This is a genomic window from Neorhodopirellula pilleata (assembly GCF_007859915.1).
Lineage (GTDB): Bacteria > Planctomycetota > Planctomycetia > Pirellulales > Pirellulaceae > Rhodopirellula > Rhodopirellula pilleata.
Window position 1 is genome coordinate 1 of sequence record NZ_SJPM01000023.1, and the last position, 56258, is coordinate 56258.

The following is a 56258-nucleotide window of genomic DNA, read 5'->3' on the forward strand; positions in this document are numbered from 1 at the left end:
AAACAATCGCCAGCATCTCGATCAGGTCTTGACCTTCCGTAGTGCGGGCGAGGTCACAACCGTAGATCAATAGATTAGCTTGGGCGTCCAAGGCGTGTCCCCATGCGGCGATGTCGCCGGCATACGACGGCGCCGAATCCACGGTCAGCTTCGTGTTGCCTAGGACGACGCCCGCGCCGTCGCCGTGAGAGAGTAAGTGAATCGCGTCGACGCCCGACATCGATGCCAGCGTTTGAGTGATCTGATCGATGCCGTTTTGCTCGGCTTCCAACTTCACGATCAGCCATTGAGTGTCGGCGTTGCTGTCGCGAACGTTGGCGATCAATGTGTCGGCACCTTCAACGCCGGCGTCGACGAAGATGATTTCGATCGGCTTGGTGGCGTCGAGCTGTGAAACATCCGGTAGATCGGACTGCTCCGTTGGTTCCGAAGATTCCGAGGCTTCGTCCTGAGGGGGCGTTGCTTCTCCAGCAATGGAGCCGACCGTGGCGGCTGCGGCCTCCATCGCATCGATTTCGGCTTGCAGCATTTCCATCACGCCGGGATCGGGCACGATCGCCTCCATCGCTTCGTTGCCCTCGCCGGACAGAAGAATGCGATCCTCGAGTCGAAAAAAATGAAAGCTGCGTTTTGCCACCTAGATTACCTCATCCCTTTAAACGACCGAGTCGGGTGACAACTTGAGAGTCCAGCGAAACAGCGGGGATTGGGTCGAGAATGACGGTCGCGTGTCGGGTAACGAATGTTCTACTAGTGACGCGCAAGAGTTGGACTTATAGGTGGATTCGGTATTGTCGTTGCGATCCTCACCCCGCCGATGACGAAAAAGGAGCGGTGCGATCTTTTTGATCGTTGTGGTCCATTGAAAATCTGTCGATGAAGCAGGTGTTCATTGGAATAGTTTTGGTCCAAACAGCAACGGGAAGGGATGCTACGCCCCAAGCTCTCTCGCCGATTTAACTTCTCGACACTCGCCCTTCGGCGTGTGCTGGATCGCGTCGTGTCGGGTTATCTGAACCGTTTTGTCTCGAAGACGACGTTTCTTAGGGGTGTGATTGTCATGAGTGCGTTGGTCGGAAGATGGGGCTGGGACGGGAATGCGGCCGAACCGCCTTGGCCTTCGGCCGACTTAGCAATATTTTTGAACTCTCAAATCGATCCGGAAGATTCACTTTCGCTCCCAGAGGAGTCGATCGCTACGATTGAGCCGACTAGACCTGGGACGACGCCCGAACGGATGGTCGAGCCCTCGACGGGGCATTCAGCCGTATCGACGGTTGACGCATCGACTCAGTGGTGGTGGCAGTCGCATGTGCATGATTATTTGCTCGATACGCCTGACATGATTCAAGTCGACATCCCGACCTTGTTGACTAATACATTGCAGTCGAGCCCGCGGATATCGGCGATCAGTCGCCGCACGTCGATCGCCTATGAACAAATCATCCAACAGCAAGCCGTTTTTGATCCGGCGATGTTGTTGGACACCGGATACGGACGTGTTAACGATCCGGTCGGAAGTACGTTAACGACGGGTGGTCCACCACGTTTGATTCAAGACTCCTTCTCGGCAACCGCCGGCATCCAAAAGCTCACTCAATTGGGTACCCAAATCGATTTGAGTCAAGAAATTGGTACCCTGCAGAGCAACAGTGTCTTCTTTGATCCGGCTCATCAAGGCAATTCCCGCTTAAGTTTGTCGATCACTCAACCACTGATGGCGACGAGCGGTCGCGTTTACAATTTGCGTTTGGTCACTCAGGCGTCGATCGATAGTCGCATCGCGTGGCAACAGTTGCGTGTTGATTTGGAGAATCATCTGATCGAAACGTTGAGTGCGTTCTGGCGTCTCTATGAACGTCGGGCGCAATTAGTCCAACAGCGCGCATTAATCCAACGTGGCAAATTGCTGGCGCAGATGGTCACCGCTCGGGCGGATTTTGATTCGGGGCCGCTCCAGCAAGTTAAGATTACGCGACGATTGGCGAGCGATCGTGACCGATTGTTGGAACTCGAAGCCGAAGTGAATCGACTGCAAGTTCGTTTGAAAACATTGGTGGGAGATCCCGCCCTGACGGTTACCAATGACGCCTTGGAATTAATTCCTCTGGCTGATCCGAGTCTACCCTCTGAATCGTTCCATGTTCGCGATTGTGTGGTCCGAGGGCTCGAACATCGAGCCGATATCCTGGCCGCGACGCAGCAACTCTCCGCCGCTGGCTTGGAAGTCAGTATCACAAGTAACGAACTCATGCCACGGCTCAACGCGGTGATCGACGCTTATCTGGCCGGACTCAATGGCAGTAACAACATTGGTCAATCGTTGGTAGATCAGTATTCCGAAGGAGGGCCAGGGATTACTGCGGCGCTCACTTACAACTTGCCATGGGGTCGGCGTGCGGCGAAGAGTCGGCACCGCGAAGCTTGCTATCGATATCAACAACGCAGCGAGGAGCTGCGTGAAACGCTTTTGGTTGCCCGGCGTGAAATCGAATCGGCATTGATTAAGTTGAAAGCGAGCGAAGCGTTACGAGAAAGTCGAGCGGCAACCTTGTCCGCGTCGGCCCGCGAAGAAGCCATCGCGACACGCCGGTGGGAAACCTTGGCCGGAGATGGCGGTCCGATGGCTTTGGTTCTTGAAGATCTGCTCGAAACGCAAAAGCGTCGCACCGATGCCGAGCAAAGCTACGTGTCGGCCCAAATCAACTACGTCTTGGATTTAGTCGCATTGCAACAAGCGATGGGGACGTTCCTGATTCGTGAGGGGATTGAACCAGTTCGCGGATCAAGCACGTCGATGGTCGAGGTGATTCAAACCGCGCCCATTCGCGAAGACAATTATCCAATGGAAGTATGGGTGAACGAACGCTCGGAAAGGATGCCTATTTCCTCACCTGCGCCCTTTAACCCCGCTTCCGATCAATCCCCGCTGGGAATCCGACCTTCGCTGGGAATCGCCTCCGAATCGGGGCTCCTTGAATTCGAGCCCGCCGCCGACCTTAACGAGGGAGAATGATTGATGAGTCGCCTAATACGCTCGAATCCGATTCAACGAAACCGATCACGAGATTTTCGTGTGATTGTCTTGCTATTTTTTGTGACACTGGGCGGATCGATTCCGGCCCGGTCTTCGATGGCACAAACATCAACGTCCCAATCTTCGAGCGTTGTGCTATCCAATGTGGCGCAAGGCAACGTTCCGCCGGTCGACACCAACGTGAGCTACGAGGGATTCTCCGAAGCGATCCAGGACGTGAACCTGAGCACGGAAGAGGTCGGTCAATTGGTCGATGTTCCGGTCACTTTGGGCCAACTTGTTCGCAAGGGAGACGTCATCGCTCAGCTCGATGATCGGCTGGACCGGGCATCGGTGGAGGTATCGCGGATGCAGGCCAGCATGGAAGGCGAAATCCGGGCAGCCCTTGCGACTCGTCAAATGCAGCAGTTTCGTGTCGAGCAACTCAGTCAACTGCGAGACGACCAGATGGCGGGCGTAGACGAATTACGACGTGCCCAAACAGAGCTCGCGATCAGCGAAGCAAGACTCTTGGTCGCCCAGGAACAGCAGCGATTACGCCAGGTCGAACTCGAACGACTCGAGCTACAAATTGAACGCCGAAAATTGCGGGCGCCTTTCGATGGTCTGGTCGCGGAAAAAAGTTTGGATGCTGGCGAGGCCGTGACGCCGACGAACCTAGTCGTCATTCGATTGGTGCGAGTGGACAAGTTAATCGGGGTATTCAACGTTCCCGCCGAGCGATCCTTTGCCATGAAGCCCGGACTAGCTACTCAAGTCTACTTTCGTGCGGCGCGTGAAACCGTCGATGGTGTGATTGATTCAATTTCGCCGGTGATCAACGGAGAGAGTGGAACCGTTCAGGTTCGCGTTCGAATCGATAATCAAGATGGGAAACTGCGTCCGGGGGATCGATGCTCGATGCGAGTTTCTCCGGTGCAGCAGATAACCCAACGGGAGAAACGATTGCAACGTTGATGGGTGTTTTGCGAAGGTAACAAAATGGCTGCCTAGTGGCATCGGCTTGGAGACTATTATTACCCCACATCGTTTTTGACCCCCACGAGCTCGTCTCGTGGGTGAATAAGGTTCGCAAGCTAGACAACGACGCCCTCCCAACCTTCCGATTTTCACTTGTGCTCGCCGCTTGAAGCGGCGAGCACAAGTGAAAATCGGAAGGTTGGGGGAATTGCGGCTCGTGTCTAGCTTGCCAACCTCGGCTTCCTGCCAGACGAGCTGGCAGGGGAGCAATACATGAGGACTTGTGGGGTATAAAAAGGCTGAAAGCCTATGCCACATGTTGTTCACGCGAAGGTAATGAGATGAATCACGAAGATGGAATGTCCCGACGGAAGTCGTAATGAATTTGACCGAAATCACAACAACGAATGATCAAGCGAGTGGATCGGCTTTTCCCGATACACCCGCGGCAAACCGCGTATCCGCTGCGGTCGCTGCATCGCCATGGACATCGGACAGCAAGCGAGTGAAGGAGATTCAATCCGTTCATCGCACATGGCAGTCGCTGTTGACGGTGATCGCAAAGGCACCAGATCGAGCAGTGGCAGCCGAATCGTTCGTCAAGCAATTATCTCTCGAATTACCCGATCACACGATTCGGTTGGGCTGGGCGATCGAGCGGCTCGGATCCACACCGACGACGGGTTGGAAATTGGATCGCCTGTTCGATTCCCGTTTAGGTTGGCTCGGTAAAGACAACTCGGTGTATCAATCCCTAGCGGTGGGATTTGCCAAGGTACACGAAGAGGCATCGCCAGAGGGAATGACGGACCGTGGCTTGGCGAGTGTCCGCCGGGAGTCCGCCAATTGGTTGTTTGAACTGCGAGAGAATGCGCAGGCGAGTAACCGAGCGCTGGTTTGGATTCGACCGCCCCAGTCGGACGAAGAGACCTTGTCGAGTTTTGAGAAAAACCTCCCCGAGGACGTTCTCCAGACCACCGCAGCGGTTTTTTTCAGTCGACCGGTCAGCGGACGATGGGAGCAATTTTCCAGGCGTGTTCGGCGTTGGTGGTCGCGACGGGCGAGCATCGGAATCGGGACGCTGTTGTTGCTGGCGATCTCCTGCATTCCCACGGCGTATTCGATCGATGCCAGGGCCACCGTCACGGCGATGAATTCCCGCCGTGTGGCCGCGCCAATCGATGCCACCTTGTTGACCGTTCACAAGCGACCCGGTGACCTGGTTGTTATCGGTGAACCATTATTTGAACTCGACGGACGACCATTGCGGATTGAACTGGAGGCATTGACTGCAGAAATCGAGGAAGCGAGCAAAGACGAAGACATCTCGCTCGCCAACGGGGAGATTGCTAAGGCCCAACTGGCCGGATTACGTCGACAATCATTGTCGCGTCGTCGTGACTTGATTGTCGATCGAATGGACAAGTTGATCGTAACAAGTCCGATCGATGGGATCGTCATCCAAGGTGACTGGCAACATTCGCTCGGCACACCGATGGAGATCGGACAGACTTTGTTGGAGATCGCACCAAGCGATAGCGTTGAAGTCGAATTGGAAATCCCCGAAGTGGAAATCGGCTATGTCGACGCCGATGCGGACGTGAAGCTATGGTTCCCGGCCGTCGGGGATTTGGATTTCCGCACCAACGTTCAGACCGTCTATCCCTCGGCTACGATTCGTAATGATGAAAACGTCTTCATCGCCAAGACGCCCATGCCTAGCGGGGAAGCGACACGCGGCGGAAATGCGAGTGGCGAGTCGGTGACACCTTTGCGGGTCGGAATGCAAGGGGAAGCGACCGTGGTCGGACCAATGCGGCCTTGGATTTGGAAATGGGTGCGACTGCCGATCCGACGATTGGGTTGGGTGATCGGATGGTAGAGAAACAGGTGCAAGGGCCACAGGATCAAGGGTCACAGGATGACAGGAAGACAGGTGAAGACAAGGGAACGGGTGATGGAGTGGCGGATCGCTTGACTTGGTCCGTTTTGAATTTGCCTGCCGAGGTTCCCGTTGCTGCGGTATCCGTTGCCAAGGATCCAGTTGTCGAAGATATCTTTGCCGAGGATCTTGTTGCCGAGGGCGAGAGCGACTTGGCGAAGGAAGCCGTAGAGCCGCATGAGATGACTGTTGTTCCTGAATCGGTATCGTTTGCCGATGCTGCGGACGGCGCTAAAGCTCCTGTCGTGCGGATTGACGAGGATGTCGAGTTCACGCCGGTGCAGGTAGCCGGCGTTTCCTTGGTACGTTGCGTTCACCGAGGGACCGGCCAGCACTATCAGTTCGGCGCTGCGGAATACCATGTCGCCATGATGCTCGACGGCACCCGCAACGTTTCGCAGATCGTCGCCGAGGCGCACGATTCCGGCTTGGATTGGACTTCGCAAGACGTCGCCGAGTTCATCGGCGTCTTGATCTCGCAAAAGATCGCCACCACATCCACACCCGCAACGCCCCCCCCCGCCGAAAAGGTGTTGGACCCCTTTTTTTCGTCCGCCATGGCGTTCATCGGGAAAACGTGCAGTTTTGCGATCAGTTTGCGGTTCCCGTTGGCACACGCCGACCCGATCGCTCGCCGCGTCACGCCTTGGTTGCGGCCGATGTTGTCACGGCGGGGTAGTTTGATCGTCAGCGTGATGATCGCGATAACGCTCTTTTTTGCATGGGTTCAGCGCGATCGGTTGGCTGCCGAGTTGATGCGTATCTTTGATTCGAAGCAGTGGTGGGTGGCACTGGTCGGTTGGGCGGTTTTGAAGTTTATCCATGAAACCGGACACGCTTGTGTAGCCCGGCATTTAGGAGTTCGGTGTGGTCGCGCCGGCGTGATGTTTTTCATGTTCGCGCCGATGGCTTACGTGGACGTGACGGAAGCGTGGAAACTACCTCGTCGCACCGCACGGATGGCGATCGCGATGGGCGGCGTGTATTTCGAGCTGATCTGTGCGTCGCTTGCATTATGGGTTTGGTGGTGGTGCGAAGGCAGCCAGGTCGGCCACGTGGCAGCTCAGATATTTTTCCTTGCCGGACCGGCGACCCTGTTGGTGAATGCCAACCCGCTGTTGCGTTTGGACGGATACTATGTCCTTTCGGACCTCGTCGACGTGCCGAATCTGCGTGAGCAGGGCCGGCGATTGTTTGGCGGCGCGGTTGAACGTCGTTTGTTCGGGATGATCGCACCGAAGACTCACTTGAACGGATGGCGTCGCTCGTTTGCGGCTTACCACGCGGCGGCCTCGGTTGTTTTCCAATTCGTATGGATGGGCGGGTTGGTCATCGTCGTTTCGATGTGGGCCGGGCCGTTGGGGTTGTTGATCGCAGGTAGTGCGGTGTTTTTGTGGACGGTCATCCCGACGACCCGTTGGTTCATCAAGGTTTGGAACTATACGGAATTGAGCGAAGAGTTTTCCATCGGATCGCACCGGCGGCGGTTCCTTTGGGTGACGCTGACCGTGTTGGCCGTGTTGCAGTTTTTAATCACGTTGCCGTCACCGTTGATCGTGAGTGTCCCCGTCGTGGTCCGCTTTGCCAACGACCAGATTCTACGGGCACCGGCGAGCGGATTCGTTCAACAGGTCTACTTCCAATCCGGCGACCAAGTGCGTCAAGGTGAAGTGATCGTGCAGCTCCGAGATGATGAATTGGCGGTCCGGCGTGATGAGATTCGCTTGGAGCTCGAAAGCGAAGCGATTCAGTGGCAACTCAACGAACGACAAGACGCACTCGGATTAGCCGAGGCGTCACAACGGCGTAGCGAAAGCCTGCGACGTAAGCTGTCCGAAATCGAAGAGCAGATCGAAGCGATGCGAATCAAAGCCATCGAAGATGGCGAGATCTTAACGCCGATGCTTGAAAAACTTCATGAAGCCTTCGTCGTTCATGGGCAGGAACTCGTGCAAACGGGAAACCGTAATCGCAAAGAACTGTTGATTTCGATCGGCGAAGACCAGATGGACACATACAACGTCGCGGTCCAACAGGGGCATCGACTGCGTGTTTGTTTCCGTGGCGGGCAATGGCTCGATGTGGTTCCCTCGGAGATGCTGCCGCGGGCTTCTCGTGAAGTTCCGCATCCGGCGATGTCGGCGACGGCGGGCGGACCGTTGGCGGTGTCGCCGACGCATTCCGACTCGGTCCAAGGCCGTGAACAACCAGGAATCGAGCTGATCGCACCGAGATTCGAAGCCGTTGTCCCGCTGTCCCCCGGCCTGTCCGACTCGGTCCGGTGCGGTGAACTCGGCGAGATGGCATTGCAAGACAAACGAAGTCTCGCTCATCGCTTCTGGATCTGGCTGGGCGGGTAGCGGGAGACACGAGAACGGAAAACCCATGGGTGACGCCTTTCGCCGAGCCACTTGATTGCGCAAAATGTCGGCTCCGATTTCGTTTGCGACGTGATCCATTTCCCCACTGAAGGAGTTGTCCATGCCTCGTCCCGTTACGTTGTTTACCGGCCAATGGGCTGATTTGCCGATCGAAGAGATGGCGTCGATGACCGCTGAGTTTGGTTATGACGGGATCGAATTGGCGTGCTGGGGTGATCATTTCGAAGTCGACCGCGCGTTGGCCGAGGATGACTACTGCGAGAACAAACAGGCTTTGCTCGCCAAACACAATTTATCGGCCCACGCGATCAGTGCGCACTTGGCCGGACAAGCGGTGCTCGACATCATCGACGAGCGTCACAAATCGATTTTGCCCGATTATGTATGGGGCGATGGGAATCCAGCGGGAGTGAATGAGCGGGCCGCTGAAGAATTGATGAACACCGCTAGGGCGGCCCAGAAGTTCGGCGTCGATACCGTCAATGGATTTACCGGAAGTAGTATTTGGCACCTACTTTACTCGTTCCCTCCCGTACCGCCGAAGATGATTGACGCCGGTTTTGATCTGCTTGCCGAACGATTCAATCCGATCTTGGATGTGTTCGGTCAATGCGGTGTCCGCTTCGCATTGGAAGTTCATCCGACTGAAATCGCGTTCGATATCTATACCGCCCAGCGAGCTCTAGAAGCTCTCGATCATCGGCCCGAGTTCGGTTTCAACTTTGACCCCAGTCACCTGATTTGGCAGGGCATCGACCCGGTCGAATTCATCCGAGCGTTTCCTGATCGGATCTATCATGCCCATATCAAAGATGCCATCGTGACCCTTAATGGACGTTCGGGAATCAATTGCAGTCACCTGAACTTCGGTGACTCGCGGCGCGGTTGGGATTTCCGCAGCCCGGGACGCGGTGGTGTGAATTTCGAAGAAATTATTCGCGCCCTCAACGAGATCAACTACCAAGGGCCATTGTCGATCGAATGGGAAGATAGCGGCATGGAACGAACCTTTGGTGCTCGCGAAGCGTGCGAATTTACCAAGAAGCTGGACTTTTCACCTAGCAATGTCGCATTCGACGGAGCGTTCGATAAGGAAGCTCAGTGATTAGAAGCGAGTGATGAGTGATGAGTGATGAGTGATGAGTGATGAGTGATGAGTGATGAGTGATGAGTGATGAGTGATGAGTGATGAGTGATGAGTGATGAGTGATGAGTGATGAGTGATGAGTGATGAGTTTGGATTCTGCGGTATAAACCCAAACCCAAACCCAAACCCAAACCCAAACCCAAACTTAAACCCAAACTTAAACTTAAACTTAAACTTAAACCTAAACTTAGACTCGAGTCCAACTTTATTCCTCTTTGTGAGGCCGATTGATCTCTATGTTGCAAATCACCGTTAACGGCTCCCCCGCTGAGATACCTCATGCAATGTCTGTTGCGGAATTGCTTCAAACGGTTGAGGTTCCGAAGAACTACTTGGCCGTTGAGGTCAACGAGGAAGTGGTCGCCAAAGAGGATCACGGCAACGTAACCGTTGGCGAGGGGGACCGAGTGGAAGTGGTGACCTTGGTCGGTGGTGGGTAAAAAAAGACGTCATTTGAAAATTCGATGCGGATTGGTTCTAAGCAAGGCTCGGCCTTTCAACTCGGCGACTTGCGTTCGATATATTGGTGGCTTGAGGCACGATACAAACCTCGTTGTCCCAACAGACCGCTGACTTGATCGCTCAGTCGGTCGACTTTCGTTTCGCTCGCCTCGCCGCTTTCTTCCGCGAACAGTGACATCTGCTGCGGCGCGTCGATCTGGCTGAGGCCTCCCAACGAGACGCCGATCAATCGAACGCCTCGCGGCTGTCGTTCTCGCATTTCCGTTAACAACTCACATGCGACCTTATAGACTTCGCTTGTGGAGTCGGTCGGTCGCGGGAGCTTTCTCGCTCGCGTGAACGTGCGGAAATCGTCGCGGCGGTATTTTAAAGTAACCTTGGATGCCGATCGTTTCGCGTGCCGCAGACGCCGAGCGACGGCTTCACTGAGATAGCTGACGACGGAGATCAAGGATTCCCTGTCCGTCAAGTCTTCTTCGAACGTTCGCTCGTGCCCGATGCCTTTGGCAAGGTGATCAACAACGACCTTGCGTTCATCGATCCCGTTGGCCAGTCGCCATAGGTGCTCGCCCCATGAACCGAGTTGATGTCGCATCGTTTCGCAAGATCGTAGTCGGATGTCTTGTACGGCGCGGTAACCCAAACGGCTTAGCTTGGATTGCCCTACTTTGCCGACTCCCCACAGTCGCGAGACGTCGAGCGGGTCCAGGAACGACTGCAGTTCCGATTCACGAACGACGACAAATCCATTGGGTTTATCAAAATCAGAGGCGATCTTGGCAACGAATTTCAGGGGCGCGATGCCGACGCTCGCGGTCAACCCGACTTCGTCATTGATGGCGTTTCTGATCGCCTTTCCGATCGTTTCCGGATCTCCGTGCAAACGCAACACGCCGGATACATCGAGGAAAGCTTCGTCGAGCGATAGCGGTTGAATGACGGGAGTAAAACGCAGAAAGATATCTCGTACTTGACGTCCGATCGTCGCGTAGTGCTCGTGCCTCGAGCGGACAAAGACCGCGTGAGGGCAAAGCTCTTTGGCTCGTCGACCGGGCATGGCGCTGTGGATACCATACGCACGAGCCTCGTAACTGGCCGCCGTCACAACGCCACGGCCTGAGGTGCCGCCAACCACAACCGGCTTACCTCGCAGTTCAGGGAAGTCGCGTTGTTCAACGGAAGCGTAAAACGCATCCATGTCGATGTGTAGGATCACGGTCGTCCACTGCTTTGCTAGTGCTTTGTCCAACTTTAATTTTAGGATTAGCCGTTTTGGCGCTAGCGGCGTGTTGATTTAATCGTAACCCGAAGCGTGAGCGAGGGATTCATCACCATTAAGTCCTTTGTATGTATCTCTCGCTCACGCTTCGGGTTTCGATGAGGACTAAATCAACAGCCCGCTAGCGGCGGTTCCGTCCCAAAAACCGGGGCTAGCGGGCTGTTGATTTAGTGGTATCGCGACCCCTTTTCGTTTAACGGCAAGCCGTAGGCGTCAATTGGGGGCATCGCCGACGCCTTCGGCTTGCCGTTAAACGACTAAATCAACAGACCGCTAGCGCTGGGCTGTTCAAAATTTGGTATTTCGACATTTTCGTTCTCCGCAACTTGCTGTCACCTCTCCCAGCGAAGCTGGGGGAGGTCGGATCGAGCGAAGCAAGATCCGGGAGGGGGCATCCCCAGGGCAAACCAAGCCGATTCAATCAGATAACGCCCGTGCCCCCTCCCTCGCGGACTCCTGAACGTCGTCGCTCGACCTCCCCCAAACTGCGTTCGGGAGAGGTGGCTGGCGGACAAGAAACTGCTGAGAGATAAAGGAAAAACAACGAGTCAACACCGAATTTTGAACAGCCCAGCGCCCAAACGCCTAATGTTGCCAACCCGAAAGTTGAATCTAGACAAAGTACTAGCTTGCTTGGGATGTGAGACGCTCTTTGCCAAGGAGGTAGCGAAGGGCTTCGAACAAAGATGAAAAACGAAACTCATAATCCGACGATAATAGCGAATCAGGAATCACACGTGTGCTGGCCAACAACAAAGCGTCGGCCATTTCCCCCAACGCCAATCGCAACGCGAACGCGGGGGCGGGGAAAATCGCCGGACGCCCTATCACCCGACCGAGTGTTCTCGCGAACTCGCGATTACTTATCGGCGTGGGCGAAACGAAGTTGACCGGACCGACCACTTCTTCGCGCAAAATGCAGTGAACTAGTGCGCCGATCGCGTCGTCCAGTGCGATCCAGCTCCAGTACTGACGGCCATTGCCGAGCGAGCCGCCCATCAACTTGGCCGGGGTAAGCATCTTTGCGAGGGCTCCATCTTGGGGAGATAAAACCAGTCCGAATCGACTGTGGACGACCCGGATGCCTGCTCGCCTTGCCGGATCGCAAGCCGCCTCCCATTCCCGACAGACGCCCGCGAGGAAATCATCGCCGGGTTTCGAGGTTTCGTTTAAAATTTCTTCACCGCGATCGCCATACATTCCCGTCGCCGAAGCACAAATGAGTGTCGACGGCGGATTCGAAAGCTTGGCTAGTCGCTCGCAGAGCGAACGAGTTTTTGTTTCGCGGCTTTCGCGAATCTGTTGCTTGACGGATTCACTCCAGCGACCGTTGGCGATCGGTTTGCCGGCCAAATGCACGACGACATCGACTTCGTTAAACCGCTCGAATTGACCCTCGTCACTCCAACCGGCGATCGAGTCTTGAGTTCCGAGTTCGTCTCTGGTGATGCTCAAAACGCGGTGACCGAGCAGTTGCAATAGATTGGACAGTGACGAACCTACCAAACCGTTCGCGCCCGAGACTGCGATGGTCAACGGTTCACTCGGATACTTAGCCATCAGCGACAAATCGTCGCGCGTCACGCGGTGCCGATAAGCGAACATGGCCTCGACGGTGCGCCTCGCTTTGCCACCGCCTAAGAAATCACCGACTGAACCGGCCGGCAATCGATAGCGAACATCGTCGGTCAACCGAGATTGAGTTGCCGAGATTTCCGAGAACTGATGTCGATGTAACCAAGCCGCAAACGGACCCGAGTCTTGGACGTCCTCAAAAAGACGAGGAGGATCGTATGCGGTATGCCGGGCGTGCCAACGCAGCGGTATGCCGCCCACGTTGGCTTTCAAGACGACACGGCTGCCCACCGAAAGACTATCGTCATTGTGTTCGACTTGGACAGATTCCCAAGGAGGAACCAAACGCTTCAAGCAACCTGGGCGTTCGTGATACGCGAACGCCTGATCGATCGAAACAGGCAACTCAACCCGAGCGAGATATCGATGGGTATTCTCCGGTACATCAGATGGTTCCATCAACCTTCCAATTCAGCTAGATCGACCGTTCCCGCCATCGCACGTAATTTGTCCATCGCCCGACGTTCGAGTTGACGGACTCGCTCTTTAGAAACGCCCAAGCGATCCGCGAGTGCTTGTAAGGTGTGAACCTTGCGATGCGATCCGAGCGAGAAGCGGGCGCGGATGATGAACTTTTCACGACGATCCAAGTCCCCCAACATCACACTGAGACGACTGCGTAGTTCGTGCCAGCGTTTTTCGCTGATCGCTGATCCACGTTCTTCTTCACTGAAATCAATGTCCATGTCCTGAAGGCCTCCGAGAACCTTTTGGCGTTCCTGCTGCTTCGTAACCACGGTTCGATAGGCGTTTCGTCGTACGACCTGAGTTGCGTAGGTGCTAAAGCGGAATCCTCGGTCGAAGTCAAACTTTTCAACCCCGCGCATCAAGGCCACAATCCCGTCGCTGAGCAAATCATCGAAACTATTGTTTGGGTTGACGAACTTCTTCACGATCGAGAACACCAACCTCAAATTCGCTTCGACGATCCGGTCTCGATGCCAATCGGCCAGTGCGACGTAGGTTTCGATCAACTCCAGACGGTGTCTCGAAGGTCGATCCGGGTTCAAGACGCTGCGATGAATCGCCGCTTGTTGCAAGAGGTAGTTCATTCGTTCAAAAAGCATCTTCTCTTGGTCGGGCTTGAGCAAGGGTGCTTCGCACAAACGCCCCAAGTGAATCGGCAGATCCACGCCGCTGCGTCGGATCGCGGCAATTCCCAGCGCCGATTGACGCTCGGCCAATCCGAGTTCGGCAGCGAAGATGGACTTGCCTCGCTTGGAGGACGCGAAGGACTCGTTTCCGATGAAATCGAGCTCTTGGCGAAGCCGTTTTTTGGTCAACAATCGAAGGTCGGCCTGATCGCACCCGGACAGATCAGAAAGTTGGTCGGCGACTTCGGCGAGTGGTTTCCGCAACTCGGCGCAACTCAACCAAGTCGGTCGACGGGCGGAGACCGTGGATGCTGTCGCCCCTTCGAGAATCGGCTCGGGAGCCACGGGGGCGGTTCGCGATCGGGTTTTGGTCGAAGAGCTCATGATTTGGCCGAAGTTACGTGAGTGTCAGGCGGGTAAGAGCACGGGTATCGCTTGAAAGCGAATCTCGGAACTACGAGTAGGAACGTTTTGGGTATTAAAAACGTTCACAACGTTCTAAGGTATATCGGCGTCAAGATTGAAAAGCAAGTTGCACCGAAGCATTTTGGTCATTAATCTCGAAAATGCCCTCGACCGCCGTTTTTCCGCCAAATAACGAGATTTTCTTGATATTTCCATGCGTTTTGGCGACTCGGCTACCGTTTAATCGCAGTTTTAGAAACCTAAGCTAATGAAACGGGGACGCCTGTCGTTTGACTTTCGACTACACTTCAGCGAACTGAACAAACATCCAAAACGTTCATCGGCCTGCCGTCGACCTGCCGTCGACCTGATTGAGTCGTTTCGTCGATAGACGATGGCGGTTCCGACGTGTTCATCTGATCGAACTTTTCCCGTTTTCGCTAACTTTCATTCGGAAACCATTCATTGGCCGCCCGACAACCTCAATTTTCGCCGAAACAAATCGCGGACGCGATGCAGGTCAGCGAATCGTCGGTAAAACGCTGGTGCGATTCCGGTGCCATTCCGATCATCAAAACGCTCGGTGGCCATCGCCGGATCACGCTGGATGCACTTCAGAAGTTTCTTCGAGATCACCAAAGGCCGCTTTTACGCCCTGAGGTCTTGGGGCTGCCCAGTTTGGCGCCCAACCGCTCGATGAAGGTACGTGGTTCGAATCATCCGGTTAGCGAAGCATTTCGTGAAGCATTGGCTCGGGGGGAGGAGTCGATTTGCCGCCAGTTATTGCATCGAGTGATCGATGAGGGAGCAACTCGAAGCGAGGCGGCGGAGCAATTGATTACCGACGCGATGCACGGATTTGGCGACGCGTGGGAGTGTCGCGAATTGGACGTTTATCAGGAACGCCGTGGCTGTGACATTGCGATGCGATTGATTTACGAACTTCGTTCGTCGTTACCCGCCCCGGGATACAGTGCCCCTGTCGCAATCGGCGGGGCTCCGGCAGGAGATCCCTATCAGCTACCGACGGCGTTGGTTGAATTGTCATTAAGGGAAGTCGGCTGGAACGCGACCAATTTGGGTTGTGATCTGCCACTGGACAGCTTTGTGCAGGCGGCGCATGACTACGATCCACAGCTTGTTTGGATGAGTGTTTCGAGCGTCCAGGAGCCGGACATGTTCGTTGCCGCACAAAATCGCCTGGCCGAGTCGCTCGGTGAAGATGTGCCGTTGCTGATCGGCGGGCGAGCCTTGTGCGATCGTCTTCGTCCGCGACTTCGCTACACCGCCCACTGCGATTCACTGAGACACTTGGTGGACCTTGCCGCAATCATGCGTTTGAACCTGGGTCAGCAGCGACCGATCCAAGTGATGCCACCGGCCTGACGCACGATTCAATTTTCTTATAATGGTGCTTCGTCAATAGTTAAAATGGGGTTGGCTTAAAACGTGGCACGGTGGTCCCCACCGTGATTCTCGAAATGTGGCACGGTGGTCCCCACCGTGATTCTCGACGGAGGACCGTCGAGCCACGTTGCTGACACCTTAAAGTCAAATGTGGTTGAAGCAAAAGTTTAATCGCAGAGGTCGCTGAGACGCGGAGGGCCGCAGGGCGAGGTGCGTTTTCATGTGAGGTTCTACGATCCTCATCGCAGCCGCAGCCATGCGTTTATGAGTAACGCCCGTAAAATAGGCGTTTCGATGCGTCGGAATACGTACCGAAGCTTGCACGGAAATTCGACTTTTCGGCGAGGTCCCTCTCGGTGCCACCTCGATCTTGTTAGGCTGGTTCCTTAAAACCGTGGCGACGGGCTGCAGCCATGTCGCTCCGGGAGTTCTTCTGTCCCTTCGTTTCCACTGCCAGGTCGTGTGCCGATGAATGATTCACCCGCTTCCGAACGCCCCCAGGAGACCAGTTCGCCATCCCGATCCGGGGCGGATCACGCAGTCAAAGATTCTCGCGTCCCCCAAGAGCAGTGGGGCAGTCGGATCGGTGTCGTATTGGCGGTCGCTGGGTCCGCCGTCGGACTTGGGAATTTCTTGCGTTTTCCTGGCCAAGCGGCCCAAAACGGTGGCGGCGCTTTTCTCTTGCCCTACTTCATTTCCCTGCTGGTTTTGGGCATTCCGCTGTGTTGGGCCGAATGGACGATGGGGCGTTTTGCGGGGATGCGAGGTTTCCATTCGGCACCGGGCGTCTTTAGCGTGATTTGTCGTTCGCCCAAGGCACGCTATCTCAGCGTTTTTGCGTTGTTGATCCCGTTGGTGATTTACATGTACTACATCGTGATCGAGGCCTGGTGCTTGTGTTATGCCTGGAACTACGCCACCGGGAATCTGATGATGGGTCGCGATGCCGCCGCGTACGAGTCGTTTTTTGATTCGATCGTCGGTGTCAAGCAAGACGGGCACGTGTTCGGTGCGGGTCGTAGTTTGCTGGTATTCATTGGGATCACGTTCGTTGCGAATTTCATCCTGATCTACCGAGGTGTGGCCAACGGCATCGAAACGTTCTGCAAGTTTGCGATCCCGATGATGGTCGTCTGTGCTCTTTGCGTTCTCGTCCGCGTGCTCACGCTCGATCGAGCATCGGTCAACGAAGGGCTCGGCTTCATGTGGAATCCGCAACCAGAGGCGCTGCTTAACCCGAAGACTTGGTTAGCCGCGTCGGGGCAGATCTTTTTCAGCCTCTCGGTCGGTTTTGGAGTGATCATCAATTACAGCAGTTATCTGACCAAGAAAGACGACGTCGTGTTGAGTGGTCTGACGGCGTCGAGCATGAACGAGTTTTTCGAAGTTTGCTTGGGTGGACTGATCACGTTACCGGCCGCTTTCATGTTCCTCGGAGCGGGGGTGGCGTCGTTCGGCACGTTTGCGTTGGGATTCAATGCGTTGCCCAACGTGTTCGCTCAAATGCCCGCCGGGCAACTCTTTGGGTTCTTGTGGTTCTTTATGTTGTTCCTCGCCGCGATCACGAGCAGCCTCTCGATGTTGCAACCGGTCATCGCTTTCTTGGAAGAGGGGTTCAACCTTGAACGTCACGCTTCAACGACATTCTTGGGTATCCTGACTTTGGGCGGCTCGTTTTTTGTCATTTACTTTTCGGCCGGTTTGAAAGCGCTCGATACGCTTGATTTTTGGGTCGGGACGTTGTTGATCTTTGTGCTAGCCATGATTCAGTCGGTCATTTACGGATGGATCTTCGGGATCGATGAAGGCGAGCGGCAAGCTCACATCGGAGCGAACATGCGAATTCCGCGTTTTGTTCAGTACATGCTCAAGTTTGTCGTGCCGATCTATCTCGGCGTGATCTTCATCTTTTTCTGTTATCTCAACGCACCGGGATACTTGGCATCGTTGGCGTCCGATTCGGTCGCCTCGATGTCGGTTTTGTTCATCATCGGCATGACTTGTTTATTGCTCCTGTTGATCCATTTGGCGGGGCAGAATTGGATTCGCGATGGCAAGTTTGACTATCTCGAATCGTCCGATACCGTGTCGTCGAAAAGTTTTGTTGACGCTGAACCCACATCTTCAGGAGAAAACCGATGACCTTTGGTGGAATGGTTGTGATGTGTCTTTCGATCGGCTCGGTGCTGGTGCTGCTTGGTTTTTGTCTTTACAAGACATTTACTCTGCCACCGGTCGACGAAGCGGAAGACAGCTAAGCAACTTAAAACGGCTACGCCGTAAACATACAAGCCCGACGCGCAACGGTCGGTGATTGAATCGTTTAACGGCAAGCCGCAGGCGACCGAGTTTGAAAACGCAGTCGCCTGCGGCTTGCCGTTAAACAAAAACGCCCAAACGTGCACTCAATCAACACGCCGGCAAGCGAGTGGATTCGCTTGTATTGCGAAGTTTGGAGTGGATTCCCTCGCTCGCCGGCATGTTGATTTAATTAGCCGTACCGCGTTAGCGGCGGTTAACGGTACGCCAACCGGGGCTAACGCCCATCGGCTAATTGCATAATTCGGTATCCGAATAAATCAACAGGCAGTCGCGCGTCGGGCTTGTATCAATTGCCTTAAAAAAACACCGAATGCGGTGATAACTGATGTAGAGGACTGCGAAGCTTAGAGTCGATCCATCTGCCGGAGTGGTTTGGCATCAATCATGCACATTCGTCTGATCAACCACGACCGCGATGTTGCGGTTGTGGAATCACCCCACATGAAAGGACGAAACATGAACAAGACAACTTTCCGAACCTTCCGGCGGATTGCCGTCGCCACCGCACTGACGACCGCGATGACTGGTGCCTCCGTGTCGGCCCAAGACTCCGTCCGTGACCGTCTGAGCCCCGGGAATGGAGCTGATTGGGCGGGCGAGATCCACGCCGGTCCGAATGAGTACGATCAATCGGTCGATCGTAACCGCTACGACAACGAGTATTACGGTTACGGTAATAACAGCGGATACCAGCAACGCTCGGCCAGCCCGAGTTATTATCGCGATGGTCGCACGGGGCGTTACTTTTACTTAGATGACAACAACCGCGCGGTCTTCGACCAATCGAACAGCCAAATCACTGGCCGATCGACCATCTCGCCGGGGCGTGTTGAGCCACAACGTGGCCAGTTTCAGTCGAATCAGTTTTCGGGTAACCCGGGGCAATGGCAATCCAGCCAAGGCCAACCCCAGTACAACCAAGGCCAACCTCAGTACAACCAAGGCCAACCCCAGTACAACCAAAGTCAGCCCCAGTACAGCCAAGGTCAGCCTCAGTCATGGAACGAAGGAAATCAAGGCAACCAGGGTCAAAACAATCAGGGACCACTTTTGGGTGTCGCTCTCGAAGACACTGACCAGGGTATCCGCGTTGTGAATGTGGCTCGCAACTCAGCCGCCCAACAGGCCGGAATCCAGCCTGGAGATGTGATCGTCGAGTTCAACGGGAACGCTTACAGTGACCTCAGCGCCGGCACATTCACGTCCAAGGTCGGCCAAATGAATCCCGGCGATCAACTCACGTTGGTCGTTAAACGCAACGGCCAAGATCGACAGTTGAAAGCGACTCTTGGTGGGCAACCGTCCAACAAGCGTTACCAATCCGCAAAGTCGCCGATGCAGGACGAGTCTCCACAGGCGATCAAGCAACGACTCGAAGAGTTGCGAACGAAAGTGGATCGGTTGGAGCAAAAGCTTGACGAGATGACGCAGTCGAATCCCACCAACACGAGTGATGCTTCGGCGCAGGCAGGTGAAAACAAGTCGAACCAGCCTAGCGAAGAATCGAGTACGACGAATCAGTCCGAAGCAGATCCGAACGATAGTTCGTCGAGTGCTAAATCGTCGAGTGCTAAATCGTCGAGTGCTAAATCGTCGAGTGCTAAAAACGAGGCTGACAACGGCGAAGGTGCACCTGACCAGCAGCCTCCTACGCCCAACGGTCAACCTCCCGCGCCCAACGGTGGATCCGATCAAAGCGGATCGAACGAGAACGACTCGAACCAAAACGATTCGAACAGCTAATCCAGTTCGTTGCGCCGTTTGGCTTTCAAAGAATGCAAGCCGGTGACGAAATTGTTCGTCACCGGCTTTTTTCATGCCATGGTGGTGGACCTTCTCGACACATTCTCCGAACCGAACTAACGCGATAGTTCGGCACAACCATTGCATCGCCGCTGCGCGTCTCCGGTCCCTTTAACGGCCGGAATCTTTAAATTTCTCGACTCAACGTTTTAGAAGGAGTGACCATGTTCTATCACGACGGCGGCAAGCTACAGTACCCAGTTAAAGTTGAAAAACCCAATCCGGTCTTCGCCAGAGCGTTACAGCAAGCGATCGGCGGCATCCAAGGTGAAATCCGTGTCTGCTTGCAGTATCTCTTTCAAGCTTGGGGTTCTCGCGGCCCGACGAAGTACCGCGACATGCTCTTGGAAACCGGCACCGAAGAGATCGCGCACATCGAGATGTTATGCACCGCCGTGGCGCTCAATCTGGAAGGCGCGCCGACCGAACAAGATGAGGCGGCCAAAGACCCGATGATCGCGGCGGTCATGGGCGGGATGGAATTTCAACATGTTCTGACGACCGCCATGGCGGCGATGCCGATCGACAGCAGCGGCGTGCCGTTCAATTGCTCGCACGTATACGCCAGCGGCAACGGGGCGGCCGACATGCTCGCAAATGCGATGGCCGAATCCACCGGTCGGATGCTTGCTTGTCAACTCTACAAGATGACGGACGATCCCGGCATGAAAGACATGCTCAAGTTCATGATCGCCCGCGATATCATGCACCAAAACCAATGGCTGGCCGCGTGGGAAGACATGGGCGGTCGATCGAACCATCCGATCCCCAAAAAGAACAGATGAGCGCCGGGTCCATCGTTGATTCTCTCAAACGCACCGCCTCGAAGATCAACAACGCGATCACTTAGTGAAAAACAGAACAGAAAGAACGCCGGAAACTATGCCTTGAAATGGCCCTAACCACAAGTTGGCAATGCTCATCGTTTGGATCAAATCGAAGGGCACCAAAGCTTCCAGCAAAAAGGTTGTAACGACCGCCACCAAATAAGCGGTCAGTACCATCAGGACAAGACGATGGTAAACCAACTTTACCATCGTCGGATCGGGGTGAGGGTTCATTGCGTTGGCACCGATCACCGACAAAATGAGTGACGCCGTGGGGATCAAGTGTGGCAGCACCCATCCTAGGATACTCGTCCAATCTTGAGGATCTCGCACATCGCGTGTTAAACAAATCGTGATAGCAAAAAGCAGGATGCCAATGGATCCGGCTAGCCACACCTGCAGTATTCGCCAGCGGGACTGTTCGAGTGATATGGTTTTCATTTCAAAATGACCGACGTGCTTGGAGTGGCGCGGCCTAGCGTCGAGAATTGAGGTGATGGGCGACCGCGTGAAGATTTGCGAGTTGAAGATGCTCTAAGGCAGATAACGCAACATGACAGGAAACCTCATTGCGTGTTTCGCAGACTGCAAAACGACCACCGAGCCGCCGTTCAAATTGGTAAACCAAAACGTGAATGAAGTGATCATTGACCGGAATCCCTTTCGTCTCGTTGGGGAGCACCCGGCAAGTTCCTTGTAACGAATGAAGATCATCTGCCGCCATCATTTGTCGGCGTTGGTTCTGAAGTGATTCCTGATCGGTCACGATGAATGCAAACAGACGATGTGTCCCCGGCTTGGCGTAGAGTAGATGGTCGAAACAATCCCATAGCGATCGAGCCGGCAGCTTGTGCCTCGTCCAACGTGTCGGATCACTCGGGCTATCGCCGCGAAAGGAACTGCCTCGAAGCGGACCATCGGTATGAATCCGTTCAAGTGACGTGACCAAGGCAAAACCACCAGGGGCATTCATGACGTGATTCTCTCGGAACCCTGAGAACTGAAGGTCGCTCTGGATCCAATGAAAAACATCTTCCATCGTCTTAGCATCTGGATGAACTTGTTTCACATCCAATGTCTCCCAAGCGGCAATTTGCTGCGGAGGTGGCCAGAAGTCGGCCAGACGCTCGCCGTCGTCCGGCTTGCCACCATCTCGACACGGTGGAGTGATCGGTCCGCTTTCGTCCGTGTTGGCACTCGACGCTTCACACGCCATACAGCGTGCGTCTTCGTCAATGGACGCTTGAAGCAATCGGCGAATCTCATCCATCTGTCGGTCAAAGTCACGTTGCGTTAGGCCATCCATCAACGCTTTGAGGATCAATGGGTCGGACTGAGCGGCAATGGGATCATAATGGACGGCGAGTCTTGCGGCCGCGAATCGCACGGTGGGGAAGGCATCAGTCGTTAGCGCACCTAGTTGGCGATATAGCTCATCGTTCATAAACTCGTTGGTGATCGACTCAAGCGATTCAAGTCGTTCGAGAACGTCTGGATGCCGCAACCCGATAGCTATCCGCTCGACCGACGGAGACTCCGGTGCAGTTTCAGGTAAACCAGTTGCACGGCTAGGGGCAGTTGACGCGTCTAACGGCGGCGGTCCGGTTGCATTTTCGCTGGCGACGATCGCAGAAGCGACGCGGCGCACCAAGGGATTGTCATGTTGAAGGTGCTGGTGAAAAAACTCATTGGATTGAGGCGTTAGGATGCGGATCGTCGCGGCAGCTTGCTCGCAGACTTTGGTTGCATGATGTTGCCAGTATTCATCTTTTGCCTCGATCGAACGATGTCCCACTCGAACAGCCAAATGCACCAAGTGGTTTCCTCGTCGAACCGTCATCTGTACATGATCTGCGGGTTTGGAATAGGTCACCAACGAAGTGAATTGGCTCCGAGAGAACACATCGGTGTGATTCAAGCGAACCAGCACGTCGTCTTTTTTGAATCCCGCCGCAGCGGCCGGTGAATTTTTGATCGTCCCACGGACCGTGACGCCTTGTCGGTCATTCCGATCGGCAAGGTACAAACCAACATAACCAGGTTGGTCGACGATCCGAGTGTCGGTCAACATGGGCGTGAGTGTGTCCACTGCTTCCGGACCACACTTGGCCAGCGCCGCCATGGCTTGTGCGCGAAGTCGCTGGTCATAGTGCTTGAGTGAGGGCGCAATCGCCGCAGCAATCTGTCGACGATAGGGTGCCGCTTCCCGTGTCGCGGCGATCTCGCCCAAAGTCGCGACTATATATCGCCGCACTCGAGCATCCGGAGCGGCTAACGCGGCGAAGAGTTGATTGATATTCGCAACGCTTGGATGAATTTGCTCGATGTCATAAGCAGCCGATTCGCTGATGGCCGGATCGGTATGCTGCAGTCGTTGCAACCATTGATCGGCTGTTTCGGTAAAACCAGCATTCTCGCCGCCCAATGAAATTGCCAGAACGATCATCCACTGCGTTGTAAGTCGTCTTCGATCGAACATTCCTGTACCTCTCCTTCGACACCTGAGTCGCTTGGCAGGTCGCCGATCAAGGGGGTACAGGTTTCCACCAGGCGGGGAAAGGCGGATCGTCCAAATTTTGAACGTTTTTTGACTAACTTTCTTGTGTCTGTTTCTGCAGCTTGTGGAACAGGACCATCCCAACTGAAACCGTTATCACGGCGGCGAACACCCAGGCGTGTGTCGGTTCGCTGAGGTAGTGCCACAGGGAATTGCCTTGGCCGGGCGGTGTGTGCCCGTGACCTTCGTGACCCATGACGGTCCCGACGCCCGAAAGGCTGATTGAGCTGAAAAATACGACGCAAATGGCCTGGAAACGTGACATTGGCAATTTCATGGTGGGAAGGAGCGGGGCAAAGTGACCGGATTGTCGCCAAAGATGGCTGAAAGACGAGGGGGGAAGACGCACGTTTTTGGGCTGACGAAACGGAATCGTTGGGTTTATCTTGATGGGCTCGCTTTGCATGATCTTTTCGGTTTGGTTCGTCCCTATGACTTCGCTCCCCATTTTAAGTTCGCCCCAACCCGCTGACGATCAACCGGGTGCGGCACGTAGGTCGAGCAAGCCTCATTGGCTCGATTTGACGGAAGACCAACTCATAGAATGGTTAAGTGATCGGGGTCACCCCAAGTTTCGCGCCAAACAAATCCGCCGATGGGTTTATACGGGACGGGCCGAGACGTTCGAACAGATGACCGATCTGCCCGCCAAGTTGCGGGCGGATTTGGCGGACGCGTTCGAATTGTTCACCGGCAGTCAGGCGTGCGTTTCCACGTCCCCCGATGGTACCGAAAAGATTCTAGTCCGCCTGCATGACGGGGGCGAAGTCGAATGTGTGCTGTTGAGAGACGGCGCTCGGCGAAGTATCTGCGTCAGCAGTCAGGTCGGTTGTGCGATGGGATGCGTGTTTTGCGCCAGCGGTCTCGACGGCGTGGATCGCAATCTCACCCGCGGCGAGATTCTCGAGCAAATGCTGCGACTGCAACATCGCTTACCCGCCGACGAGCGACTCAGTCATATCGTGATGATGGGCATGGGCGAGCCGCTCGCGAACTTGCCGGGAGTGCTCGGTGCGTTGGACGTCGCCCGCGACGAAAACGGACTCGGCATCAGCCCGCGACGGATCACGATCAGCACTGTGGGTTTGCCTCCGGCGATCGATAAGTTGGCGAAAGTGGGTATCCCCTATAATCTCGCGGTCAGCTTACACGCCCCCAACGATGAGCTTCGAAGTCGACTCGTTCCGGTCAATCGAAAGATCGGTATCGAACCGGTGCTCAGCGCCGCCGATCGATACTTTGAAAGTTCCGGACGGCGACTCACGTTCGAGTACGTGTTGCTCGGCGGAATTAACGACTCCGAACAATGCGCTCACGAGTTAACCGGAATCTTACGCGGTCGCTCGGTGATGATGAATGTGATCCCCTACAACCCGGTCGAAGGATTGCCGTATGTCACCCCGAGCAACCGATCCATCACGCGTTTCAAACAGATTCTTGAATCATCGGGGATCAACGTCAATTTCCGACAACGTAAGGGCAATGAAATCAATGCGGCCTGTGGTCAGTTAAGACGCAACCGTCAAAGCCCGCAGTCAGACTCGCACGCGTAAGCACGTCTAGTGAAGTGATTCGGTTTATGAGCCGTTTTGGTGCTAACGGTCTGTTGATTTAGTCGTAAACCGAATGACAACCATTAGCCGATGGGCGTTAACCCCGGTTAACGGCCGTGTAAACCGCCGCTAACGCGGTACGGCTAATTAAATCAACAGCCCGCTAGCGGGCTGTTGATTTAGTGCACGATTGGGCGTTTTCGTTTAACGGCAAGCCGCAGGCGTCTGCGTTCTCAAGCTCAGTCGCCTGCGGCTTGCCGTTAAACGATAAAATCAACAGCCCGCTAGCGCCCGAGCGGCTAATTAAGTTAAGCGGGAAGATTTCACCAGACGTGCTTAGGAGAGCTCGCACTCGTAGCTGGACTCGCAAGAGTTCAGTTGATTTCATAAAGAGAGTTTCTGCGATCAAAAGCGGTTTGATGTAATATTTTCAGGCCGTGAAACTACCCGTCTTCATCCGCGTTCACCCTTTCCATCCGTCTTCCGAATCGTCATGGGCTTTCATCGACGTTTCCGCAGGCCTTGTGTTTCACGAACAAGGCTTGCATTCGTGTCGGATATCTTGCTAGTGCTTAACGGAATTGGCTTGACTTCGGACCATCGATTGCAATCGTGTTCGCTGCAGTCAGTCGGCTCACCAGCCACTCAGGCCGATAAGCCAAGATCAGGATCGCGAAGCAGGAGCACACGATGCGAAAGACGATGCGAAAGAAAACTCGGAGTAAGCCAAAGTCGGCTCGTCGGCCGTCTCCCTTGGGATGGTTTCAAGCCTTGGTGGTGGGTGTCGGTTTTTACATCGTCAGCTTGGTCAGCGCCGAGCCGATGATGATCCCCCAAGTTCATGCTCAGACGACAACGCCCACGTTCCGACCGATCGGCAGCGGCAGTTTGGTGGACCAGTACGAGCGTCGTACCAATCCCAACCCGAATATTCGCCAAGTGGCGATGCAGTCGGGCGGATTCAGTCTACCTCAGGATGCCGTTGCTCCCCCTCAGGCAAACGTTCCCGCCAATCCATTGCCGCAGACATTCTCGCCGCCGGTTCAACCGTTGCGCCCGGCGGCTCCTGAGTTGCAGCCCGCCCCGGTTCCGCAGACACCGAGCGTAAGGTTACCGAACAACACTCCACTGCCCAACAACACTCCACTACCGAATAGCTCGCCGCTACGGAACAGCGTGCCGCCGGCGGGCAGCCCGATGCCTCGTCAACTGCCGATGAACGGCACGCTACCCTTGGCGGATTATCAACCGGTGCCTCCCCCGGAAATTTCCAACGGCGGATTCGCGACGATGGGCGACTGCCGGCTGATCTCGCCGCCGAGTAGTTACACCGCGATGAGTCCCTACGGGACCGCCGGTGATTGTGGGTGCGGTATTGCCCCGACCTCCTACGCCGGGCCGTACATACCACCGCCTGCGCAAATTGCCACTCCGGCAGCGATGCCTCCCCTGACGTCCGGGCCACTGGTTTCACCGGGAGGTGTCGTGGCTCCGGCCGCCGCTCCGGTGAAGAGTCTGGTTACTTTTGGTCAAGAGAATTACCCCGTTCAAGTCGGCCAAGGCCTTTGGGGCCAACCGGTCGCCTACGTGCCCGGACAGCGATTTCGCAATTGGCTGCGGTATCTTTCGTTCTAGCGTGGTGCTAACCCCGTTTCGGTATGAAATGTTCGGGTTAGCAGTTTTAGCACTAGAGGATTGTTGATTGAATCGTAACCCGAAGCGTGAGCGAGGGATATTCCGATAATCCCTCGCTTACGCATCGGGTTATGAATGATCTGGGCTCGCCGTAGGCATCGCCACCCATATCAGCTTGCAAGGCCCGAGGCTAGTGTCTACCGCTCAGTCGATTGCCTCAAGTCCACGGCATTCGACTCAGACTCTGCGGGAACGTGGGCCAAGACATTCAAAGCACACTGGCGGGTTTGACGGCGTGTTCCTTGACCAAACGTTTGACCAAGTCCGCGACCGTGATTCCGTCCGCTTCGGCGGCGAACGTCGGAACGATCCGGTGTCGCAGGACCGGCATGGCGAGTGCTTGGACGTCATCGATCGTGACGTGCGTTCGACCGTACAACAACGCCCGCGCCTTGGCGGCCAACACGAGTTGCTGACTCGCCCGAGGGCCGGGGCCCCACTGGATCCATTCACGAACCCATGGGGCAGCCTCGGGTTGATCCGGCCGCGCGTCGCGAACTAGATCGATGACCCAATCTTTCACGTGCTGCGGAAGCGGTACGCGTCGAACAAGCGATTGGAAATGAACAATGTCCGCACCGCTGATCACGTGTTGAACGTCCAACGATTCGCCCGATGTGGTGCGATCGACGATCGCGGCTTCCTCATCGCGACTCGGATAAGACACCACGACGTGGAACAAAAACCGATCCCGTTGTGCCTCCGGCAGTGGATACGTTCCTTCTTGTTCGATCGGGTTTTGAGTGGCTAAGACAAAGAACGGTTCGGACAGCGGAAAAGTTTGACCGCCGGCGGTTACTTCATGTTCTTGCATCGCTTCGAGCAGCGCCGCTTGAGTTTTTGGCGGTGTTCGGTTGATCTCGTCGGCGAGCAACATTTGTGTGAAGATCGGTCCCTTGCGAAACACCATCTCGCGACGACCGGTCTCATGATCTTCTTGAATGATGTCCGTGCCAGTGATGTCGCCGGGCATCAAGTCGGGGGTGAACTGAATCCGTCGAAACTCAAGGCTCATGCTCGACGCAAGCGTCCGGACCATCAACGTTTTGGCCAGCCCGGGGACACCTTCGAGCAAGCAATGTCCGCGAGCTAAGATCGAGATCAATAGTTGTTCGACGACTTCGTCTTGCCCGACGACGATGCGACTGACCTGTTGTTTGACCTGGTTCACACTGCGAATCAATTCAGCCGCCGAGGCCACGTCGCCAGGAGTCAATGCATTGCCGCCTGAACGCGCGCCGGTCGCATCCCCAGACGGATTGTCACGGTGAACAGAATGAGAGTTTTCACGAGGCGGAGGGGTAACCATCAGAATGATTCGCATCAGGAGGGTGAGGCAATAGCAGATCGCTGATTATAACCGTTGGCCGGCCGATATGCGGAGCGGGAAATGAAAACGAGCCCCCTGCGAAGTCTCAGCCCGAATCATCGACCTGAATGTCTTGGTACGCCGCAACTGTCATCCGGGCTAGCGGGCTGTTGATTTAGTGCACGATTGGGCGTTTTCGTTTAACGGCAAGCCGCAGGCGTCTGCGTTCTCAAGCTCTATCGCCTGCGGCTTGCCGTTAAACGACTAAATCAACAGCCCGCTAGAGCCATCCGGCTCAGAACGCCCAGGTGACGTTGGTCCGAAACCATTCCACCCAACGTTCCCAAGTCGATCGGTTCGACAAATACAATCGCACCGGGACGATCATCCGAGTCGGCAACGGATTCGTCAAATCATCGGATTCATCGATCGCAACACGCACTTCGTAGTGCGTCGATCGGGGGGCTCGACCTCGATCGGTAAGTGGTTGACCCATCGGATCGGTCAAGATCCACTTTGCGGTGACGAGCTCGGGAGGTAATTCGTCGACCGGATTTTGGGAGACGTCCACAATCGTCCCGGTCAGCGAACCGCTCGCCAGCGACGGCAAACACGCCGTTGCCGTTTGGTTCAACCGCACCAAGTCGATCTGGTCTCCGGGAATGAATACCGACACGACCCGGCGTCGATGATCACCGACACGGCCGAGTAGCGTGCCCCGTTCGATGACCGCGTTGTCGTTGAATTTGTCTAAAGGCAGATCGACCCACGTCGAGCGGTGTGTTGTGTCAAAACCGTGGAACGATTCTTTTCGAGTGGGCTCAAATAATCGTTCCGATTGAGACCAAGTCGTTCTCAACCGGTCGGCTTGGCGTGACAGAACGGCCTCGCGTGCTTTAGCCGATTCGAGTCGTTTTCGCAACGTCGGCAAGGTCGAGGAGATTGACGGCTGATCGAATCGACTCAATTCGAGTGAACGCAAACCGATTGTCAATTCCTCGACCAACCCGCGTGCTTTCAACAGATCCATTTCCAACGACCAGTCTGTCTGCTCGGTGTGGTCATTGCTCGATTGAATCGTTCCCGTCGCCGGCGAATAAACGTTGCGTTCGTCCATGGCCTTCACGATCCCTCCTCCGCGGAAAGTCTGGGGGAAAGGTAATGCCAAGACGAAAACGGATAAGCCGGCGAAAGCGATCGCTCTCATTCGCCGGGTTACCAGCTCGGTGCCGATTGAGAACCATCGCCGAAGCATCAGCCATCCGATCCAGATTGCGACCGGCAACGCCGCCCCGACACCAATCCAAGCCGTGATCCAGCGGCCGATCACCCACAGCAATACGCCGATCACAAAGAAACGGTACAGCCCACTCAAGATGGCGTACACAACCAGTCCCCACCGCGGTCGCCATGGCTCGCGATCGATGGCCCACTCTCGCAGCGCTGCCGAGGCTTCGGCAGATAGATTGGGCACGCCCCACCAATCTGAAAGGATGAAATAGCCATCGTATCGCAACAGCGGATTCGCATTGACGATCAATGTGCTCACCGAGGCTACGATGACCAGCATCGCAGCAAGATCGTGCACCCATCCCGAATGCGTCGATACCCAAACCAACACCGCGATCGAGGCAACGATCCATTCGGCAATCATTCCAGCCGCTGAAACTGCGATCCGAGACCAACGGTCGCGAATCAGCCAAGCGTCGCTGACATCACAGTACAAGCAGGGAACGCCGAACAGGAACATCAATCCCATCTCGCGGCAACGTCCACCCAACGAGTGACACGCCAAGCCGTGTGCCAATTCGTGGACGATTTTGATGATCGCCACCGCGAACAGGAACGTCAGCCAAGTCGATCCGGAGACCACGCCGAGTTGATAGGTTGCTCGTGAGACATCAGCAACGAATGCATCAAGATGAAACAATACCAATAGGACGGATACAACAACCATCGCGAAACCAACTCGGTACTGGAACCAGTTTCTGTACCGGAGAATACGATCGAGACTTTGCGAAGGATCGAATCCCGGAACCCGAATCGCCAGTGGGTTAGACAATGCCATTCCACGACGTCTCTCGGAAACGGGCTGGATCGACTGCGGATGGCCAACGATCAGTCCTTGCTTTGCCGCATGAGCGAAAAATGGTTCGGTCTGATCTCGGTTTCCGTCGTGCGTTTGTCCCTCCACTAATCGCCCAAGATCGGGCAGTGACTTCAAGAGAGACCATTCGTGTTGCTCGAAGAAAAAAAATTGATCGGAACGTGGTTCTTTTACCACCCAGACGTTGCGATCAACCAACTCGATCTCGCGAACGATCAAACCGTCGGCAAGACGCATCAATCCGTCTCCATGATCAGTTTCGCGCGGTATCCTGGACGGACGCGTTCGCCGGGGTTGTCGAACTCGATCCAAAAGCGAACTTCGCCGGTGACCGGATCCACTTCAGGACTCACGAATCGAGATTGTCCCTTAATCTGGACTGAAGAACCGTCGGGCATGTCGACGGCGATGCGAACGGTGGGTTCATCACGGAGCCGATCGGACGTGGCGGCTGGGGCAAAGCCTTCGACGCGTAATCGAGTCAAGCTGATCACGCGAGCGACCAAGTCACCCGGGCGAACCCAGTCGCCGGGACGAACGGCGACGGCAACGGCGCGACCGGCGATCGGCGATCGGATTTGGCGATCGGCGGCTTCGACTTCCGCGAGTTGCCGATTCAGGCGTTTGATTGCAACTTCCAATTCGAGAATCGTTCGCTCGGATTCGGCAGCGGCGATCTCGATCGTGGCGGACTCGAGTTGCGATCGCCCCGTTTCCGCAGCCATTTCTCCCAGGCGTGCTTCCAACTCGGCGATCTGATTCTGAAAGCGGGCCTCCTGGGATTCCAATTCAGAACGCTCGTAGGCAAGGCGAAGCGACTCCAGTTCGGATTCAGAGACCGAGTCGGTGAAATTTTCCCTTGCCGTCCGTGCGCGTTCCCACTCGTTCTTGGCTGCGGCTTCCGCCTTTTCGGCGGCCAACACTTTCAACTCATTGGCGGCGCGGCGCCGATCGATTTCCAATCGAATCGCCTGTTCACTGACACGGTGTCGCTGGGTTGCCGCCGCTGATCGGGCGGCATCGATTCGATGAGAATGCTTCACGGCAGATTCGGCGATTGCCAAGTCCTGTGCAGCGAGTTGTTCATGGATTTGCACACGTCGATCGTCCAACTTCGCGACCAATTCGTTTTCTTGCAGCAACTGACCTTCCTCAATTGACACTTCTTCGACGGGCCCTTCCACACGCGAAACGATGACGGCTTCGTCGACCAACGCCACCACGAGCCCGTCGATCGTTGCCGTCCAACCGTCCGAAGCGAGTACGATTGTCAATCCGATCAACGTGACGATCCGATTCCATCGAGAAACGCTGATTACCATCCCCAACTCCGAATGACTTCGACAACGGGCCGAAAGAAAACGAATCCCAACGGACGCGTTCCAAAAGAAAGATGTCCCACGACCGGCGCGCCCGTGCGAAACTCGTCGACCGGCAAGGAGCCGGTGCCTGAATCAAGCGACACGGTGATGGGAACAAAACCATTGCCGTCGTGTCGATAGTGCACTGTGTTTCCGATCTGTGCGACTTGTCCGGTGAATGATCGCGACGGGTTTGAACGCAAACGCAACGCGACGGTTAAGGGGCCCGTGTCATCCGCGTTTGTTCCCGGCAGGTATCCGAATGCGTCGCTAGGTAAGTCGATGACCGCCCGGCAACCTGCGGTCGGATCGATCACGCTCATCAACCATTGGCTTTGCATGACGTGCTGTCCAACGAGTGTGGACTGCGATTCGCGAATGACCACGCTGCCGCTGTTCGTTGCCCGGATCGTTAACGATGCGTGAACTTGATCGATCAGTTCGACTTGGCGTTCCAAAGACGCGATCCGAACCCTCAGGACGGCTGTTTGGCTTGACGCGTTGGCCGAGCGATCCGACGACACGCTGGTCGAGTCATCCGTCGGGGTGGGGCTCGATGTGCTGCGTCTGGGCGTGATCCGAAGGGACGACAATTCGGTTTGAGCGGCCAGAAGTTCTCCGCGAAGCCGATCCCGCTGCAACTCAATTTCGGGGCTGTCGATGCGAGCCAACACGTCGCCCTTTCGGATCGTTTGTGAATCACGAACCTCGAGGGAAACTAAATTGCCGGCCGAAGGAGCGAAGATGCCGACTTGTTCGACCGGCATCACACTTCCCTCAATCGCGATTCGAAAAGGAACCGGAACGAATAAGGCAGCCGCGGTAACAACCAGCAACCAAACCGCTCTCTTAAAGTTCGTGGACCGTGCTCGGCGAGGATCTGAACTTGAACCGGTTGATTCAAGATATCGTCGTTTTAAGTAGACGGTCGCCACGCAATCGGTTGCGGCGTCGATGAAAGACTCTTGCCAGGGCAATAGTGGTTGACCAATGGAGTCTTCTACTTTGAATACAATCGAGTCTCGATTCGTCAGCCGATAACGTGCCAGTGCGACCGACTCGATTTGGGAGTGGACTCCACCCGCGGCCGAATCAAGATTCTCTGATGAGCCAGTGCATCCGAGGCGGACCGAGCGGGATGGTGTCTCGAGTGCAAAACGTCCTTCTTTCCCGGTGACTTCGGCGATGGTCTGTTCCACGAAACGGTAGAAATCGTCCGCGTCCGCCTCGTCTTCCCCGGCTCGACGCGACCATGCCTCCAATCTTTCCAGGTGCTCAGCAGCCGATTGGCAATCCGAGTCGTTTGGGGTGGAGGAAGGCGACATCAGGTGATCGGGTATAGGATGAGCGATGGCGGCGTCTGAACTGGAAAGGTTCTCAGTTCGAAGCTCCATTTTACTGTCCAATCGAATGATCACCTGACGCCGGACGCGGTTTTTGTGTGATCGCCAAGATAGTCAATCGGATCGTTCAGGTTATATCGAGTGGGCCTGCAATAATCTGCAGGTTGACTGCAATCGATTGCAGTCGGCGATGTGCTCTAGCCAGGGTCGTCGTGGATGTGTCAGATATTGGAGACTTCCGATCTTACCTTCGAATCCGGTTTTAGGTGGGTTCCTTGAATGATCGGGGCAGGCGGTCGATTCACGCCGGGATTCACGCAGCCATTGGCACAGCCCGTGCTTTGCGGGAAGCTTCGCAATTTCTGCCAACCTGATTTGCTAACATGTCCTCATCGACGTCATCCGCCACGCCCGCCGACGCAACCAAAGAATCGGAAAGTTCTCCGCCTGCCGATCTGCGCATCGACCGGATTGAACACGCGATTGAACACGCCAAGCATTATTTGCCGGCACAGGGGCCGATCTCGATCTTTGTGCATCACAATACCTTGCACGCTTTCGAAGACTTACCGTTCGACAAAGCGGTCATTGAAGGTGGACGCCATTATCATTGCGAACCTTATCTTAGCGAAGAGCGATATCGGGACGAACTGAGTCGCGGTCGGATCACGCTCAATGATCTCCGCGAAGTGTTGATGGACGATCTCGGTGATGACGCCGACACGTTGGTGTCGGCCTTTGGGACTCGCTACACGTTGCGTTTAGCGATGTTGCAGATGACGGTCCACAGTGTTCCGGAAGCCGAGCTGAAATGGTTACTTGCCGAGACTGACGTACTGCGAAACTTCCGCGCCGAGATATCGCCGCAACGTCGTGAGAAGACGATCAACCAAACGCGAAGTTGGGTGATGCGACATGTGAATGTCAACTCGGCCGAGCAACCGAACCCCGAATCGACGCCGCCGCTTCCTGATACCATTCGTCGGGCGATCGAAGGCTTTGACGCGAATGCGATCGAGCTTTGGTCGGACGCGACTTGGGAATCGTTCGTGCTTCATGCCCTTTGGCAAATTTGCCGCCACGGAGTCGAGGTCGTCGACCTCCATGCGGCGCGACCGACGGCATCAATCGGGATTGGTGATCAGGTTCTCCGCGCGACGGGCGAGAACATTGATTCGAAGGTCAACGAAATACTGATCCGGTTTTGTGGCAGTTTTCTGGACCAGGGTTTCGCCGATTGGACATTGCCGGATCGCGAAAAGGGTTTTGCCCGATCTTTCGCGACATTGTTTGGCGGTGCGATGACGATCAAACCGAACTGGCTCAAGGGAATCCGCCACGAGATGCGAACGATCTTGCAAGGCAACTTCGATCCACTCGCATCGATCGCGGCTTCCCTCGTTGAACTCGAAGTGAACGATGTCGAACAAGCCATTGAGTCCGCGTTGATGGGGTTGCGGGGTTGGACCGGAATGATTTGGCAGATGGAATCGTCCACGCCGTTTCTTCCTCACCCGATTCCCTCTGGATCGCTCAATGAATACTTGGCGATTCGATTGATTTTGCAGCGTTACGCGATTGTGGACCTTGGTCGACGACGCTTTGGGTCGAGTGACCTTTCACAGATACTGTCGCGACTTCGAAAGAAGCCTGATCGCCATCAAGGGGCATCGATCGACGAACGCACCTATCGGATCTTTCAATTGGCGCAAGTCGGCGGTTGGACACCCGAGCAACTGATCGATATGTCGGTGGAACAATGGCAATGCTTGATTAACGAGATCGAATCATTCTCGTCCATACAGCGGCGTCGGATCCTGCATGCGGCCTATGAACGTAACTACGCAGTTTCTGCACTCGATGCATTGACGATTCATGCCAGACAACGCCACGATAAGTTGACGGCTAAGAAATCGGTGCCCGCTTATGTGGCGATCTTTTGTATCGATGACCGCGAAGAATCATTCCGACGTCATTTGGAGGAAGTCGATCCGGCTTGCCAAACCGCTTCGGCGGCTGGTTTTTTTGCGGTCGCGATGTACTACCAAGGGGCCGATCATGCCCACTTCCGTCCATTGTGTCCGGCCATAGTGACGCCGCAACACTATGTTCGCGAAGAACCGATGTTTTCGGCCGCCGACGTCAGTGAGAAGCGAGCCCAGCGGCGTCGTCGGATCGGTTGGTTTGCACACCAAGTTCATTCAGGATCACGGACGTTGATCGGCGGTTGGGTGACCGGTGTGTTTGGTGCGATTGCCACCTTTCCGATGGTCGCGAGAATCATGGCACCACGTCTGACTTCACGCATTCGAGAAGCAACCAGTGTGCTCGTCCGCCCGCCGGCAACTGAATTGCATCTCGAACGAACCTCGCCAACGCCTGGATCGGCTCCGGAGTCGCTCGGTTACAGTCTTGATGAAATGGCAACGATTGTCGTTCGCATTCTCGAAGACATCGGGATGACCCAAGACTTTCCTCCGATCATCGTGTTTTTCGGTCACGGCAGCAGTTCGCTCAATAACCCACATGAATCGGCATACAATTGTGGGGCGTGCAGTGGCGGACGTGGCGGACCCAACGCGCGAGCGTTCGCGATGATGGCGAACGATCGACGCGTTCGAAGACTGGTGGCCGATCGAGGGATCGATTTGCGAGACGATGTCTGTTTCGTCGGTGCGTATCACAATACTTGCAATGATCACGTCGAGTACTACGATCTCGACTTGCTGCCGCGAACTCATCGTGCATTGTTCCGACGGATCGAAGCGAATATCAACGAGACTCGCCGCCGTAATGCTCACGAACGATGTCGCCGATTCGAGTCCGCGCCTTTAAGTGTCACGCCTGAGGAAGCACTCGAGCACGTGGAAGAACGAGCCGAGGACCTCTCGCAAGCGCGGCCGGAATACAATCACGCGACCAATGCCTTGGTGACGGTCGGACGGCGAGAATGGACGCGTGGTTTGTACATGGACCGCCGAGTCTTCTTGACGCAGTACGATCCGTCGGTCGATGATGAGGAGTGCCGCGTTTTGACGCGGATCTTGCAGGCGGCCATTCCTGTTTGTGCCGGGATCAGCTTGGAATACTATTTCTCGTCCGTCGATGTGGAAGGCTACGGATGTGGTTCCAAGTTGCCTCACAATATCGTCGCGATGGTCGGCGTGATGACCGGCGCGGCCAGCGATCTGCGACCGGGATTATCGCAGCAAATGATCGAGATTCATGAGCCGATGCGGATTTTGTTCGTCATCGAAACCACCCCCGCCAAACTGGATCGAATCATCCAATCCAATCCCGGGATCGCGCGTCTCGTTCAAGGCAACTGGGTTCAAGTCGCGGTGATCGATCCCGATACCGCCACGATCCAACGTTACGTTAATGGTCGCTACGTGCCTCACTTGATTGAAAACAAGTCACTTCCCACGACAGCCTCTTCGATGGACTGGTACCGTGGACAGCGAAGTCATCTCCCCTTCGCCTCAATCTCAAAAACTTAAACGTTAGGAAACGTTCAGCAAAACTTCGGCATTTGAAGCAAACCATCAAATCGGAACCCGACGCGTCAGCGAGGGATGCGCCGTTGAACTCGATCCCTCGCTGACGCGTCGGGTTAAGAAATCAGGAAGTTATTTCCGAGCGCTTACGTAAACCTCCAAATTTAAACCTAAACCGAATGACCAGCACCGATACCATCCTTCAACTACTCGGCACGGCGGTCGTCGCGAGTCCGTTGTTGCTTCTTGCGGTATTGGGCGGCACCGCGATGTTCCAGCGTCCCCTCGGCGAGGCGTCGATTTCGCGATGGACGCAAGCCGCAGTTCTGTTCTCATTGCTTCCCGCAATTGGGATACTGATCATCATGTTGGCGACGGGCATTCGCAACGTTCCGATCGAATTGGGGAATTGGGTCACGATTCCGGAACAGCAGTTTCATTTCCATTTGAAATTTGTTTTCGATCGACTCAGCATTCCGTTCTTAATGCTCTCGTGCGTCCTGTGCGGTGTCGTCGGTGAGTTCACCCGGCGTTACCTGCATCGCGAGGATGGATACGCGAGATTCTTTTTGTTTTATGCGATGTTTTTTTCTGGAATGGTTTTGTCATCGTTGGCGGGAACGATCGAAACCCTTTTCGTAGGTTGGGAGATGGTGGGTTTGTCGTCCGCGTTGCTGGTCGCGTACTTCCATGAACGCGAGAATCCGGTTCGAAACGGACAGCGGGTTTGGTCGATTTATCGTTTGTCTGATGCCGCTTTGTTGATTGCCGCAATCACCATGCACCATATGGTCGGTGAAGGAGATTTCGGTGGTTTGATGAGTTCCGGGATTTGGCCGGAAGGCACCGCCGCCGTGACACCGGGGCAGGCGCTTTTGGTTGGAACGTTGTTGCTGATCGGCGCGGCGGGCAAGTCGGCGTTGTTTCCGTTCAGCGGCTGGTTACCCCGAGCGATGGAAGGGCCGACGCCTTCGAGTGCGATCTTTTACGGTGCGTTGTCCGTTCACTTGGGTGCCTATCTGTTGTTGCGACTGAGTCCGTTGATCGAAGCGTCGCTAACGCTTCAGGTTATGATCGTCGCCTTGGGGGCGGTGTCGGCAATTTGTGGTGCGTTAATGTCACGGGTTCAGAGCGACGTGAAGGTTTCGCTCGCCTACGCTTCACTGACCCAAGTCGGCATCATCGTCGTCGAGATTGGATTGGGGCTTCGTTATTTAGCATTGATTCACATCATGGGGCACGCTTCGCTGCGAACGATGCAGCTTCTGCGAGCCCCGACGCTGCTCAAAGACTACAGCGATTTGGAAAACAAGATGGGAGGTCGTCTCGTTCACGAAGCGTGGGCCGGAGCAAGTTACCTGCCATCGAGCGTTCAGCAGTGGTGCTATCGATTTGGTTTCGATCGTGGATTTATGGACATCGCACTGGACAAATGGGTGTCGATTCCGTTTGCAAATCTATTCGGTTGGTTCGATCGGATCGAGCGTCGCATCACCGATCGTCTGTCCCATGAACCTTCTCGGGAATCCGATTTCATTGACGCGCATCCCGAAGAATTGAGAGACGCAGCTTAAACATGAGCGAACTTCATTTTCCCTGGATTGAAACCTCGATCCTTGTCCCGTTGCTCGGTGCGGTGTGGTTGCATCTGATCGGTAACCAACCGTACGTATTGAAACACGCGATCGCGATTTGCGGCTTGACCCTCGTCTTGACCGTGGGTGAGTTAATTGACTTCGTGTTAATGGGGGCGTTCGAAGCCCATGATCATTGGCCGTTCGTTGATTGGATTTTCCCACCCGATGTATTTGTAGTTGATGAGTTGAGTGCGTTTCAATTGCCGCTGGCTGCCTTGATTTTTCTGGTGACGGTGATGTCGACGCTGCGAACCAAAGCACCGCGGTTCTCGCTCAAGCTTGCGTTGGTTTCAGAAACACTCGTATTGGCGACGTTCAATTGTCGTGCGTCGTGGGCGCTCGTCGCATTGTTGATTTGTTCCACGGTGCCTCCTTATTTGGAATTGAAGGCTCGCCAGCGATGCACTCGCATTTATGCACTTCACATGTCGTTGTTCGCCGGTCTGTTGATTGTCGGATACGCCTTGCTGTCGATGATTGATCCTAACGACAAGTCGGCCGTGTTGATTCCCGGGGCGCTGTTAACCGGGGCAGCCTTGATTCGCAGCGGTATCTTTCCGTTGCACCTGTGGATGACCGACTTGTTCGAGAAAGCGACCTTCGGAACCGCCATTCTCTATACAACGCCGTTGGTCGGCGCGTATGCCGTGATGCGATTGGTCTTGCCGATCGCGCCATCGTGGGCATTGCAAAGCATCGCGGTACTGTCATTAACGACTGCGGTCTACGCCGGTGCGATGGCAATCGTGCAATCCGAGGCCCGGCGAATGTTTTGCTTTCTGCTGCTCAGCCAGTCTTCGCTCGTGTTGGTTGGACTGGAGCTGGTCACGCCGATCGGATTGACCGGGGCACTTTGTCTGTGGTTGTCGGTCGGGATGTCGTTGACCGGTTTTGGAATTACGTTGCGGTGCATCGAAGCAAGAATCTCGAGGATCTCGCTCCTTGATTTTCACGGACTCTATCGGCAGATGCCCAGTTTGGCCGGGTTCTTTCTCTTGACAGGACTCGGAGCGATCGGGTTTCCCGCTACGATCGGTTTCGTTGGAATGGAGCTACTGATCGAAGGTGCGGTCGACGTGTATCCGCTCGTCGGAACGATGGTTGTGATCGCGGCGGCGTTTTGCGGCATCACGGTTTTGATGGCGTACTTTCGAATTTTTACCGGCGTTTCGAATCGTTCGCTGGTGCCGATGCACGCGCGGCCGGTCGAACGGATTGCGGTCTTGGTCTTGACCTTGCTAATTCTCGGCGGCGGTTTGTATCCACAGCCAGGCGTGGCTTCGCGGTACCATGCCGCTCATGAACTAACCGAGCAGCGAAAACGCAATTTCCCAGAGGAAGTTGTTCAACACCGCGAGAGCCAACACCACCACGGCGATGGGGACCATCTCAATGAAGCGGCCCAATAATGGAGCGTCAAATTTTAGTTTTGGGGTGAGCCGAACGTGCAGGGTGCTGTTGATTTGATCGTAACCCGCTGCGTAAGCGAGGGATGAGTCCATATCAATGATCCCTCGCTTACGCAGCGGGTTACTAAAAAAAGCGCAAACTTCAGAATGCGTAAGCGAGGGATCGAACGCCATTGAGTTTTCTGTAAATATCCCTCGCTAATCGGTCTGTTGATTTAGTCCTCATCAAAACCCGAAGCGTGAGCGAGGGATATTTACAAAGGACTTAATGGCGATGAATCCCTCGCTCACGCTTCGGGTTACGATTAAATCAACACGCCGTAGTGCGTCGGGTTACGATGGAGGCTAAATCAACAAGCCGATAGCGGCGTGTTAGCAACTCAGGAAGTTAATTCCAAACACTTTGTCAGTGCGGGACGGGGCAGGTCGCCGGAGGCGGTGGAGTCGAAGGCATGCCAGCCGAAGGTGCTCTTAGTTCCAGTTCCAACATCGTTCCATCGGCGGGCTTGGTGGAAACCCCCGCTTTGACTTCGTAATCCTGACGAACGGCGGAAAAGCGAAACATTTTGACAAAGGCACCGACGACCAAGGCGACTTCCAACTGCCCGAGATGTTTGCCCGGACAAACTCGCGAGCCGTGGCCAAAGCCGAAGTGCAAAAAATCTTTGGATTTCTCTTTGTTGTCCGCAATGGTCTGCCATCGCTGAGGTTCAAAGACCGTTGCCGAGTATCCCGTCGGTTGTTCGCCCCAGTGATCGGGATGACGATTGGCATGCCAGATGTCCAACAGCACATGGGTTTTTGCCGGAATATCCATCGTGCGCCCGTCGGCGGTCTCGACGCGTGTTGTGCCGTTCGCCCGCCGCGGCAGAAAGTAAAGCGACGGCGTCAGCCGCAAAGTTTCTTCGAGCACCGCGTTTAGGTTTTTGGCTCCGATCAGTCGGGCAGGTGTGAACTCATCGATCAGACTGACTTCCTCGTACACACGCTCTTGCCACGACTGGTTTCTCGCCAGGTGAGAGATCGCCCAGGTGGCATACGAGGTGGTTGCTTCCAATGCACCCGCAAGAAACACTTTGATGTTGCTACGCAGCGCCGCATCAGGAGCTTCCACGTTGAACTTTTTCCACATGCCACTGTTGGTTTGGCGGGCCGCCAAGACTAGGTCGGTCAGTTCCTCAAATGTTTCGAAATCGCGATTGGCTTGAGCATAACGTTGGCTAAATGGGGCCAACCACGAGCGTCTCAATCCGACTTGATTGATGACCGTGTCACGTACGATATGGTCAATGATTCGTTGTAGCGACGGAACGTAGACGTCCCGCAACGCGGCATATTCGATCGAAGTTCCAAAGAAACAACGAACCAGCATTTCGAGCATCAGAGCCTGGATTTCCGGTTCCATCGCCAATTGCACGCGAGTCGTTCCGGTACCGCTCAAGTGATTTCGGAGGGCCACCAAACGCTCTCGCACGGTGGATCGAAAGGTGTGTTCAAATTCGCCGAAGACCTCGACTTGGAATAAAGCAGTCTTTCCAAACGGTGATGCCGATGCTTTGCGTTGACGTCGCCACGACGAGCCATTACCGAACAGCAGCGTGTCCTCGCCGGTGGCCCGCGCGATTCCGGTTGACGGCAACGGATCGCGATCAAATTGTCCATCGCGGTCACCGGTGGCCGTCAGGATCGCTCGGATCACGCCGGGATCGCGGCTGACCAGCACCGGCGGAAATCCTGGGACATCCAGATAGCGGTTATGACGCCCCGCTCCGTCTTCGTCGTCGGCCCCATGGAAATAGGTTTCGAGAATCTCAATGGGATGGTGGTAATTCCAAGGGTGGGGAAAAGGCAAACAGGGCCGACCGGATTGAAACAGCACCGGCACGCGACTGGGCTGACAATCCCCACCGAACGGATTGGTTCGGCTGATCTGTTGGCCCAGTCGCCCGACCCAACTCGTGTCTTTGATGGTTGCTTGTTTCGGCGAAGTGTCAGCGTCGGTAAGCATAGCCGCGTTCCGAAATGGAGGATGGGACGACAATAAAGGATGAGGCGGCAAGATCTCAGGCCGTTCGATTCGCATCAATGCAAGGGGAGATAAGTTGACTTCGTGCCGCGTCAACGCTAGTCTATGGAGCGGTAGCCGATATTCAAAACCGTTATCCACGAAAAACGCAGGCGGCGTTCAAACGGGGATTGTGGCCGAATGTACACTAGTCAGATCCGTAGGCGTTACCACCTCATTTCCCTTTCCAAATTTTTCGTATCGGGTTCATAACAATGAAGAATCGAATAGGCCGTGGCGGGTTTACTCTTGTCGAGTTGCTCGTCGTGATTGCCATTATTGGAGTTCTGGTGGGGCTACTTTTGCCCGCCGTCCAGGCCGCCCGCGAGGCAGCCCGTCGGATGAGTTGCAGCAACAATTTTAAGCAAATTGGGTTGGCGATTCACAACTACCACGCCGCCTACGATCAATTGCCGAGGCATGCTACTGGCACGTGGAATGATGCCGCGATGGATGCATGGACCCACGTGGACACCAATAACTCGGGTTCGTTGAGCATGCTGGTTGGCTTAACACCGTTCTTCGAGCAACAGGCGTTGTGGGAGTCGATTAGCAATCCGAACCCGTCTCGAGTTGATGGCAATGCTGGGGCAGCAATCGGAACGCCAGCGAATCCATGGGTTGCGATGGGGCCGCGAGCTACCCAGGGTCAATACATCCCGTGGGCGACGGACATCCCGTCACTGCGATGTCCTTCCGATCCGGGAGTAGGACTTCCGGCCCTCGGGAGAACGAACTATGCCGCTTGCATGGGAGATGGTTTTGACTCGATGTTTCAGAATCCCATTCGTTGGAGCAACGCGGGTGGGAGTCCCTTCGATGTCACATCGGGCGGAAAACAAACGCAGCAACGCTGGGCTCGCGGCGTGTTTGTCCATCGTGTCGATCAGAAATTTCGGGACATTCTTGATGGATTGGCCAACACAATCATGATGGGTGAGATCGCCACTGACCTCGGGGACAGCGATAATCGAACGCGGGTCAATCGAACGCAAACATTCCACACTGGGGACGGCGGAATCACTGTCTGCAAAAATTTGGGGCACATCGATCCCGCACGACCTCTGTTTTGGTGTTTAACAGGAACCGGTTGTACGGTCCCTACTGGCGAAGAAGCCGGTGGCGCGATTGAAGGTGCCAACAGCAATGCGAACCGAGGCATGATGTGGGCCTGGGCAAGGAATGCGTCAAGCGGATTTACCACCAATGCGCCTCCGAATTCACCTTACTGCGGCAACCGCTGGGCTGAAAATGGAGGCGCGATCACCGCGAGCAGCCGTCACCAAGGTGGTGCTCACGTATTAATGGGGGACGGTGCCGTGAAATTCATTACGGATTCGATCGAAGCAGGAAACCAGCGAAACGAGACGATGGTGGCCGGGCAGCAAAGTCCCTATGGGCTTTGGGGTTCGCTCGGTACGCGCGCGAGCAAAGAAGTCATCGGTTCTGAGTTTTAATCTGATCGAATGAATGAAGCCCGGTTGAGGCGGAGTCGCAAGACTTCTGCCTCCGCCGGGGAAGCCGGTGAACTCTTCAGTGGTCAGCTTCCACTCACATCGGTAACTACAGTATTTACCAGCTACGAATTCTAGCGTTTTAACGCTTTAACGTTTTTCCAAAATTGAAATTGAAACACATGAAGAACTGTCTGTTGATTGTCGTCTGTTTTGGCCTGATCGTCATGAGCCAAGCTGGTTGTGGACGAGAAGCCTCCGTCGTACAACCCGCCGATGCCGAGCCGGTTGATTTAACTGCTCAAGCAGCCGAGGAGCACCCTGAAGAATACGCGAATATGGCGAATTCACAATAAGAACCTATCCGAAAAGGGGTCTGACCCTCTCCGGCGAGGCCAAAAACGCAGCCTAAATCGACTCACCTCCAAAGGGTCAGACCCCTTTTCGGATAGGCTCTAAGTTCGGTTCCCATAGATCCTTGAGCGAGTCAATGACCGGGTTTCGTCAGTTGATTCGCTTTGATTTTGCAAATCAGTACAAGATGTGCCAGAACGTCAATCCAATGAAATTTGGCGTCGGCGTTTTGGTCATTTGTTCGATGCTTGGTTGCCGTCGCGACTCACAGGATGTCTTGCAAGATGACCAGCGTCCGCCGGCAGTATATCAATCGGAAGCTAAAACTCTCGAATCGGTTCAACCGGAATCAAAGTCAGAAAATCGTGCGGTCGCTGAAGTCGGATCAACATTTCAGCTTCAGCGACTAGCAAGCCTTGTAACGGCTGGGAAACTCGACGAGGCAAGAGATTACCTGAGGCCGCAATTGATCGATCAGCCCAACAACTATGAACTGTTGTTTTGGGCTGCGCGAATCGAAGACGCAGATGGACGTACCGACGGAGCGGTTGAAATTCTTAAGGAGATACCCGAGCATGACCCAAGGCTCGGTTTAATCGCGATCGGTCACTCGGCTGATTTGTTAACGAAACTAGGTCGTTTTGATGAGGCGATCGACCGATACGAACGCATCGTCGAGGCCGAGCCACAGATGGCGGTCGCCCACCGCCAGCTTGCATTTCTTTACAATCGTTTGGGCAATCGGCAATCGGCGATCCAACACCTGCAGGTGTTGCTGCGATTGGGTGACATCACGGAACAAGAACTGGCATCGCTTCTATGTTTACGAGATGCGTCATACACTCAGCCGTTGTCGACTACCGATCTCGCTGCACTTGATCGAAATGCTCAGTCGATCGGTCTACTTGGTCGCGCCCGCGAACTTGCTACGGGAAATGATCTTCGCGCCGCCTACCGGTTACTGAGGCAAGAAATCGTTGAACGCATCAATGCATCCGCGACCAAGGCTGAGTCCCCTGTCATCTTAGACCCAGCGACCATAGCGCTGCTCGGTCGTCTCGTCGTAGAGCTGCAAGATCCAGAGGGAATTGCCTTTTGGTGTTCACTCGTCGAAGATCATCAAGAGCGTTTTGCAGAGCATTGGTTTGCATTGGGAATGTGGAGCTTCGTCGTCGGTGGCAACGAAAATCCTCAGGCAACCGCTGCGATGCTGGGACAGTGTTTGCTCTTGGATCCCACCGATTGGGTTGCCCACGGATTGCTTCAAAATGTGATGAATCAATTGAAGGAATCAAAGAGAGAACAGTCATTTCAGGATCGCGCGACGTGGATCAAACGCTCGATCTTGGCAAGTAATGAGATTTCCGAAAAGGGAATCTTATCGACCGATGCGATTGTCCGATTGTCCGAGTCCTTGGTTCAATTGGATCGTCCACTTGAAGCCAATGCTTGGCAAATGATTGCGATCTCTTCTCGCATCGAGGCGAATCAAAGTCAGGAAACAGTGGAAGCCGTCAATGATCTGAAAACAACACATCAAAACTTGGTTGCTTTGGATAAGGGGTTTGCTCAGCCGAGCGAGATTCTGTGCGGTATGCCAATGCCGTCTGACCTTTCCCGAATTCGCGATGACATATTAACCAAAATCAAACAAAAGCACGACGTTAATGAGATCAACATTCGCCAGTCGTCAGATCCCGCGCGCCGTCAACAGTCGGTGGAGAGCGGGAAATGGCGAATGCGTCAAGAAGAGGTGGGGCTGCATTTTAGATATCGAAATAGCGAACCGGTCCGAGATCTTGATTTTCAACTTTATGAACAGTTCGGAGGTGGTGTGGGAGTGCTTGACTACGATCGGGATGGAAGCATTGATTTGTATTTCGCCCAAAGCGCGGGGGCACCGCTCGAGAATTCAGGCGTTTTCCCGAATCAGTTCTTTGCTCAGATTCAGGGGCGATTCGCCGATGTGACGATGAGTTCCGGAGTTGGGGATCGAGGCTATGGTTTGGGTGTTGCGGTCGGTGATATCAATCAAGATGGATTCGACGATATCTTGGTTGCTAATTTCGGACGCAACGTTCTGTTTATCAACCAGGGTGACGGAACGTTTATCGAACCGGCGTTAGCAAAAGTATGGGAAGCAAAGTTTTGGACGTCATCAATGGCGGTCGCGGATTTGGACGGAGACGGCCTGCCTGATGTTTTTGAAGTTAATTATATCGATGACGAACGAGTTCACGAACGCCCCACGACCGGACCAAACGGCCGGCTTTCGTATTTCCCCGGTCCCGAAGACTTTCGACCGGCGAAAGACCGGTTGCTCATTCAATCCGACGACGGCAAATGGATAGAAAGCAATCTAAGCGACGAATCAGCATCGGCCCCCGGACTTGGTATTCTGGTTGGGAACGTTGATTCAAGAACGAATCACAACGAGATCTTCATTGCCAATGACACACGCCCTAATAGCTTTTGGCAATTTCAAGACGGTACCTGGAAGGATCTGGCGAAATTGAAAGGATGTGCGTATTCAGCCCGCGGGGGCAGTGGCGCTTCAATGGGAATTGCGGCAGCAGATTTTGACAACAATGGCCAACTCGATTTGCACGTTACCAATTTCCTCAACGAGCCCGTCCACCTCTATATGCAGGACGACCAAGGTGTATTTGTTGATAAGGTCGTGCCAGGCGGACTGTACGGCGACTCAATGGGCGTTCTAGGCTTTGGTACGGTCGCAGCTGACACTGATAATGATGGCGATGCTGATCTCGTGACACTCAACGGACACATCGAAGACTTGCGATTTCGTAATGCGCCGTTCCGAATGAGACCTCAGTTTTTTCTGAATCAGGATGGCCGATTTAGATTGGCTGACGTTAACAATTCTTTTTCATCGGATCATTTTTTTAATCAGGAATCGGTCGGTCGCGGGCTTGTGAAAACGGACTGGAACCGTGATGGTCGCATTGATTTGATCGCAACGCACCTCGATCAGCCTGCAAATCTTATCGAGAACGAGACCGATTCATTAGGTCACTGGATTCAATTGGAGTTTGTCGGCACACACAGTGAGCGGTCCGCGATCGGTACGATTGTCGCGATTGAAACTTCCATTGGCGAATCGAAACAATGGCTGACGTCAGGTGGCGGATACAGTTGTTCCGACGAACGTATCATTCACGTCGGCTTAGGCGAGGTGAACCGTATTGATTCTGTCAACGTGCAATGGCCGTCGGGTTCACGACAATCATTCAATATCGCGAGAATCAATTGTCGCGTCATGCTGATCGAAGGCGAAGCCCAACCATATGTCCTATCACCCTGATGTATCAGGAATCACCGACCTAATGTTCGATAACGAAACCAATGGATGATGACTCGTGAGGTCGACTTTTCCAACCGATCCAATGACAAGGATCGAATCACGATTCACGTCGTCGCGTTGTTTATCTCGACTTGGATCTTCCGCTTCGATCTTGCTTCTTTTCGCGTCTTGTACGCTAGGTTGCTTTCGTGAAACGGCTCGGCAGACGACGCCCGAGTCTGATGCCGGAACTTGGCAGGTGTCGCATGAACTGATACAGGTTAATCGTCCTTTTGACGAACCGGCATCGATTTCGAAGTTAGACGCTGGTTCGGATCAAGAACCACATGACGAGCGAGTCTATCCCCAAGGGTCAATCGGCACTGATGCGTGCGTTGCCTGCCACCGAGAACAAGCGGCGACTTATTCATTGACCACGCATGCTCGTGCCGGCCGCCCTATCGAGCAAAGCAACATCGCGGTCGAACATTCTTGGGACGATGAACGGTCCGGCAGACGATTCGAGGTGAGGCTGTCCGACGACGTGATGGAACATCACGAGATGATCCGACTCAGCGATTCAGTCACAGTTGCCCACCAGGCGGCCAAAGTGAGTTTTGAATTCGGATCCGGAACGCACGCCCATACCTATATTTTTCGCGACGGTGCATTCGCGTGCGAGTCTCCGTTGACTTGGTATGCCGATGGCGGTAACTGGAACCTTTCGCCTGGCTATGACCCCTTAACACGACCATCATTTGACCGACAGATTACGATTGGTTGTATTTATTGCCACGCCGGACGGGTCCAGATTTACAACGGCAACCCAAATCATTTCAAAATTGTCGAACCGTCCATCGGATGTGAACGATGCCACGGTCCCGGCGCGGGACATGTGGATCGCTATCAACACCAAAGCGAACTCGAGCGCGCAACCAAGTTGTCTCGCGACACGGAATCGACCTTACCATCGCCGGAGTCAGAACCTGAATTTGACGTTGCCGACCTTGTGGTTAATCCTGCATCGCTAGGTAGAAATGAGTCCGAAGCCATCTGCGCCCAATGTCACTTACAAGGGGCTGTTCTCGTTGTCGCCCAGGGGGCGGATCTTTGGGACTATCGTCCCGGCCAATTGCTCGCTGAGAATCGCACCGATTTTCAAAGCCAAGCAACGTCTGATGGATTTCGAATCGTCGGACACACTGAACAGATGCACGCAAGTCGGTGCTATCAGGAATCGTCGACTCTCACCTGCATCACCTGTCATGATCCTCATCGGCATGGAAATTTGGTCGATCTGAGGGCGGAGTACCAGCGTGCTTGCTTGGCATGCCATTCCGACGAATCCTGTCACGTTGAATCTGCGATTCGGCTCGAAAAAGTGGGGAATGATTGTTCAAGTTGCCACATGCCCAAACGACCTACGAATGTAACTCATGCGGCGCTGCATGATCATCGAATTGCAGTCCATCATGAATCATTCGAATTGGCAGGGCGGAGAGTGCCGATTGATCGCATGGCGGAATCGAGTGTTGCAGGTGAATCGGCAGGGACGATACTCTTTCCAATTTTGAACTCGCCCGAAGTGAGTGCCAAGGAGAAGGATCGCCGATGGGCGTTAGCTACTCATCATTTCTATTTTAATGATCTACAGAAACAGACGATTGCTCAAGATATGAAGCGAGCCCAAGCCGTCTTATTAAGACTCCATCGCGAGGGAGAACCGGACGCCGACCGCGATGTCGCATTGGCACGGGACTATTTCGATGCGGGAATGATCGGCCCAGCCGAACAACTCGCCAAAGCGATTATGCGAACGGAGTTTGGCCAACGTGACGCCGTTATCAACGCGACCGATATCCTGGCCCGAATCGCAATGCAGCAGCAAGACAATGCCGTCGCATTGCAGCACTATGATCGTCTGACAAAAATCCGTCGTGTTGCCGGTGACCACTATTTGCTGGGGGTTTGTTTGATCAACGCAGGCAGAACCCAAGAATCCATCGAGGCTTTGCTGCTGTCGCTGCGCATCGACCCGCTATTGGAATTGGCTCACGAGCAACTCGCCGTTCTCTTCGAACATCATGGCGATCCTACCCGTGGCGACGCCCATCGCAAAGCGTTACGAGAAATCCGTTCATTTCGTCGTTCGTACCCCAGCACCGCACCGTAGGAAGGTTATCGTCGCTCGAAATTTTGGACAAAGCACTATTGGCTTGTCTCAAGAAGCCGGCGGCGGGCGATGTCCGGGGGCATTAGGTCGATGGCTTCTTGTTCGGACGCGGGCAGCGATTCGTAGCGTTCGGCCAACGTCGGCGGTTTGGTTCGGCCGCGAAGCTTACGGTGGATCGTTTCCTGAGCCCAGTCCTGTAAGATCATCGAGCGCATCCACGGATCCGAAACGTAGGGTTGCAAGACTTCGGCGTCCTTGGCCGGCAACATGGAATGAATCAAGTCGAGTTCGCGTGAATCAAGTGGGGTAGCCGAGCGTCCCGGATCGGGAAATACGATCCCTCGGGCGATCATTCGGTAGACCATGTTCGGATCACTGATTCGGTTAGTCCGGGGACCGAATAGCTTGGACATGCGGTCGCCCATGATCTCACGGGCTTTCTCTTCGTTCTTAAAATCGATGTGGCTAAAGCGACTTTTGACAATCTGAACGAGAGTGAAATCGATTCGCTCGATGGCTTCTTCGCTCAGATTGCGGCCCGTCGCCTGACCGATCGACGTGATCGTTTCGGCGATCGCCGCTTCGATAGCCGCTTGACGTTCGTCGCCGCTGCCCTGTTCGATCGCGGCCACGGTTTCGGATCGGAGCTGACCTCGCCATCGGGAGTAGTCTCGTATCGTTTGTAATCGCTCGGCCGCGTCGGGTTGTTGGGAAACTTCTTCGGCGGCGGCACGTAGTTGATCTTGGGTCGGCCGATCGAGACGCTCGAATCGTTCCCACCGCGACAAGGCCATCAGGCGTTGATCGTCTGGAAGTTGGGCAAGAGCCGTTTTTAACTCCGGCATCGTCGGCGAAGTGGCGACTAAAGCTTGCACGTCAGGAAGCATCGGTTCGGCAACGACGGAACGCCATCGCGGAGACGCCATGAGATCATCGATCAGCGATTCGTTGTCGGCAATTGTGTAGGCATCGATGTCGATCGCAACCGGAAAGTCGTTCGCATCCCGTATAGCGGTCCGATATTGCCACGCCCGCATCGCCATGAACGACAGTGTGATCGCGGCAAGCGGGATGAGGAACCATGATGTTCGTTGTAAAACACTAGGATTGGTAGATTCCGACGATGCACCGACAGTGCCTTGACGAAGTCGCCCGGCGGGGAACTTGGGAGACGGAGCGTTCGAAGCCCGGTCGATATCGGCGACGACCAGTTCCAAGGTCGATTGAACGGAGTACTCCGTCGTCACCGGCGAAGGCAAAAGATCGAGCAAATCCCAGCCTCGCTGCAACGACTGTAGCCGCAAACGCAAGCTTTCATCGCTGACCAAACGTTGCTCTAGTTTCCCCCGTTCATCGCGTGGTAATTCACCATCGAGGTAGGCGACCAAGAGTTCGTCATCGATCACGCTCAAGTCGCTCATCGCACGTCTCCGTCGTCGGAGATTCTTTCGTCAGCTTGATCGAAGTCCTCATCGCGTTCGGATGACGAACGATCACGGACGCCCGGTATCACCGCGCTGAGTGTCGGGAGTGACGCGGAGGCTTCAAACCCGACCTCCAAAACGCCTTCGTCGATATACGATTGCAGGGCTTCCTTCAGTCCGACCCGCGCACGACTGAGCAGTGACTTGACCGCTTTGGTCGTCAATCCCATCGTTTCGGCGATTTCGAGATAACTCATGTTTTCGAATCGAGACAGGATCAACGCCATGCGTTGTCGTTCATTGAGAGAAGCGACGGCGGCGCGTACCAATCGAGCCCGTTCATCCGTTTCGATCTGCCGTGTCGGCATCAGACCGCTGGCGTCGAGTGCCGTCGCGGCCAACATCGGACCGTCTCCTTCGTCGTGTGCCGACGACGTCGTGTCGGTTTCGCTGGACTCTTTCCGGCGGGCTTGGGTGCGTTTGGCATTGCGGGCGACATTGCCGGCGATCGTGAATAACCATGTCGAGAACTTCGCACCGGGTTGGTACGAATGTCGTGCTCGAAAGACACGCAAGAAAACTTCTTGAGCCATGTCTTCGGCGAGGTTCGCATGGGGTGCCAAATGTTGCATCAAACGGATCAAACGTGGCTGGTAGCGCCGCACGAGTTCTTCGAAAGCCCCCGCGTCGTCGTCGCGCACCCGCAGCATCAACCGAACATCAGGATCGGTTTGCGTGTATCGCAAAATCGTCGAATCGGAAACGCTCAAGAACTCGTTCGGACAACGTGGTTGGGGGATGGAACAGTGTTGTTATAAGGGGCGACCTGCAAGATTCCATAAACTTCGATCGTGTGACCGTCGGTGTCCAGAACCGGACGACCACGCGATAACAGCGATCGGTAGTTTCCCTGATCATCACGTTGACGATAATTCAATTGATACGACGCTCCGTAATGAAGAGCACGCTCGATCGCTTGGATAACCGCCGAACGATCATCGGGATGAATCAGAGAAAGGAACTCCTGCAAATTCGGCTCGCCCAATCGGGGGTCGCGGCCACACAAACGAAAGGCCTCTTCGGACCAACTGACCGTTTTCATGTTCGGATCGTAAGTCCAAGTTCCTAACCCCGCGAGTCGTTGCAGGTCTCGCAAGCGACGCTGGCTTTGTTCCAAATTCCGTTCGGCTTGGCGGCGTTGGGAGATGTCGCGGATGGTCGACAGCAGCATCTCTTCACCACCCACCTCCACGGTGCGCGAACTGATCAGAACGTCCATCACTCCGGGAACCAACTCGCCACCGGCCATTTTCACCGCGGTATCGCAATCCGCAGAAGCCCCTTTTCGAACAAACTGGGTTTCGAAATTGTCCACCTGACCATCACGGCTGAGTTGGGCGATAAACTGTTTTCGCCGATCCGGACAGGCCCAAATGGAGAGGTTCGCGATGGTCTTTCCGACCAACTCGTCTTTCTCGTAACCGAGCAGACTCAAGCAGGCCAGGTTTGCTTCCATGACGGCACCGTCACGCCAGCGGATCAACAATCCGGCTTCGGGCGACTGGGTAAACAGCGCGGAGTACTTAGCTTGGCTTTCACGGACACGTTCACGACGTTGCAGGTCACGACGGACTCGCATTGCCGCTTCGGATTCGCCTTCGCCGGCCGATTCGAACAAACGCATCGAAAGATCCAGGTCACCTTGGTCTGCTGCGAAGCGGGCGAACTCCAACTGGGTCCGGACGAGCATCGTGGTGGCTCGCTGGTTTTCCGGCCACAGTGCTAACGCTTCGTGCAAGAGTGCTTCGCCGACGCGGAACTGTTCGTAGGGGTCGCTCGGGACGCTTGCCGGATCGGTCGGCCAGACGCGACGAATCGCCCGCCTTACCAATCGTTCACTCTCCTGATGTGTTCGATGGTCTTTGATTGCCGCGACGAACTCCTCGACGCTCGTGAAACGATCGTTGGGATCGGTCGCCATGGCTTTCAAGGCCGCATCAATGAGTTCGCCTTCGACATCGGTCGGTTCGATTCGGTTGTTGGCCGCCGCGTGAATGCATTCGAGTAAATTGCGACCGTGGTGAGGTGTTTGACCGGTCAGGATTTGGTAAAGGATGCCACCGAGCAGATAAACATCGGTGCGATGATCGATCGCAACGATATCTCCGAGAGCTTGTTCGGGCGCCATGTACGCCGGGGTGCCACCGATCGCCGTGCTCGCGCCGATCATGGCGAGCGGACGTTCGTTGGCGTTTGCTTGATTTCCATCGGCACCGGCTTCTCCGCCGGTCGCGTTGGCATGTCGGCGAGTGTCTTCGACCCGAATCGCGAGCCCCCAGTCGGCGACGAGGGCCTCACCGAATCGTCCCAGCATGACGTTTTCGGGTTTCAGGTCACGATGAATCAATCCTCGTGAATGGGCATAGCGGATCGCGTCGGCGACTCGCAATAGGATCGTCAGATTGTCTTCGACGCTTCGGTCGGCGATCTGTTGGTTCCAACTCGTCCCGTCGATCCGCTTCATCGAGTAGAACAACTGACCGTGCTCATCGACGCACAAGTCATGCAGTGCGATCACGTTGGGGTGATCCAGCGAGCCGATCACGCGGGCTTCGGTCAAGAATCGCGAACGCGACGATGCGTCGGTCGCCAATTCCGAACGCAGCATCTTGATCGCGACTTCGCGGTCGATCGCGCGCTGGTGAGCTTGGTAAACGACGGCGGTTCCGCCGCTGCCCAACTTGCCGATCAACCGGTATTCGGCGTCATCGGCACAGACCACGGCGGCGGGCGTCGAGTTGGTTGCGGTGACGCTCGTCGGGTCGCTGCCCGAGACGGCGTCCACTCGGATGCTTTGATCTTCCGACGCAGCGGCGGTATGTCCGAAGACGACGACTTTGCGTGTCGCCACGAAGCCTTCGTCGGCGTGGGCAAGACCGGCGGAGGCGTCGGGCAGATGCAGGTCGTCGCCAACGAGTGTGAGCGTTTGTGAGTCGACCGGTTGTTGAGCCAAACGGTTGGCCAACGATTCGTCCGCGAAAATCGTATCAAGCAGGGATGCCATACCGTCAGCTTCTTTCGAGAGATCTGAAAAACGATCGTTGTCTCGCCTCGAACATCGAGTGGGACTCATTGTCTCGTCTCGCGAGTCGAGTGGGACTCGTTGTTTCATCCCACGCTTCGATCAACGACTGCGAGCGGCCTTCTTTTTGACGCTCTTTTTCGCCGGCCGTTTGGCAGCCTTCTTCGCTGCTGTTTTGGCCGACTTACGAACGCTCTTTTTGACCGACGGACGTGTCGACTTTTTGGCTTGTTTTCTAGCCGCTTTCTTTGCTGCTTTCTTTACCGTTTTCTTAACCTGCTTCTTGACCGACTTTTTGACCGAGGTCTTTGACGTCTTCTTTGCTTTGGCTTTGCGGCCCTTGGCGGTTCGCTCGTACATCGCGACGACCGCGTCGCGACTGTTATTTTCTTGCTGCCGTGCCAAGACGGCTAGGTCGAACGCTTGTTCTTCACCATATTTGTTGAAAGCGAAGCTGACTTTTTCACGTTTTCCTTCTTCGGTGACCCAGGACGCGCAGTACGCATAATACTCGCACCCGGGATAACGGCTGTCGTTGGAATACGCTAGGTGAACGCCGACGACTCCGGTACTATTTCGATTCGTTAATCGGCCTTTCGTGGCGTTCTCAGCGGGGCCGAGCTGGTCGAGTAATTCTTGATAGGTGTTCTTGGCCAGGGCCAAGGCTTTTTTCTTGCCGCCGTGAACGGAATCGGAGAAATACTTGTTGACGCGATTCCCGTTTCGCGAGATGCGAACAAGATACCCCTTCCGGTCCTCCAATTCGAGACGTGTGATTCCTTTCGAAACGGTCTTGATGGACATGCGAGATTCTTTCTGTTCAAAAAGGTAAGAAGTTGGTCGGAGATCATTAAACTCAAGGATTCTGCAATTCACAACCCACTGAACCGAAGTCGGTAGGACTTCACCCGTTCAATCGCCCAGAGTGCGATCGGCGATTTCTGCGATTTTGCCCGTCGACTTCACGTTCGGCTTGGAATAACCTATGCGAGGGGTAGGCGGGGGGCAAAACCGCCTGTAATTATCAACCACAATGCAGCTCAGTCGACCCAATGAATCCGTTAACACGTTTTCTAGCCATTCGCCCCGGTTCCGCACCGAGGCCAAACCGTCGCAGCCTTTGTTTCGAGCCTCTTCAGGCTCGCCGAATGATGGCAGCGGACTCGGTTCATTTCAAATTCGACTATTCCAAGGACACTGGATTCTTTTCGGGGCCGAACTTCTTCCGGCGGGCGTTGCTGGAGGAGGCTGGCCGCATTCTAACGGATCGACTTTCCGATGACTTAGCCGCAGTTCCCGCGTCCACCCCGAGTCTTTCTTGGCAGGGACGGATCGTCAATCCGAGTACGGGGGCGCTCGAACAACTTCCGTCGACGTTCGCGGTCCAGCAGAATGAGATTGTGGTATTCGCCGGTGGACGCGATTTGTCGGGAAAGGGTGCCGACACGCGGGCGTTCGCCGATGGGATTCAAGACATTAGTTTTAACTGCGTCGTTGCCGATGCCGCTTGTTTTGCGTTTCGGGACGTGCTCATCGGTCGTGGTGAAACGGGTGCATTGGCAACGACGCCGACGGACTTTGGGCCGATCGTCGCGTCGATCAGTTTTGATACCCGAAACGAAACGACTGAGCGTTGGAACTTCGAAGACAAAACGCTCGACGAGTCTCAGTTCCGATTTCTCAGTTTTGCGGTACACGAGTTGGCACACGTGCTCGGTCACGGCATCGCACCGTCGTTCGTTGCGAAGGCCGGAGGCGGACAATTCTCGGGAACCGAAGCCAATCGCATTTATACAGGGCCGGGTGTCTTGCCGCTTGACGGTCTGCATATCAATGCTTCGGTCTTCGCATTCAATCCAACCATCATGTCACCCTTTATCCCGAACGAATTGTTTTCGGATTTAGACTTTGCTGTTCTTCAAGACATCGGGTGGAAATTGATCCCCGATTCGCGACCGACCGTTACGTTGACGAACTCCTCGGCATTCGTTTATGAAGGCGATGCCGACTCTCCGGCCTCCTCCGTAACGGTCACTGCCATGCTGAGCCAGCCGTCCGCTACGCCGATTCAAGTTCCGATCTCGTTGACTGGCGTTGCCTCAACGAATGCGGATGTGAGTCTGTCGGCGAGTACTTTTTCGTTCGCCGCCAATCAAACGACCGCATCGATCACCATCAACGTGGTCGCCGATGATATCAACGAGACGACCGAGGCGGTGACCTTGGATTTGGCCAACTCCGCGTCGGCGGATTTAGGGACGAATACCTCGTTCCGTTTGACAATCTTTGACGACGACGGCGTCAATCCGGCCACCGCGCCAAGGTTGAGCCTGAGTCCCACCGCCAATTCCGTCAACATCCCTGGTGATAACCAACCGCATGCGCTTCTATTCCGTGCGACTCGTTCGGGAACGCTACGTGTCAATGCCGCCGGTGTCGATCAAATCAGCGAAGCGGTCATCTTGATCGACCGTAGTGGCAATCGTTTGGGCACTCTTGGCAGCACCGGCATTTCCGCAGCCGAAGTCGTGTCCGGACAATCGTATGCACTGCTTTTTTACTCTCGTTCAACGCCACGAACTTTCAATCTAGAACTTCCCGGCGGCTTTGCCAGTGGAACGGCCGAAACTCGCACCAACATCTTGTTGCCCGCCGATGTGACCGGCGATGGACAAGTGCTCGCTAGCGACGCGTTGCGAATCATCAATCAACTCAACACGTCAGGTGAATCCATTTCGGTCGACTCGACCTCGCTAGTCGGGGACGAATTTTTTGACGTTTCCGGTGACGGAGTCGTGACCCCCGTGGACGCTTTGCAAGTGATCAATTTCTTAATCATTCAAGACGGATTCAACGGCGAACCGTTGATCGCCGGATCGCCGTTTCATCTCGCCGACGACGACGAAACGGACGATCCGATGATGCTGTTGGATCAAGTGATGGCGACGGTCGATTTGTTCTAGCTCGTTGAATGATTGGTTTCTGGCGAACCGCTTGTTGATTTAGTCTTGATCGTAACCCGAAGCGTAAGCGTGGGATCGTTGATATTGACTCATCCCTCGCTCAGGCTTCGGGTTACTAAAAAACAATGCCACAGGCAAAAGTACAACTGGTATGTTGCTCTCTTAACAAAAACAAAGAAAGCAAAAGTCATCTGGACCACTGTGGGGAAGCTACCAGTTGTTTTTCCCACTCTAGCAGAGGCCCAGATGACCACTCTTAGTCCAACCCAA

37 protein-coding genes are annotated in these 56258 nt (G+C 54.9%); 21 read left to right on the forward strand and 16 right to left on the reverse strand.

What is annotated here, in order from left to right; all coding sequences use genetic code 11:
• Positions 1–637, reverse strand: a 637-nt coding sequence (locus Pla100_RS27680; RefSeq protein ID WP_146582181.1) for a DUF4347 domain-containing protein, incomplete at its 3' end; no start/stop codon positions are given.
• Between the two features lie 423 nt (positions 638–1060).
• Between Pla100_RS27680 and Pla100_RS27685 the strand changes: the two genes are divergently transcribed.
• From Pla100_RS27685 to thiS, 6 genes are all read left to right on the forward strand, one after another.
• Positions 1061–3016: a TolC family protein gene (locus Pla100_RS27685; protein ID WP_197168293.1), complete on the forward strand. Its 1956-nt coding sequence runs from the start codon at positions 1061–1063 to the stop codon at positions 3014–3016.
• Positions 3017–3019: 3 nt separating this feature from the next.
• Positions 3020–3994 (forward strand): efflux RND transporter periplasmic adaptor subunit, encoded by a 975-nt coding sequence (locus Pla100_RS27690; protein WP_146582185.1) that lies wholly within the window; start codon positions 3020–3022, stop codon positions 3992–3994.
• A 382-nt stretch (positions 3995–4376) separates the two neighbouring features.
• The gene (locus Pla100_RS27695) at positions 4377–5879 is read left to right on the forward strand and encodes an efflux RND transporter periplasmic adaptor subunit (RefSeq protein WP_146582186.1); all 1503 of its coding nucleotides are present in this window, start codon (positions 4377–4379) and stop codon (positions 5877–5879) included.
• Complete coding sequence (locus Pla100_RS27700; RefSeq protein ID WP_231603707.1) at positions 5831–8299, forward strand: site-2 protease family protein; 2469 nt, start codon at positions 5831–5833, stop codon at positions 8297–8299. Before Pla100_RS27695 ends, Pla100_RS27700 begins: the two co-directional genes overlap by 49 nt.
• Before the next feature lie 121 nt (positions 8300–8420).
• Positions 8421–9425, forward strand: coding sequence for a sugar phosphate isomerase/epimerase family protein (locus tag Pla100_RS27705; RefSeq protein ID WP_146582188.1), 1005 nt, complete (start codon positions 8421–8423; stop codon positions 9423–9425).
• A gap of 278 nt (positions 9426–9703) precedes the next feature.
• Complete coding sequence (gene thiS / locus Pla100_RS27710; RefSeq protein WP_146582190.1) at positions 9704–9907, forward strand: sulfur carrier protein ThiS; 204 nt, start codon at positions 9704–9706, stop codon at positions 9905–9907.
• 56 nt (positions 9908–9963) lie between these two features.
• On the opposite strand, the gene Pla100_RS27715 is transcribed toward thiS, so the two are convergent.
• The 3 genes from Pla100_RS27715 to Pla100_RS27730 all read right to left on the reverse strand — a co-directional run bounded on the left by Pla100_RS27715 (position 9964) and on the right by Pla100_RS27730 (position 14321).
• Complete coding sequence (locus Pla100_RS27715) at positions 9964–11178, reverse strand: DNA polymerase IV (protein WP_390620670.1); 1215 nt, start codon at positions 11176–11178, stop codon at positions 9964–9966.
• 654 nt (positions 11179–11832) lie between these two features.
• Entirely contained in the window at positions 11833–13242 is a 1410-nt protein-coding gene (locus Pla100_RS27725; protein WP_146582192.1) for a TIGR01777 family oxidoreductase, read from the reverse strand.
• On the reverse strand, positions 13242–14321 hold the full coding sequence (locus tag Pla100_RS27730; RefSeq protein ID WP_146582194.1) for a sigma-70 family RNA polymerase sigma factor: 1080 nt from the start codon (positions 14319–14321) through the stop codon (positions 13242–13244). The genes Pla100_RS27725 and Pla100_RS27730 overlap by 1 nt, the downstream gene beginning before the upstream one ends.
• Before the next feature lie 486 nt (positions 14322–14807).
• Here Pla100_RS27730 and Pla100_RS27735 point away from each other — a divergent pair, with 486 nt between their 5' ends.
• From Pla100_RS27735 to Pla100_RS27755, 4 genes are all read left to right on the forward strand, one after another.
• The gene (locus Pla100_RS27735) at positions 14808–15728 is read left to right on the forward strand and encodes a helix-turn-helix domain-containing protein (RefSeq protein WP_146582196.1); all 921 of its coding nucleotides are present in this window, start codon (positions 14808–14810) and stop codon (positions 15726–15728) included.
• 489 nt (positions 15729–16217) lie between these two features.
• Complete coding sequence (locus tag Pla100_RS27740) at positions 16218–17891, forward strand: sodium-dependent transporter (protein WP_146582198.1); 1674 nt, start codon at positions 16218–16220, stop codon at positions 17889–17891.
• Positions 17892–18527: 636 nt separating this feature from the next.
• Positions 18528–19814, forward strand: coding sequence for a PDZ domain-containing protein (locus tag Pla100_RS27750; RefSeq protein ID WP_197168294.1), 1287 nt, complete (start codon positions 18528–18530; stop codon positions 19812–19814).
• Between the two features lie 224 nt (positions 19815–20038).
• On the forward strand, positions 20039–20659 hold the full coding sequence (locus Pla100_RS27755; protein ID WP_231603709.1) for a manganese catalase family protein: 621 nt from the start codon (positions 20039–20041) through the stop codon (positions 20657–20659).
• Positions 20660–20716: 57 nt separating this feature from the next.
• Here the strand turns inward: Pla100_RS27755 and Pla100_RS27760 are convergent, their stop codons facing one another.
• The 3 genes from Pla100_RS27760 to Pla100_RS27770 form a co-directional block, all read right to left on the reverse strand.
• Positions 20717–21142, reverse strand: coding sequence for a hypothetical protein (locus Pla100_RS27760; RefSeq protein WP_146582202.1), 426 nt, complete (start codon positions 21140–21142; stop codon positions 20717–20719).
• 34 nt (positions 21143–21176) lie between these two features.
• Positions 21177–23180 carry a PDZ domain-containing protein gene (locus tag Pla100_RS27765; RefSeq protein ID WP_146582203.1) on the reverse strand — a complete coding sequence of 668 codons (2004 nt, stop codon included), beginning with the start codon at positions 23178–23180 and terminating at the stop codon, positions 21177–21179.
• Positions 23181–23292: 112 nt separating this feature from the next.
• The gene (locus tag Pla100_RS27770) at positions 23293–23523 is read right to left on the reverse strand and encodes a hypothetical protein (protein WP_146582205.1); all 231 of its coding nucleotides are present in this window, start codon (positions 23521–23523) and stop codon (positions 23293–23295) included.
• A gap of 166 nt (positions 23524–23689) precedes the next feature.
• On the opposite strand from Pla100_RS27770, the gene rlmN reads away from it, so the two are divergent.
• Together rlmN and Pla100_RS27785 are read left to right on the forward strand one after the other, a co-directional pair.
• Entirely contained in the window at positions 23690–24811 is a 1122-nt protein-coding gene (gene rlmN, locus Pla100_RS27775) for a 23S rRNA (adenine(2503)-C(2))-methyltransferase RlmN (protein ID WP_146582207.1), read from the forward strand.
• 702 nt (positions 24812–25513) lie between these two features.
• A complete protein-coding gene (locus tag Pla100_RS27785) occupies positions 25514–26446 on the forward strand; it encodes a hypothetical protein (RefSeq protein ID WP_146582209.1) in 933 nt (310 codons plus the stop codon).
• Positions 26447–26714: 268 nt separating this feature from the next.
• Here the strand turns inward: Pla100_RS27785 and Pla100_RS27790 are convergent, their stop codons facing one another.
• From Pla100_RS27790 to Pla100_RS27805, 4 genes are all read right to left on the reverse strand, one after another.
• Positions 26715–27815 carry an AAA family ATPase gene (locus tag Pla100_RS27790; RefSeq protein ID WP_231603710.1) on the reverse strand — a complete coding sequence of 367 codons (1101 nt, stop codon included), beginning with the start codon at positions 27813–27815 and terminating at the stop codon, positions 26715–26717.
• A gap of 295 nt (positions 27816–28110) precedes the next feature.
• Positions 28111–30159, reverse strand: coding sequence for a hypothetical protein (locus tag Pla100_RS27795; RefSeq protein WP_146582211.1), 2049 nt, complete (start codon positions 30157–30159; stop codon positions 28111–28113).
• Entirely contained in the window at positions 30159–31244 is a 1086-nt protein-coding gene (locus tag Pla100_RS27800) for an HlyD family secretion protein (RefSeq protein WP_146582213.1), read from the reverse strand. The genes Pla100_RS27795 and Pla100_RS27800 overlap by 1 nt, the downstream gene beginning before the upstream one ends.
• Positions 31238–32677: an efflux RND transporter periplasmic adaptor subunit gene (locus Pla100_RS27805; RefSeq protein WP_146582215.1), complete on the reverse strand. Its 1440-nt coding sequence runs from the start codon at positions 32675–32677 to the stop codon at positions 31238–31240. The genes Pla100_RS27800 and Pla100_RS27805 overlap by 7 nt, the downstream gene beginning before the upstream one ends.
• A 332-nt stretch (positions 32678–33009) precedes the next feature.
• Between Pla100_RS27805 and Pla100_RS27810 the strand changes: the two genes are divergently transcribed.
• From Pla100_RS27810 to Pla100_RS27820, 3 genes are all read left to right on the forward strand, one after another.
• The gene (locus tag Pla100_RS27810) at positions 33010–36126 is read left to right on the forward strand and encodes a DUF2309 domain-containing protein (RefSeq protein WP_146582217.1); all 3117 of its coding nucleotides are present in this window, start codon (positions 33010–33012) and stop codon (positions 36124–36126) included.
• Between the two features lie 176 nt (positions 36127–36302).
• On the forward strand, positions 36303–37697 hold the full coding sequence (locus Pla100_RS27815; protein WP_146582219.1) for a proton-conducting transporter transmembrane domain-containing protein: 1395 nt from the start codon (positions 36303–36305) through the stop codon (positions 37695–37697).
• 2 nt (positions 37698–37699) lie between these two features.
• A complete protein-coding gene (locus Pla100_RS27820) occupies positions 37700–39169 on the forward strand; it encodes a proton-conducting transporter transmembrane domain-containing protein (RefSeq protein ID WP_146582220.1) in 1470 nt (489 codons plus the stop codon).
• A gap of 406 nt (positions 39170–39575) precedes the next feature.
• On the opposite strand, the gene Pla100_RS27825 is transcribed toward Pla100_RS27820, so the two are convergent.
• Entirely contained in the window at positions 39576–41177 is a 1602-nt protein-coding gene (locus Pla100_RS27825) for a cytochrome P450 (protein WP_146582222.1), read from the reverse strand.
• Between the two features lie 272 nt (positions 41178–41449).
• On the opposite strand from Pla100_RS27825, the gene Pla100_RS27830 reads away from it, so the two are divergent.
• The 5 genes from Pla100_RS27830 to Pla100_RS27840 all read left to right on the forward strand — a co-directional run bounded on the left by Pla100_RS27830 (position 41450) and on the right by Pla100_RS27840 (position 48519).
• Complete coding sequence (locus Pla100_RS27830; protein WP_146582224.1) at positions 41450–42691, forward strand: DUF1559 domain-containing protein; 1242 nt, start codon at positions 41450–41452, stop codon at positions 42689–42691.
• Positions 42692–42870: 179 nt separating this feature from the next.
• Entirely contained in the window at positions 42871–43044 is a 174-nt protein-coding gene (locus tag Pla100_RS31295) for a hypothetical protein (RefSeq protein WP_197168295.1), read from the forward strand.
• A 134-nt stretch (positions 43045–43178) separates the two neighbouring features.
• A complete protein-coding gene (locus Pla100_RS27835; RefSeq protein WP_146582226.1) occupies positions 43179–46367 on the forward strand; it encodes an FG-GAP-like repeat-containing protein in 3189 nt (1062 codons plus the stop codon).
• A 45-nt stretch (positions 46368–46412) separates the two neighbouring features.
• Positions 46413–46559, forward strand: coding sequence for a hypothetical protein (locus Pla100_RS31300; RefSeq protein ID WP_197168296.1), 147 nt, complete (start codon positions 46413–46415; stop codon positions 46557–46559).
• 46 nt (positions 46560–46605) lie between these two features.
• Positions 46606–48519 (forward strand): tetratricopeptide repeat protein, encoded by a 1914-nt coding sequence (locus tag Pla100_RS27840; protein ID WP_146582228.1) that lies wholly within the window; start codon positions 46606–46608, stop codon positions 48517–48519.
• 35 nt (positions 48520–48554) lie between these two features.
• Here Pla100_RS27840 and Pla100_RS27845 read toward each other — a convergent pair whose 3' ends face one another.
• The 4 genes from Pla100_RS27845 to Pla100_RS27860 form a co-directional block, all read right to left on the reverse strand.
• Entirely contained in the window at positions 48555–49940 is a 1386-nt protein-coding gene (locus Pla100_RS27845) for an anti-sigma factor family protein (RefSeq protein WP_146582230.1), read from the reverse strand.
• The gene (locus tag Pla100_RS27850; RefSeq protein ID WP_231603711.1) at positions 49937–50713 is read right to left on the reverse strand and encodes an RNA polymerase sigma factor; all 777 of its coding nucleotides are present in this window, start codon (positions 50711–50713) and stop codon (positions 49937–49939) included. Before Pla100_RS27850 ends, Pla100_RS27845 begins: the two co-directional genes overlap by 4 nt.
• Positions 50710–53007, reverse strand: a complete 2298-nt coding sequence (locus Pla100_RS27855) for a protein kinase domain-containing protein (protein ID WP_146582232.1) — start codon at positions 53005–53007, stop codon at positions 50710–50712. Before Pla100_RS27855 ends, Pla100_RS27850 begins: the two co-directional genes overlap by 4 nt.
• A 120-nt stretch (positions 53008–53127) precedes the next feature.
• Positions 53128–53829: an AP2 domain-containing protein gene (locus tag Pla100_RS27860; protein WP_146582234.1), complete on the reverse strand. Its 702-nt coding sequence runs from the start codon at positions 53827–53829 to the stop codon at positions 53128–53130.
• Between the two features lie 344 nt (positions 53830–54173).
• On the opposite strand from Pla100_RS27860, the gene Pla100_RS27865 reads away from it, so the two are divergent.
• A complete protein-coding gene (locus Pla100_RS27865) occupies positions 54174–55988 on the forward strand; it encodes a dockerin type I domain-containing protein (protein WP_146582236.1) in 1815 nt (604 codons plus the stop codon).
• Positions 55989–56258: the final 270 nt, after the last annotated feature.

Coding starts and splice junctions, on each gene's coding strand:
- Pla100_RS27790 (WP_231603710.1), bottom strand. CDS start 27,815: ATGGTTACCCCTCCGCCTCGTGAAAACTCTCATTCTGTTCACCGTGAC.
- rlmN (WP_146582207.1), top strand. CDS start 23,690: ATGACTTCGCTCCCCATTTTAAGTTCGCCCCAACCCGCTGACGATCAA.
- Pla100_RS27695 (WP_146582186.1), top strand. CDS start 4,377: ATGAATTTGACCGAAATCACAACAACGAATGATCAAGCGAGTGGATCG.
- Pla100_RS27795 (WP_146582211.1), bottom strand. CDS start 30,159: ATGCGTCTTGCCGACGGTTTGATCGTTCGCGAGATCGAGTTGGTTGAT.
- Pla100_RS27750 (WP_197168294.1), top strand. CDS start 18,528: ATGAACAAGACAACTTTCCGAACCTTCCGGCGGATTGCCGTCGCCACC.
- Pla100_RS27685 (WP_197168293.1), top strand. CDS start 1,061: ATGAGTGCGTTGGTCGGAAGATGGGGCTGGGACGGGAATGCGGCCGAA.
- Pla100_RS27800 (WP_146582213.1), bottom strand. CDS start 31,244: ATGGTAATCAGCGTTTCTCGATGGAATCGGATCGTCACGTTGATCGGA.
- Pla100_RS27820 (WP_146582220.1), top strand. CDS start 37,700: ATGAGCGAACTTCATTTTCCCTGGATTGAAACCTCGATCCTTGTCCCG.
- Pla100_RS27825 (WP_146582222.1), bottom strand. CDS start 41,177: ATGCTTACCGACGCTGACACTTCGCCGAAACAAGCAACCATCAAAGAC.
- Pla100_RS27765 (WP_146582203.1), bottom strand. CDS start 23,180: ATGTTCGATCGAAGACGACTTACAACGCAGTGGATGATCGTTCTGGCA.
- Pla100_RS27740 (WP_146582198.1), top strand. CDS start 16,218: ATGAATGATTCACCCGCTTCCGAACGCCCCCAGGAGACCAGTTCGCCA.
- Pla100_RS27705 (WP_146582188.1), top strand. CDS start 8,421: ATGCCTCGTCCCGTTACGTTGTTTACCGGCCAATGGGCTGATTTGCCG.
- Pla100_RS27810 (WP_146582217.1), top strand. CDS start 33,010: ATGTCCTCATCGACGTCATCCGCCACGCCCGCCGACGCAACCAAAGAA.
- Pla100_RS27830 (WP_146582224.1), top strand. CDS start 41,450: ATGAAGAATCGAATAGGCCGTGGCGGGTTTACTCTTGTCGAGTTGCTC.
- Pla100_RS27860 (WP_146582234.1), bottom strand. CDS start 53,829: ATGTCCATCAAGACCGTTTCGAAAGGAATCACACGTCTCGAATTGGAG.
- Pla100_RS27725 (WP_146582192.1), bottom strand. CDS start 13,242: ATGGAACCATCTGATGTACCGGAGAATACCCATCGATATCTCGCTCGG.
- Pla100_RS27730 (WP_146582194.1), bottom strand. CDS start 14,321: ATGAGCTCTTCGACCAAAACCCGATCGCGAACCGCCCCCGTGGCTCCC.
- Pla100_RS27760 (WP_146582202.1), bottom strand. CDS start 21,142: ATGAAAACCATATCACTCGAACAGTCCCGCTGGCGAATACTGCAGGTG.
- Pla100_RS31295 (WP_197168295.1), top strand. CDS start 42,871: ATGAAGAACTGTCTGTTGATTGTCGTCTGTTTTGGCCTGATCGTCATG.
- Pla100_RS27835 (WP_146582226.1), top strand. CDS start 43,179: ATGACCGGGTTTCGTCAGTTGATTCGCTTTGATTTTGCAAATCAGTAC.
- Pla100_RS31300 (WP_197168296.1), top strand. CDS start 46,413: ATGATGACTCGTGAGGTCGACTTTTCCAACCGATCCAATGACAAGGAT.
- Pla100_RS27700 (WP_231603707.1), top strand. CDS start 5,831: ATGGGTGCGACTGCCGATCCGACGATTGGGTTGGGTGATCGGATGGTA.
- Pla100_RS27770 (WP_146582205.1), bottom strand. CDS start 23,523: ATGTCACGTTTCCAGGCCATTTGCGTCGTATTTTTCAGCTCAATCAGC.
- thiS (WP_146582190.1), top strand. CDS start 9,704: ATGTTGCAAATCACCGTTAACGGCTCCCCCGCTGAGATACCTCATGCA.
- Pla100_RS27785 (WP_146582209.1), top strand. CDS start 25,514: ATGCGAAAGAAAACTCGGAGTAAGCCAAAGTCGGCTCGTCGGCCGTCT.
- Pla100_RS27855 (WP_146582232.1), bottom strand. CDS start 53,007: ATGGCATCCCTGCTTGATACGATTTTCGCGGACGAATCGTTGGCCAAC.
- Pla100_RS27690 (WP_146582185.1), top strand. CDS start 3,020: ATGAGTCGCCTAATACGCTCGAATCCGATTCAACGAAACCGATCACGA.
- Pla100_RS27755 (WP_231603709.1), top strand. CDS start 20,039: ATGTTCTATCACGACGGCGGCAAGCTACAGTACCCAGTTAAAGTTGAA.
- Pla100_RS27815 (WP_146582219.1), top strand. CDS start 36,303: ATGACCAGCACCGATACCATCCTTCAACTACTCGGCACGGCGGTCGTC.
- Pla100_RS27805 (WP_146582215.1), bottom strand. CDS start 32,677: ATGGAGCTTCGAACTGAGAACCTTTCCAGTTCAGACGCCGCCATCGCT.
- Pla100_RS27845 (WP_146582230.1), bottom strand. CDS start 49,940: ATGAGCGACTTGAGCGTGATCGATGACGAACTCTTGGTCGCCTACCTC.
- Pla100_RS27865 (WP_146582236.1), top strand. CDS start 54,174: ATGATGGCAGCGGACTCGGTTCATTTCAAATTCGACTATTCCAAGGAC.